Source organism: Rhodococcus aetherivorans, assembly GCF_011058165.1.
Classification (GTDB): Bacteria; Actinomycetota; Actinomycetes; order Mycobacteriales; family Mycobacteriaceae; genus Rhodococcus; species Rhodococcus aetherivorans.
Window position 1 is genome coordinate 1 of sequence record NZ_JAALEG010000020.1, and the last position, 57358, is coordinate 57358.

Genomic DNA, 57358 nt, shown 5'->3' on the forward strand with positions numbered 1-57358 from the left:
ATTCGTCGGCAGCGTCAGCTGTGTATAAGAGACAGGTCCGAACCCGGCCGCGATGCCGCAGCGTGCTGCGCGTCCCGGCCCGACCGGTCGTCCCGGCCGTCCCGGCGCGCCCGGCGGACGTCCGGCCGGCGCTGGTGGCGGCGGCGGTTACCGCGGTGGCGGTGGCGGTGCTCCCGGCGCCGGTGCCGGTGCCGGTGCCGCCGGTGGTTTCCGCGGTCGTCCCGGTGGCGGTGGCGGTGGCGCCGGCCGTGGTGGCCGCGGCGGAACCGCGGGTGCCTTCGGTCGTCCCGGTGGCGCTCCGCGCCGTGGCCGCAAGTCGAAGCGGCAGAAGCGGCAGGAATACGATTCGATGCAGGCACCGTCGGTCGGTGGTGTGCGGCTGCCGCGCGGCAACGGCGAGACCATCCGTCTCGCCCGTGGCGCGTCGCTGTCCGACTTCGCGGAGAAGATCGACGCGAACCCGTCGGCCCTGGTCCAGGCGCTGTTCAACCTCGGTGAGATGGTCACGGCCACTCAGTCGGTGAACGACGAGACCCTCGAGCTGCTCGGCTCGGAGATGAACTACAACGTTCAGGTCGTCAGCCCCGAGGACGAGGACCGCGAGCTGCTCGAGTCGTTCGACATCACCTACGGCGAGGACGAGGGCACCGAGGAAGACCTCGTGCAGCGTCCGCCGGTGGTGACCGTCATGGGTCACGTCGACCACGGCAAGACCCGCCTGCTCGACACGATCCGCAAGGCCAACGTCCGCGAGGGCGAGGCCGGCGGCATCACCCAGCACATCGGCGCCTACCAGGTGATGACCCACCTCAACGGCGAAGACCGGCTGATCACCTTCATCGACACCCCGGGTCACGAGGCGTTCACCGCCATGCGTGCCCGCGGCGCGAAGTCGACCGACATCGCGATCCTCGTGGTCGCGGCCGACGACGGCGTCATGCCGCAGACGGTGGAGGCGATCAACCACGCGCAGGCTGCGGACGTGCCGATCGTGGTCGCGGTGAACAAGATCGACAAGGAGGGTGCGAACCCCCAGAAGATCCGCCAGCAGCTCACCGAGTACGGACTGGTCACCGAGGAGTACGGCGGCGACACCATGTTCGTCGACATCTCGGCGAAGCAGGGCCTGAACATCGACCAGCTGCTCGAGGCCGTGCTGCTCACCGCGGACGCGTCCCTCGACCTGCGGGCCAACCCGGACATGGAGGCGCAGGGCGTCGCGATCGAGGCGCACCTCGACCGCGGCCGCGGCCCCGTGGCCACCGTCCTGGTCCAGCGCGGCACGCTGCGCGTGGGCGACTCGATCGTCGCGGGCGACGCGTACGGCCGTGTCCGCCGAATGGTGGACGAGCACGGCGACGACGTCCTCGAGGCGTTCCCGTCGCGTCCGGTCCAGGTCATCGGCTTCACGTCGGTGCCCGGCGCCGGTGACAACCTCGTCGTCGTCGAGGAGGACCGCATCGCACGGCAGATCGCGGACCGCCGCAATGCGCGCAAGCGCAACGCGCTGGCCGCCAAGAGCCGCAAGCGGATCAGCCTCGAGGACCTCGATGCCGCGCTCAAGGAGCACAACGAGCTCAACCTCATCCTCAAGGGCGACAACGCCGGTACGGTCGAAGCCCTCGAGGAGGCCCTCATGGGCATCGAGGTCGGCGACGAGGTGCGCCTGCGGGTCATCGACCGCGGTGTCGGTGGTGTCACCGAGACCAACGTCAACCTGGCCGCCGCGTCGAACGCCGTGATCATCGGCTTCAACGTCCGCGCCGAGGGCAAGGCCACCGAGCTCGCCAACCGCGAGGGCGTCGACATCCGCTACTACTCGATCATCTACCAGGCGATCGACGAGGTGGAGAAGGCCCTCAAGGGCATGCTCAAGCCGATCTACGAGGAGGTCGAGCTCGGCCGCGCCGAGATCCGGGCGATCTTCAAGTCGTCCAAGGTCGGCAACATCGCGGGCTGCATGGTCCAGTCGGGTGTCGTCAAGCGCAATGCGAAGGCCCGTCTGCTCCGCGACAACAACGTGGTCGCCGAGACGGTCACCATCTCGTCGCTGCGGCGCGAGAAGGACGATGTGACCGAGGTGCGGGAAGGCTTCGAGTGCGGTCTGACGGTCACCTACTCCGACATCAAGATCGGTGACGTGATCGAGGCGTACGAGCTGCGCGAGAAGCCGCGCGACTGACGCAGCCGGACACAACCGACGGCCTCGTCGGCGGCGGTGGGCGAGATGATCGCCCGCCGCCGTCGGCGTGCCGGAGGACCGGCACCGGACGACACCGGAGGGTGGATGTATCTCGGGGCACTGGAACTGGACGTCCTGCTCGGTGACGTGCGCTCGCTCAAGCAGAAGCGGTCCGTGATCCGGCCCGTCCTCGCCGAGCTGCGGCGGATGGCGGTCAGCGCCGCCGAGACCGGCGACCAGGACCTCTACCGTCGCGCCGAGATCGGCGTGGCGGTGGCCGCATCGGCGGTGCCCTATCTCAACGAGGTGCTCGACACGTGCGAGCGGCTCGTCGCCGGCCGCCCGGAGTTGCAGCTGCTCTCCGTGCGGCGAAGAATTTTCGGTCCGGAGGACTGACCGGACCGGTGGAACAAACATGTGGTCGCCGCCGGCGGCCGGGGAGAGGAACCGACTGACATGGCCGATCCAGCACGGGCACGTCGACTGGCCAAGCGCATCGCCACGATCGTCGCCACGGCCATCGATCACGAGATCAAGGATCCGCGGCTGGCGTTCGTCACCGTGACCGATGCGAAGGTCACCGCAGATCTGCACGACGCCACCGTCTACTACACGGTCCGCGGCGAGGACCTGGACACCGAACCCGACCTGGCCGCGGCCGCCGCAGGCCTGGAGAAGGCCAAGGGCGTGCTGCGCTCGAAGGTCGGGGCGGGCACCGGGGTGCGGTTCACCCCCACCCTGACCTTCGTCACCGACACCGTGCCGGACACCGCCCGGCACATGGAGGAACTCCTCGAACGGGCACGGGCCGCCGACGAGGAACTCGCCAAGGCCCGCGAGGGCGCCGCTCCCGCCGGCGAGCCGGATCCCTACAAGGAACCACGGGTGCGTCCCGACGACGGTGACGACCTGTAGCGCACCGATGGCCGAGTCGATCCAGGCCGCCACGGCGGTCGATCTGCGCGACGCCGTCGCGCTCCTCGAGGACGCCACCTCGGTGACGATCCTCTGCCACGTCCAGCCCGACGCCGACACCTTCGCCAGCGGCCTGGCACTCGGCACGGTGCTCGAGCGGCGCGGCATTCCGGTGCAGGTGGCGTTCGCGTCGCCGGCCGCCGTCCCGGCGTCGATGCGCGACCTGCCCGGCGGGCACCTGCGGGTGCCCGCCGGGCAGGTGCGCCGCGAGGTCGACCTGCTCGTCACCGTGGACTGCGGCACGGCCGGCCGGCTCGGGCATCTCGCGGACCGGCTGGCAGGCGCGAAGCACACCCTGGTGATCGACCACCACCGCTCCAACACCCGGTTCGGCACCCACAATCTGATCGACGAGGCCGCCGAATCCACCACCGCCGTGCTCGCCGAGCTGTTCGACGAGTGGGGCGTGGAGATCGACGCGGACCTCGCCCACTGCCTGTACGCGGGGCTGGTCACCGACACCGGCTCGTTCCGGTGGGGACGCGCCGGGGGACACCGTCTGGCCGAGCGCCTGCTGGCCACCGGCATCGACGGGGCCGCCATCACGCGACGGCTCCTCGACACGCACCCCTTCGGGTGGCTGCCGATGCTGTCGCGGGTGCTCGCGTCGGCGACGCTCGTTCCCGACGCCGCCGGCGGACGCGGACTCGTCCACGCGACGGTGCTGCGCGCCGATTCGGCGCACCTCGGCGCCGAGGAGGTCGAAAGCGTCATCGACATCGTCCGGACCACCGCCGAAGCGGAGGTCGCCGCCGTGTTCAAGGAGTGCGGCCCGGACGTGTGGACGGTATCGCTGCGCTCGAAGAACGCCGTCGACGTCTCCGTCGCCGCCACCGCCCTCGGCGGAGGTGGGCATCGGTTCGCATCCGGATACACCGCGTACGGCGACCGCGACCGGGTCGTCACGGCGCTGCGCGCGGCCCTGGACTGACGGTGCCGGCGCCGCAACCGCGGGACACCGCCGGCCCGGAACCGGACGCGCCCCCGCACGTCGTCCCCGAGGCCACCGCCCGGCGCATCCTCGGGCTCGCGGTGCCGGCCCTCGGGGTGCTCGCCGCCGAGCCGCTGTACCTCCTGTTCGACATCGCCGTCGTCGGCCGGCTCGGCGCGCTCGCGCTCGCGGGCCTCGCCATCGGCGGCCTCGTCCTCGCCCAGGTCAGCACCCAGCTGACCTTCCTGTCCTACGGGACCACGGCCCGCGCCGCCCGCCTCCACGGCGCCGGCCGGCGTGACGCCGCCGTCGCCGAGGGTGTGCAGGCCACCTGGCTCGCGCTCGGTGTCGGCACCGCGATCCTGCTCGTCGGGCAGGTACTGGCGGAACCGGTGGCCGCGCTGATCGCCGGGGACCCGGAGATCGCCGACGCCGCAGTGTCGTGGCTGCGGGTCGCCCTGTTCGGCGCACCGCTGATCCTCGTCGGGCTCGCCGGCAACGGCTGGATGCGAGGCGTGCAGGACACCGCCCGCCCGCTGCGGTACGTGCTCGCCGGGCTCGCGCTCTCGGCGGTGCTGTGCCCGGTGCTCGTGCACGGCCTGCTCGGCGCCCCCCGCTGGGAACTCGCCGGTTCCGCCGTCGCCAACGTCGCCGGACAGGGTGTCTCCGCGGCCCTGTTCGTCGGGGCACTGCTCCGGGCCGGTGTGCCGCTGCGGCCTCGTCGCGCGGTGATCGTGGCGCAGTTGCGCCTCGGCCGCGATCTGATCGCCCGCAGCCTCGCCTTCCAGGCGTGCTTCCTGTCCGCGGCCGCGGTGGCGGCCCGCTTCGGTGCCGCGGCCGTCGCGGCGCACCAGGTGGTGCTGCAGCTGTGGAACTTCGTCGCGCTCACCCTCGACTCGCTCGCCGTCGCCGCGCAGGCCCTGGTGGGTGCGGCGCTCGGGGCGGGGGCCCGGTCCGGCGCGAAGCGCCTGGCCTGGCGGATCACCGCCTGGTCCACGGTGTTCGCCGCCGGCCTGGCCCTGGCGTTCCTGCTCGGCGGCGACGTGATCCCGGCGCTGTTCACCGACGACCCGGCGGTCCTCGAGCAGATCGACGTCGCCTGGTGGTTCTTCGTCGCGCTCATGCCCGCCGCCGGAGTGGTGTTCGCGCTCGACGGGGTGCTGCTCGGCGCCGGTGACGCCGCCTTCCTGCGCACCGCCACGCTCGCGTCCGCGCTGTTCGGCTTCCTGCCCGTCGTCTGGTGCTCGCTGGTGTGGGGCTGGGGGCTCGCGGGTATCTGGACGGGGCTTACGGTGTTCATCGTGTTCCGCATGGCGGCCGTGGTCTGGCGGACCCGGTCGGGGCGGTGGGCCGTCGCCGGTGCGGACCGGCAGATCCGGCGCGAGACGGTACGGGACGAGACAGAAGGGCAGGACCGGTGACGGGGAAACTCTGGGCGGTCAGCGACATCCACGTCGGGCATCGAGGCAATCGCCCCGTCACCGAGGATCTGCACCCCGAATCCCCGGACGACTGGTTGATCGTCGCCGGCGACGTCGCCGAGAAGTCCGACGACATCCGCTGGGCGCTGTCGCTGCTGCGCAGCCGTTTCGCCAAGGTGATCTGGGTTCCCGGCAACCACGAGCTGTGGACCACCGCCAAGGACCCGGTGCAGATGCACGGCGCCGCCCGGTACGACTACCTCGTGACGATGTGCCGCGAACTCGACGTGCTCACCCCGGAGGACCCGTATCCCGTGTGGCACGGGGAGGGCGGGCCGGTGACGCTCGTGCCGATGTTCCTGCTCTACGACTACTCGTTCCTGCCCGAGGGCACCACGACGAAGGCCGAGGGCCTGGCGCTCGCCCGCGAACGCAACGTCGTCGCCACCGACGAGTTCCTCCTCTCACCCGACCCGTACGTCACCCGCGACGTGTGGTGCCGCGTGCGGCTCGACGACACCCGCAAGCGCCTCGACGCCCTCGACCCGGCGCTGCCGACGGTGCTGATCAACCACTTCCCACTGGTCCGCGAACCCACCCGGATGCTGTTCTACCCGGAGTTCTCCCTCTGGTGTGGCACCACCGAGACCGCCGATTGGCACCTGCGCTACCGCGCGTTGTGCGCCGTGTACGGACACCTGCACATCCCGCGCACCACGTACTACGACGGCGTCCGCTTCGAGGAGGTCTCCCTCGGCTACCCACGGGAATGGCAGCGCCGGGGTCTGCCCGAGCCGCTGCTGCGCCAGATCCTGCCGGTGCCGGAGTATCCGCCGGGATCGCTGAACAAGTGGGGCGGGCACTTCCGGGTGACCCCCGAGATGGAAGCCGAAGTCGAGAAGATGCGCGCTGAGCGCGCTGCACAGAACACGCGCACTGGGGAGCTGCGATGACCGACCCGACGACCTCGACCCGCACCGGGCTGATCACCCGGATCCTGCCCGACGGCATCGCCGCCGCGGAGTTGTTCGAGGACCCGCCCGGCCTGCGACCGCACCCGCAGGAGGAGGCGCTCGTCGCCCGTGCGGTGGACAAGCGGCGACGGGAGTTCGCGGGGGCGCGGCACTGCGCGCGGCTCGCCATGCGGCAGCTCGGGATGGAGCCCGGGCCGGTGCTCAAGGGCGACAAGGGGGCGCCCGTATGGCCGCGGGGAGTCGTCGGCAGCCTCACCCACTGCGACGGTTACCGCGGCGCCGTCCTGGCCTACGCGCTGCAGGTGCGGTCGCTGGGGATCGACGCGGAGCCGCACGGTCCCCTGCCCGACGGGGTGCTCGAGGCGGTGTCCCTGCCGCAGGAGCGCACCTGGCTCGCCGGCACCGAGCCGAGCCTGCACTGGGACCGCCTGCTCTTCTGCGCGAAGGAGGCCACCTACAAGGCGTGGTTCCCGCTCACCGGGCGCTGGCTGGGCTTCGAGGACGCCCACATCACGTTCGAGCGCGACGGCGCGGCCGCCGTACCGAGCGCGGCCGCGTCGGGCACGTTCCGTTCCGACCTGCTCGTACCCGGCGACACCCGCGACGGTGCGCCGCTGTCGGCGTTCGACGGGCGGTGGTTGATCGCCGACGGGCTGGTGCTCACCGCGATCGTCGTGCACTGACACCGGGGCCGCCGCGGCAGGTGGCAGAATCGGGCCCCGTGTCTGCCTCCGAGAACCCCGCCCTCGCCCGTGCCGGCCTGCTCGTCGTCGACAAGGACCCGGGTATGACCAGCCACGACGTGGTGGCCCGCTGCCGGCGGCTGCTCGGCACCCGCAAGGTCGGTCATGCCGGCACCCTCGACCCGATGGCGACGGGCGTGCTCGTGCTCGGGGTGGAGCGCGCGACGAAGATGCTGGGCCTGCTCGCCCTCACCACCAAGGCGTATTCGGCGACGATCCGGCTCGGGCAGAGCACCGTCACCGACGACGCCGAGGGTGAGGTGCTCGCGACCACCGACGCCTCCGCCGTCGCGGACGAGGCGATCGCGGCGGCCGTTGCCGCGCTCACGGGGGAGATCTCCCAGGTGCCTGCCAGCGTCAGCGCGATCAAGATCGACGGCAAGCGCGCCTACGCCCGGATGCGCGAGGGGGAGACCGTCGAGCTCGCGGCCCGGCCGGTCACGGTCTCGCGGTTCGAGGTGCTGTCCCGGCGGACCACCTCGGACGGGTTCGTCGATCTCGACGTCGAGGTGGAGTGCTCGTCCGGCACCTACATCCGGGCGCTGGCCCGGGATCTGGGGGCCGCCCTGGGCGTCGGCGCGCACCTGACGGCGCTGCGGCGCACCCGGGTCGGCCCGTTCGGGCTCGAGCACGCCCGCACGCTCGCCCAGCTCGAGGAGAGCCCGACCGTGAGCCTGGACATCGATGCAGCCGTCCGCACCGCGTTCCCGTGCCGCGACGTCACCGCGGCGGAGGCGGAACTGCTGGCGAACGGCCGGTGGCTGGATCCGGTGGGGATTCCCGGCGTGTACGCGGCGATCGACCCGTCCGGCCGGGCCGCGGCGCTGCTGCAGGAGAAGGGCAAGCGGGCCTCGGCAGTGTTCGTCGTGCGCCCGGCCACCATGTAGCGGTGTGTCCTTCGGGCTGCTCCCGCCGCCCGAAGGACACACCGGAGGCGCGGCCGCCTACACCAGCCAGATCGCGTCGGCCGCGGGATGCCCGAGGTCGACCGTCGTGCCGCCGTCGCCGCCGATGCGGACCGAGACGGTGCCCGCGAAGTCGCGGCGTTCGACGACCCGGATGTCGGTGTCGAGGGCTATGCCCACGTCGTCGAAGTAGCGCAGCATCGCCGGGTCCGCGTCCGAGATGCGGGCGACGCGGCCGTGCTCGCCGTCGACGAACGCGCTGAGCTGCCGGGCCGGGGGAGTGGGGATCGTGCCGTCGTCCGCCGGAATCGGGTCGCCGTGCGGGTCCCGCTCGGGATGGCCGAGCTTGGCGTCGATGGCGGCGACGAGCCGGTCGGAGACGGCGTGCTCGAGGACCTCGGCCTCGTCGTGCACCTCGTCCCAGCCGTAGCCGAGTTCCTGGACCAGATACGTCTCGAGCAGACGGTGCTTGCGGACCATGGCCACGGCGGCGGCGCGCCCGGAGTCCGTGAGGGAGATCGCGCCGTAGCGGGCGTGGTCGACGAGGCCCTGATCGGCGAGCTTGCGGACGGCCTCGGAGACGGTCGACGCCGACACTCCGAGCTTCTCCGCGAGCAGCTTCGTCGAGACCTTCTCCCCCGACCATTCCCGCACGGTCCAGATGATCTTGAGGTAGTCCTGCGCGACCGGCGTCAGCGTGTCCGCCGTCGCCACCTCGGTCGTCCCGCTTCTCTCGCCCACGGGGACAGCTTAGGCAAGTCTCACCGCGGATTCATCCGCGTCGCGCAGCCGTGCCCGCCGCCGCAGCGCCCCGGTGATCAGTCCCTGGTGCGGCGAGAAGAGGTAGGCCACCGTGAACACGACGGCCTGCGCCAGGACGACGACACCGCCGGTGGAGGCGTCGGTGTAGTAGCTGACGTACACCCCGGCCGCCGATGTCAGCGCGGCCAGGGTGGGGGCGAGCACCAGCATCCGCGACAGCCGTTCGGTGAGCAGGTACGCCGTCGCACCGGGGATGATCAGCATCGCCACGACGAGGATCACCCCGACGGCCTGGATGGCGGCGACGATGGTGACCGCGAGGAGAGCGAGCAACAGGGCGGACAGCCGGGCCGGGGAGATCCCGAGGGCGTGGGCCTGCCCCCGGTCGAACGCGAACAGGGTCAGGTCGCGGCGCTTGGCGATCAGCACGACGAGCACCGCCACCGCGAGGGCGGTGACCTGCCACATGTCCTCGGTGGCCAGGCCCAGCAGGTTGCCGAAGAGCACGTGGTGCAGGTCCACCTGGCTCGGGTTCTTGGAGATCAGGACGACGCCGAGGGCGAACAGCGTCGTGAACACCACGCCGATCGCGGCGTCCTCCTTGACCTTGGTGGTGCTGCGCACGAGCCCGATCAGGGCGACGGCGGCCCCGGCGAACAGCAACGCGCCCAGGGCGAACGGTGCCCCCACCAGGTAGGCCAGCACCACCCCCGGCAGCACGGCGTGGGAGACGGCGTCGCCCATCAGCGACCAGCCGATGAGGACGAGCCAGCAGCTGAGCAGGGCACACACGACCGTGGCGGCCACCGCGACGACGAGCGCACGCTGCATGAAGCCGTACTGCAGCGGTTCGACGATCAGTTCGACGAGGTTCACCGCGCCTCCTGGGGAACGTAAGGGGTCGGCACCAGCGGGTCGACGCCGAAGGCGCGGGCGAGGTTCTCCGGCCGGAGCACCTCCTCCGGGGCGCCGTGCACGAGGATGCGACGCTGCAGCAGCGCGGCCTCGTCGCACAGCGTCGACAGCCCGGCGAGGTCGTGGGTGGCGACGAGGATCGTGTGCCCGGAGCCGGCGAGGTCCCGGATCACGCCGGTCAGCGCCGCCTCGGTGCGCTTGTCCACCCCGGCGAACGGCTCGTCGAGCAGCAACAGGGGAGCGCCCTGGGCGATGGCGCGGGCGACGAAGACCCGCTTGCGCTGACCGCCCGAGAGCTGCCCGATCTGCCGCTGCTCGTAGCCGGCCATGTCGACGCGTTCGAGCGCGGCCCGGACCGCGGCGTGGTCGGCAGGCCGCGGCCGGCGCAGCCAGTTCTGGTGGCCGTAGCGGCCCGTCATCACGACTTCGCCCACGCTGATGGGGAAGTCCCAGTCGACGGCCTCGCTCTGCGGCACGTACGCGACGGCTCCGGCCTTGCGGGCGGTGACGGTGTCGGCGCCGCCGATGGACACGGTGCCGGCGCTCGGCCGCACGATGCCCATGATCGCCTTGAAGAGGGTCGACTTGCCCGAGCCGTTGGTGCCGACGAGCCCGCACACCCGGCCGGTGGCGAGGGTCAGGTCGACGCCGTCGAGCGCGGTGACGGTGCGGTAGTGCACGCTCAGGCGGGAGACGGCCAGTGCGGGGGCGGGTGTCGCGGTCATGGGCGCAGCCCTTCGGTGATGGTGCGGACGTCGTGCCGGAGCAGCTCGAGGTAGGTCGGCACGGGGCCGTCCGGCTCGGAGAGCGAGTCGACGTACAGGGTTCCGCCGAACCGGGCACCGGTGTCCTCGGCGACCTGCCGCTGGGCCTTGTCCGAGACGGTGGACTCACAGAACACGGCGGGCACGGCGTTGGCCCGGACGAAGTCGACCGTACGGGCGATCTGCTGGGGGGTGCCCTGCTGGTCGGCGTTGACCGCCCACAGGTACGCCTCGCTCAGGCCGGCGTCGCGGGCCAGGTAGCTGAAGGCGCCCTCGCAGGTGACCAGCGCTCGGTGATTCGGCGGCAGCACGGCCAGGTCGGCGACGAGCTGTTCGTGCACCGCCTGCAGTTCGGCGCGGTACGCCGCGGCGTTGGCGGCGTAGTCGGAGGCGTGCTCGGGGTCGAGCTCGGCGAACGCGGCGGCGATGTTGTCGACGTACGTCTGGGCCGCCAACGGGGACATCCACGCGTGCGGGTTGTGCCGCCCCGCGTAGGCGTCCTCGCCGATCGGCAGCGGCGGCACGCCCTCGCTGAGGACGGCGTGGGCGGCGTCGGTGTCGGCGAGGAACTGTTCGAACCAGCGCTCGAGGCCCAGGCCGTTGTCGAGGACGAGGTCGGCCCGGGTGGCGTAGCGCAGGTCGCCCGGGGTGGGCTCGTAGCCGTGGACCTCGGCACCGACCTTGGTGATCGACTCGACCCGCAGGTGTTCCCCGGCGACGTTGCGGGCCATGTCCGCGAGCACCGTGAAGGTGGTCAGCACCAGGGGGCGGTCGTCGTCGGAACTCTGCGCCGAGCTGCAGCCCGCCAGGATCGCCGTGGCCGCGAACGCCACGGCGATTTTGCGGAGTCCAACGAAAATGTTCGGCATACCGAAATTATGGCGGTGTGCCGTCGGCGTTGTCCATGCGACGCCCCGGGCGAGCCGGAGATGACCGTCCGGCCGCCGGGTCGTAGGCTGCGCTTGTGCAGAGATGGCGAGGTCTCGACGAAATTCCCGCGGATTGGGGTCGTTGTGTCCTGACGATCGGGGTGTTCGACGGTGTGCACCGCGGGCACCAGCAGCTGATCGCGCGGGCAGTGAAGTCGGCGAAGGAACGCGGCACAGCCAGCGTCCTGATGACGTTCGACCCGCACCCGATGGAGGTCGTGCGGCCGGGCAGTCACCCGGCGCAGCTCACGACCCTCGCGCGGCGGGCAGAACTGGCCGAGGAGCTCGGCATCGACGTCTTCTGCGTCATGCCGTTCACCCCCGAGTTCATGAAGCTGTCCCCGGAGCGGTACGCCCACGAGATCCTCGTCGAGCGGCTCCACGTCGCCGAGGTCGTCGTGGGCGAGAACTTCACCTTCGGCAAGAAGGCCGCCGGCAACGTCGACCTGCTGCGCACCATCGGCGAGCGCTTCGGCTTCGCCGTTCAGGGCCTGACCTTGCTCAGCGAACATGCGGTGACGTTCTCCTCCACCTACATCCGCTCGTGCGTCGACGCCGGCGACGTCGCCGCCGCGGCCGACGCGCTGGGCCGCCCGCACCGCGTCGAGGGCGTCGTGGTGCACGGGGACGGCCGCGGCCGCGATCTCGGCTTCCCCACCGCGAACGTCGCGCCGCCCATGTACTCGGCCATCCCCGCGGACGGCGTCTACGCCTGCTGGTTCACCGTCCTCGGCCCGGGCACCGGGGGGCTCGGCACCGTCACGCCGGGGGAGCGGTACCTCGCGGCGGTGTCGGTGGGCACCAATCCGACCTTCTCCGGGCGCACCCGCACCGTGGAGGCGTTCGTCCTCGACGAGGAGGCCGACCTGTACGGCCAGCACGTCGCGGTCGACTTCGTCGAGCGGCTGCGCGGCATGGAGCGGTTCGAATCGGTGGAGGCGCTCATCTCGGCGATGCACCGCGACGCCGAGCGGGCCCGCGAGGTGCTCGAGCGCACTCGCGGCTAGGGCCGTTCCGGTCCGGGCCCCGCCCGGATCGGGGACAATTCCCGGTGTGTCGATACGTCAGTGGCGACACGCGCGCCTGACCTGGGCGGACGCCGCGAACTATCACGAGTCGAAATCGGACCGGCCGACCGACTGGTCCGCCTTCGTCGTGTTCGACGAGCGGGACGGTGCGATCCGCGGCCCCGAGGACGCGTCCGCTCACCTGCGCTCCCGGGCGCATCTGCTGACCGTGCTGGACCGGCGGATCGTCGAGGCGCCCGGCCGGCTGGACTATCCGTACTGGGTGCGGGCGCAGCTGCCGCCCGAGGAGCGCATCGAGTACCACGAGTGGGCCGGCGGCTCGTTCACCGCGTGCATCGACGCCATCGCCGACCTGTGCGCGGACCCGCTGGACGTCCGGCGGCGCGCGTGGTGCCTGCACGTCTTCGTCGCGGTGTCCGACCCGGACGATCCGGGCGCGACCGTGACGGTCGTCGTGCTGCAGGTCAGTCACGCCGTGATGGCAGGCTCGGCGCTGCCCGCCTTCCTCGGCGCGCTGTTCGGCGCGGACGGGCAACCGCTGCGCGTTCCCGGCCTGCCGCCGGCCGCGGCGCGACCGCAGCACGTCGCCGCAGCGGTCTCGGGTGTGGCGCGCTTCGCCCGCTGGTACCTGCGGCTCGGCTACCTGACGCTCGGCGCGGTCCTGGTGCGGCGCGCGGCGTCGGCGCGGTCCGCGGACGCCCCGACGGTCCCGTCCCCGGCGGCGCGGCCCGCAGCGGTGCTCGCCGGGGCGCCCGGCCCCGACCGGGTGATCCGGATCGTGCGGCCCGACCTGGGCAGTCTCGTCGGCCGGACCTACACCGTGACGGCCATGGGCCTGGCGGCGGTGTCCCTCGCGATGCAGCGTTACTTCGGCGAGCGCGGCCGGCCCGTCGTGGGCGCCCACGTCGCGGTTCCGGTCGCGGTCGGCGCGGCCGGTGCCGCGCTGGGCGTCAATCGGCTGACCGCCGCGATCGTTCCGTTGTGTACCGAGGTCGCCGATCCCCGCGACCGGGTGGCGGCCGTGGCCGACGCGCTCGCCGGCGAACGGCGGGTCGCGACGTCCCCCGAGGTGCTGCACCGCCTCGCGGGTGCGGGCGCGGTGCCGTATCCGCTGTACCGCCGGGCGGCGGACCGGCGCGACCGTGCGGCGGCGGCGGGCGGGTTCGCGGCACCCGCCGAGACCGCGGTCACCAGTGTCGACTGTGGCGCCGACACCGGCTGGACCTACCACGGCGGAACGTTCCGTTTCGTCGCGGGCATCCAGTCCCTCCGCCCGGGGATGGGTCTGGTGCACTCCTTCAGCCGGGCCGGCGAAGCGTTCGCCGTCACGGTCATGAGCTCGCCGCTGCTGATGCCGGATCTCGATCGGTACGCGACCCTCCTCGAGGAGGCGTTCGCCGAGGTGATCGAAGCCACCGGAGGCCGCCGATCCGGCACCGGATCCCGCGGCTGAGGGTGGCCGGGGCCGGCACCTGCCCCTCTGGTACGCTCATCCGCTGGTGTGTGCTGCGGTTCGCGGTGGCCGCACCGACGGGCATCGGCCCGTTCCACGAAGCGCGCGGACGTCATCGATCAGGAGTATCCCAGTGGCATTGACCACCGAGCAGAAGAAGCAGATCCTCGGCGAGTACGGCCTCCACGAGACCGACACCGGATCGCCCGAGGCGCAGGTCGCGATGCTCACCAAGCGCATCCAGGACCTGACCGAGCACCTGAAGCAGCACAAGCACGACCACCACTCCCGCCGCGGCCTGCTGCTGCTGGTCGGTCGTCGTCGCCGGCTGCTCAAGTACGTCGAGAAGGTCGACGTCAACCGCTACCGTTCGCTGATCCAGCGTCTGGGTCTGCGCCGATAGGAGCGCGGCGAAGCGACGACGCGATCTGCGTTCGCTGATCTTTCCGATAGCCAACGAGGCAATGCTTAGACTGAGCCTCGTTGGCTATCGGTGTTTGGCCGCTGCGCGGCCGGAGGTGGGTGACGTGCCCACCGGACACCGGCAGCGGCACCCGCGGACGGCGACACCGCCCGCGGAACCGTATGCACCGACGGTGTCGGTCTTCGGTAGTGACCTTCCGGACCCGGTCCGGACGGTTTCGATCGACGACCGCCTCCGCACGCTCGGCCCGTGAGACGCGGGCACGGGCGATCGGTGCGCAGCCGCAGCCACGAGGGTTGTGGCGCCCGCGCGGGTACGGCGAAGACGAGAGGGAAGAGAAGAGTAGAGATGACCAGCAATTCAGCAGTCGAGGTCGACGAGGGCGTGTTCGAGTCCGTCGCAGTCCTCGACAACGGGTCCTTCGGCACCCGCCAGATTCGTTTCGAGACCGGCCGCCTCGCCCAGCAGGCCGCCGGCTCCGTCGTCGCGTACCTCGACGACGAGACCATGCTGCTGTCGGCGACGAGCGCCAGCAAGCAGCCCAAGGAGCACTTCGACTTCTTCCCGCTGACGGTGGACGTCGAGGAGCGCATGTACGCCGCGGGCCGCATCCCCGGCTCGTTCTTCCGTCGCGAGGGCCGGCCCTCCACCGACGCGATCCTGACCTGTCGCCTCATCGACCGGCCGCTGCGCCCGTCCTTCGTCGACGGCCTGCGCAACGAGATCCAGGTCGTGGTGACGGTGCTCAGCCTGAACCCGAACGACCTGTACGACGTCGTCGCGATCAACGCCGCGTCGGCGTCCACCCAGATCGCCGGCCTGCCGTTCTCCGGCCCGGTCGGCGGCGTGCGGGTCGCGCTGATCACCTCCGAGGAGAACAAGACCGGCCAGTGGGTCGCGTTCCCGACGGTCGAGCAGCTCGAGAACGCCGTGTTCGACATGGTGGTCGCGGGTCGCATCGTGGGTGGCGGCGACAACCCCGACACCGCCGACGTCGCGATCATGATGGTCGAGGCCGAGGCCACCGAGAACGTCGTCGAGCTGGTCGCCGGCGGTGCGCAGGCGCCGACCGAGACCGTCGTCGCCGAGGGTCTCGAGGCCGCCAAGCCGTTCATCGCGCGGCTGTGCGTCGCCCAGCAGCAGCTTGCCGCCGCGGCCGCGAAGCCTACCGGTGACTTCCCGCTGTTCCCGGCCTACGAAGCCGACGTGTACGAGGCCGTCGAGGCCGCCGCGTCGACCAAGCTGGCCGAGGCGCTGACCATCGCCGGCAAGCAGGAGCGCGACGAGCGGACCGACGAGGTCAAGGTCGAGGTCCTCGAGCAGGTCGCCCCCAACTTCGAGGGCCGTGAGAAGGAGATCGGCGCGGCGTTCCGCTCGCTCACCAAGAAGCTGGTCCGCCAGCGGATCCTGCGGGACAAGTTCCGCATCGACGGCCGCGGCATCACGGACATCCGCGCCCTGTCCGCCGAGGTCGCGATCGTGCCCCGGGCCCACGGCTCGGCGCTGTTCGAGCGTGGCGAGACCCAGATCATGGGTGTCACCACGCTGGACATGGTGAAGATGGCGCAGCAGATCGATTCGCTCGGTCCCGAGACCAGCAAGCGGTACATGCACCACTACAACTTCCCGCCGTACTCCACCGGTGAGACCGGCCGCGTCGGCTCGCCGAAGCGCCGCGAGATCGGCCACGGCGCCCTCGCCGAGCGGGCCCTGATCCCGGTCCTGCCCAGCCAGGAGGAGTTCCCCTACGCGATCCGTCAGGTCTCCGAGGCGCTCAGCTCGAACGGCTCCACCTCGATGGGCTCGGTGTGTGCCTCGACGCTGTCGCTGCTCAACGCCGGTGTGCCGCTCAAGGCCCCGGTCGCGGGCATCGCGATGGGCCTGGTCTCCGACGAGGTCGACGGTGAGACCCGCTACGTCGCGCTGACCGACATCCTCGGCGCCGAGGACGCGTTCGGTGACATGGACTTCAAGGTGGCCGGCACGAAGGATTTCGTCACCGCGCTGCAGCTCGACACCAAGCTCGACGGGATCCCGTCGCAGGTGCTCGCCGGGGCGCTGTCGCAGGCGCACGACGCCCGCGCCACCATCCTCGAGGTGATGGCCGAGGCCATCGAGACCCCGGACGAGATGAGCCCGTTCGCGCCCCGGATCACCACCATCAAGGTGCCGGTCGACAAGATCGGCGAGGTCATCGGCCCCAAGGGCAAGATGATCAACTCGATCACCGAGGAGACCGGCGCGAACATCTCCATCGAGGACGACGGCACGGTGTACGTCGGTGCCGCCGACGGCCCGTCCGCGCAGGCCGCGATCGACAAGATCAACGCCATCGCGAACCCGCAACTTCCGAAGGTGGGCGAGCGCTTCCTGGGCACCGTGGTCAAGACCACGGCGTTCGGCGCGTTCGTCTCGCTGCTGCCGGGCCGCGACGGCCTGGTGCACATCAGCAAGCTCGGCAACGGCAAGCGCATCGCCAAGGTCGAGGACGTCGTCAACGTGGGCTCGAAGATCCGCGTGGAGATCGCCGACATCGACAACCGGGGCAAGATCAGCCTGGTGCCGGTGCCCGACGAGGACACCGCCGACGCTTCGGGCGAGACACCCGCGGCTCCGGCCGAGTCCGGCGACATCGCCGAGAGCTGACACTCGGCCTCCGACCGCCCGCGTCTCCGTCTGTCCTTCGGGTGGACGGGGCGCGGGCGGTCGCGCGTCCTCCCGCCGGTGCGGCGCGTGCTACGGCCCCCCTGGTGTCGTCCGGGTGCCGGCGCCCGACAACAGTCCGAGTTCCCGCGCCCGCACCACCGCCTGGCGGCGACTCGTGGCACCGAACTTGCGGTACAGAGACTTCAAATGTGCCTTGACGGTGTTCACGGACACGAAGAGCTCGTCGGCGATCTCGGCATTGCTCATCATGGTGGGCAGGAGCAGGAGGACAGCCCGTTCGCGATTGGTCAACGGCTCGAGCAGTTGCGGAGCCTCGGATCGGTCGGCAGTCCCGCCCAGCTTGCCGACCAGCATCGAGACGAATTCGTGGTGGGCGTCGTCGACGCGGTTGTGTCGTTCCAGCAGTGCTCGGACCCGGTCACCGGCCAGTAGAAACGGCCGTGCGATTCCTTCGGGTGCGGACACCGCGAGGGCATGTGCCAGGGCAACCTCGGCTTCGCCCTCCCCGCGTAGCCGGTCGTGTGCGAGTGCGGCCAGCAGCCAGGCATCGACGGTGGGCCCGTTGTCGATCGGCGCTCCCCCGAGCAGCGGTGCCACCAGTTCCAGGCATCGGCGCGGTTCGTCCGTCGCCAGGTACGACCGCGCCAGAAGGACCATACGGTGCGCACCGGGGCGCGCGAGGTCCGGTGGTCCCTTTTCGGCGGACAGCAGCGCCGCAACCTCGTGGGCCCGTCCTTCGGCCAGCAGAATCTCTGCCTCGACGAGTTCGTACCACTCGGCAAGGAAGCGCGGGATGACCCAGTCGGACATGCGCTGCCGCAACTGCCCCAGGTGCGCCCGTGCCGCCGGCGGGTTGTCCGCCGAGAGAGCGAGCCGTGCCTGTACGAGCCCGAAGCTGGTTTCGGTGTAGCGGTCGCGGAACTCGCCCAGGCTCGTGTGTCCCCGCTCAACCGCAACCGAACAGGCCTCGATGTCCGCCTCGAGCAGGCGGATCATGGACTCGGCCAGCAGCACCGTGGCCGACGGCGGCAGGAAGGTCCATCCCAGCTCGTCGGCGACGGCCAGCCCGAGATCGACCTCTCTGCGTGCCGCCCGCAACCGGCCGGCCATCGCCATGAGCACGGCTGTGTTGCCGTGCAGATGCAGCGCGAGTACCGGAGTCATCGCCGACCTGGCGGCCAGCGCCGATATCGTGGACGCGAGCATCGCCTCGGCGGCGTCGAGTTCTCCGGACCACAGCTTTCCCATCGCGAGGACGGTGCCGGCGGCGATCCGGTACACGGGCGCGGCCGGCATGTCCGCCGGTGAGACCCCCTCGAGTTGTCGGATCGCTTCTCGTGCGGCACCGACCTGCCGCGACGGATCTGCCTTCATCCAGGCGAGCACCGCATCGAGAGTGACAAGGACCGTCTCGGTGAGCCGCGCGTCGGCGGGCGGGAGAGGATCGAGCAACTCGCGGGCGCGGGCCATGTGGGTGGCGACGCCGACCGGATCGTACTCCGCATACGCGGCGACCGCGGCGGCCGCCGCCACCTCGGCATGCCCCCCGACCAGGTCGGCGGGTGCGTCCCGCAGCAGTGCCACCAGCGCCGGACGTTCCGGACCCAGGATCTCTGCTCCCGCCGCTCGCAGGACGAATCGGGCAAGTCCGAGCCAGTCCTCGGCGGCGCGCAGGTGGCGCGCCGCCTCGAGGAGTTCGCCGTGGTCTGCGAACCACCGGGCGGCACGCCGGTGCAACACGCGGCGGCGCTCGGGATCCTGGGTCTTGAGGCGGTGTCGCAGCAGGTCTCCGAATAGTTGGTGATAGCGGTACCACGCCCGCCGGTGGTTCAACGCGACGACGAACAGGTTGTCCCGTTCGAGCCGGACCAGAAACTGCTGGCCGTCAGTACGCCCGGTCAGGGCGTCGGCCAGTTCGGCGGAAATCCGTCCTACGACGCACGTGTCGAGCAGGAACCGGCGCAGTGCCGGATCCTGGTTGGCCAGCACCTCTTCCGCGAAGTAGTCGGCGACCGACCGTTCGTCCCCCGCAAGTGCCTCCACGGTGGCCTCCACATCGTTCGAGGTCCGGAGCGACAGGGCCGCGAGCCGCAGGCCGGCCGCCCATCCCTCGGTCTTGGCGAGGAGGGTCTGCATCTGAGCGGGTTCGAGGATGACATCGTGGTCGGCCAGAAGCTGTTTCGCCTCGGCGGCATCGAACCGCAACGCTTCCGAACGGATCTCGGTCAGCTGACCGCTCAGGCGGAGTCGTTGCAGTGGCAACGCCGGATCGCTGCGAGTGGCGATCACCAGTCGCACGTTGCCGAGCCCCCTGCGGACGGCCGCCGCGAGCGACTGCACGGCCGGCGTCCCGGCGAGCAGATGCATGTCGTCCAGCACCAGGACGACGGGATGGGGAAGGCGGCCACACGCATCGGCGAACACGGAGACGAACCGGGGGTCGAAACTGGGTGGGACCCGCATCGTCGCCAGCAACGAACCGGCGGGGAACCCGCCGACGGCGCGGAGCGAGTCCAGGACCCGGCTCCAGAACTGCGTCGGTTCGGCGTCCTCACATTCCACCGAGAGCCATGCCACAGGCCCGGGGTGTGACGCTGCCCAGGATGCCAGCAACAGCGTCTTGCCCGACCCGGCCGGCGCCGACACGAGCACGGTGCCGGCGTTCACCCCGTCTTCGAGGATGCGTTCGAGACGCGCGCGCCGCACCACCCGGCCGGGAAGCCGAGGCACGAGGGAGCGCACCATCGACAACGTGGGAGCATACTCGTCCTGCGTGCCGGCCGGTGGCCCCGTCATGGGGCGAGAGTAGTCCTGCGCGGCGGCCGGTGCCCTCGTCATGGGACAAGTTCGGTGATCCGCGGTGAACGGACGCGGATCGGAAGCCGGGTCACGCGCCCGGCGACCCGGTGACGGATCGACCGCGCTCCAGCGCCCGCGACGGTTCCTCCGCCGCGCGGTCGGACCCGGGAACGGTGTCGTTCCCGTAGTCGAACATCGCGGTGATCCGGGTCTTGATCTCTTCGGTGGTCATCGTGCCGGTCGGGGTGAGGCCACCCGCGGCCTGTCGTGTCCTCATGGGGTCCTTCACGAGTTACTGGTAGAGGTCGTCGAGTGCCGAGGGTCGGGTCAGGCCCGGATCATCAACGCGGCGGACGCCAGGGCCGCAGTCGTCGCCGCCGCAGTGAGGACGCCGGCGAGAACGGAGCCGGTGTACGCTCCCACGGGTGCCGAGGCGACCGCTGCGGCGCCGAGGACGATGGCGGGAATCGGCAGCGGCCAGGGCATGTCGTGGCCGGACGCCCCGACCCTGCGTGATGTCGCGTTCTGCGAGCGGGTCCGGACGGTGGGGCGAGTATGTGCGGTCATCGTCGATCCACTTCGTTCGATCGGGACGCGGGTACGCCTGACATTTGGCCGCGAGTGACTCCGCGGTCGATTCCGACGGTAGGTCGCGCCCCTGTGCGGCGCCTCACCCCTGGAGGGTGAAACCGCAGGCCGAGGGTGAATATCCGGCCGCGAACAGGAGAGGAGCACCCGTTCCTGCCGCGGCTCCGGGCGGAACGGACCGTCGGCATTTTTCCTCGAATTCACCCCGCGTGCGCGTGTCGATGATTCGCTGGAGCCGTGACAGCTTCAGCGGGTGTTACCGGAACGCGGCGGAGCTCGAACCTCGCGCTGGCAACGTGGGTCTCGGCGATCAACTTCTGGGCATGGAACATGATCGGCCCCTTGTCCACGACGTATGCGGGCGACCTCTCGCTCAGCAGTACGCAGGCCTCGATCCTCGTCGCGACGCCCATCCTCGTAGGATCTCTCGGGCGCATCGTGGTGGGCTCGCTCACCGATCGTTACGGCGGCCGCGTCATGTTCATCGCGATCTCGCTGGCCTCGATCATCCCGGTGCTCGCTGTCGGTGTGGCCGGCAGCGCAGGCTCCTACCCTCTGCTGCTCGTCTTCGGCTTCTTCCTCGGCATCGCCGGAACGATCTTCGCGGTGGGTATCCCGTTCGCGAACAACTGGTACGAAGCGTCCAGGCGGGGCTTCGCGACCGGTGTCTTCGGGGCCGGCATGGTGGGGACGGCCCTGTCCGCGTTCTTCACTCCGCGGTTCGCACAGTGGTTCGGGCTGCTGGCCACCCACGTCATCGTCGCCGCGGCGCTCGCCGTCACGGCGGGGGTGTGCCTCCTCGTGATGCGTGATTCGCCGCAGTTCCGCCCGAACACCGACGCGGTCGCGCCCAAGCTTGCTGCTGCGCTGAAACTCCCCGTGACCTGGGAGATGTCGTTCCTCTATGCGGTGGTCTTCGGTGGCTTCGTGGCCTTCAGCAACTACCTCCCCACCTACATCAAGACGATCTACGGTTTCTCTGCTGTCGACGCCGGCGCGCGGACAGCGGCCTTTGCTCTGGCCGCAGTGCTGGCCCGGCCGATCGGGGGTGCCCTGTCCGACCGCATCGCCCCGAAGTACGTCGTGCTCGTGTCGTTCGCCGGGACGGCAACGATGGCCGCGATCGCGATCACCCAGCCGCCGCCGGATGTGTGGTCCGCGGCGACGTTCATCCTGCTCGCGATCTTCCTCGGCATCGGCACCGGTGGTGTCTTCGCATGGGTGGCGCGCCGCGCGCCCGCCACGTCCGTGGGATCGGTCACCGGCATCGTTGCGGCTGCCGGCGGGCTCGGCGGGTACTTTCCGCCGCTCGTCATGGGCGCCACCTACGACTCCGTCGACAACGACTACACCGTCGGTCTGCTGCTGCTCGTGGCGACCGCGCTCATCGCGCTCGTCTACACCGCGGTGAAGCTGCACGCGCACGAGTCCGTGCAGGCCGACAGCCGCTGACGATTCCGTCCCGAAGGAGTGCATGTGACCATCCACCACACCGGCGGCCCGGTCGAGGACCTGCTGCGGCGCAGCGGGCGGTTCTTCGTCCCGGGTGACGCCTCCGACGACGGCCGGACCGTCACCCGCCGCGGCGGACGCGAAGGCGACATCTTCTACCGGGACCGGTGGAGTCACGACAAGGTGGTCCGGTCCACCCACGGCGTCAACTGCACCGGTTCGTGTTCGTGGAAGATCTACGTCAAGGACGGGATCATCACGTGGGAGACGCAGGAAACCGACTACCCCACGGTGGGCCCCGACCGCCCCGAGTACGAACCGCGCGGCTGTCCCCGCGGCGCTGCGTTCTCGTGGTACACGTACTCGCCGACGCGGGTGCGCTACCCGTACGCCCGCGGCGCGCTCGTCGAGATGTACCGCGAGGCCAGGGCGCGGCTCGGCGATCCCGTTCTGGCGTGGGCCGACATCCAGGGCGATCCCGAACGGCGCCGCCGTTACCAGCGGGCCCGCGGCAAGGGCGGCCTGGTCCGGGTGACGTGGGCCGAGGCGACCGAGATGATTGCGGCGGCGCACGTGCACACCGTCCGGGAATACGGACCCGACCGGGTGGCCGGCTTCTCGCCGATCCCCGCGATGTCGATGGTGTCCTTCGCTGCCGGTTCCCGGTTCGTCGAGCTGATCGGCGGCGTCATGACGTCCTTCTACGACTGGTACGCCGACCTTCCCGTCGCCTCTCCGCAGGTGTTCGGGGACCAGACCGACGTGCCCGAATCCGGCGACTGGTGGGACGCGGCCTACCTCATGATGTGGGGATCGAACGTGCCGGTCACGCGCACACCCGACGCGCACTGGATGGCCGAGGTCCGCTACCGCGGCACGAAGGTCGTGACCGTGAGTCCCGACTACGCCGACAACACGAAGTTCGCCGACGAATGGATGCCGTGCGCGGCGGGCACCGACGGCGCGCTGGCGATGGCGATGGGCCACGTGCTGCTGACCGAGTTCTACGTCGAGCAGCGGGTCCCCTTCTTCGTCGACTACGTCCGGCAGTACACCGACCTGCCGTTCCTCGTGAAACTCGAGGAACGCGACGGCCGGCTCGTCCCGGGCAAGAACCTCACCGCGGCCGACCTCGGTCGGGACGTGGAGAACGCGGCGTTCAAGCCGGCGCTGCTCGACGGTGCGACCGACACCGTGGCGGTTCCGCACGGTTCGCTCGGCTACCGGTACGGCGACGACGGCATCGGCAAGTGGAACCTCGATCTGGGCGACCTCGTGCCGGCACTGACCGTCGCGCATCCCGGCGGCATCGCCGGCGAGGACGCGGTGACGGTGCACCTGCCGAGCTTCGACACGGTCGACGGGCACGGGGCGAGCATCGAGCGCGGAGTGCCGGTGCGGCGCGTCGGAGGACACCTGGTGTGCACCGTGTTCGACCTCATGCTTGCGCAGTACGGCGTCTCCCGTCCGGGCCTACCGGGCGTGTGGCCGACCGGCTACGACGATCCCGCCGTCCCCTACACCCCGGCGTGGCAGGAAGGCATCACGGGAGTTCCCGCCGCCCAGGCGATCCGGATCGCGAAGGAGTTCGCGCGCAACGCGGAGGAATCCGGCGGCCGGTCGATGATCATCATGGGTGCCGGCATCTGCCAGTGGTTCCATGGTGACGCGACCTACCGGGCGGTGCTGGCGTTGCTCCTTCTCACCGGGTCGATGGGCCGCAACGGGGGTGGCTGGGCCCACTACGTCGGGCAGGAGAAGTGCCGGCCCGTCACCGGCTGGGCTGCGATGGCGATGGGCACCGACTGGAGCCGGCCGCCGCGGCAGATGGCCGGTACGTCGTACTGGTACGTCCACACCGACCAGTGGCGCTACGACGGGTACCGCGCCGACGCGCTGGCGAGCCCGCTGGGCCGCGGCCGGTTCCGGGACAAGCACACGATGGACGTGATGACCTCCGCGGTCGCGATGGGGTGGACCCCGTTCTACCCGCAGTTCGACCGCAACACCCACGAGATCGCCGACGAGGCGCGGGCCGCGGGCGTGGACATCCCCGCGTACGTCGCCCGGAAACTCGCGAGCGGCGAGGTGAAACTGTCGGTCACCGACCCGGACAACCCGCGCAACTGGCCGCGGGTGCTCAACGTGTGGCGGTCCAACCTGCTCGGCTCGTCCAGCAAGGGCAACGAATACTTCCTGCGGCACCTGCTCGGGACCGACTCGAACATCCAGGGCGTGCCGACCGGTCCGGACCTGCGCCCGCACGACGTCGCCTGGCCGGACGACCTGCCCGAGGGCAAGCTCGACCTGCTGATGTCGATCGACTTCCGGATGACGTCGACCACGCTGTTCTCCGACGTGGTGCTGCCCGCCGCGACGTGGTATGAGAAGGGCGACCTGTCGAGCACCGACATGCACCCCTACATCCACGCCTTCAGTCCCGCGATCGACCCGCCGTGGGAAACGCGTTCCGACTACGATGCCTTCGGCGCCATCGCGAAGGTGTTCAGCGCGCTGGCGGCGAAGCATCTCGGAACCCGCACCGACATCGTGCTCGGCACACTGCAGCACGACACGCCGGGCGCGATGGCGTATCCGTCGGGCACGGAGAAGGATTGGCGCGTCACCGGGGAGGTGCCGGTGCCGGGCCGGACCATGGGCCCGCTCGCGGTGGTCGAACGGGACTACACCGCGATCGCCGACAAATGGTCGACTCTCGGGCCGCTCGTCGACACCCTCGGCCTGACCACCAAGGGCGTCACGACACGTCCGGTGCAGGAGGTCGCGGAGCTCGCCGCGACGTTCGGTGTGATGAATTCCGGTGCGGGGGAAGGCCGCCCGGCGGTCACGAGCGCCGAACGGATGGCCGATGTCATTCTCGCGCTGTCGGGCACCTCGAACGGCCGGCTCGCCGTCGAGGGCTTCCGTGAACTCGAGAAGCGCACCGGCCGCCGGCTCGTGCACCTCGCCGAGGGCAGCGAGGAACGCCGCATCACCTACGCCGACACCCAGGCCCGGCCGGTCCCGGTGATCACCAGCCCGGAATGGTCCGGCAGCGAGACCGGCGGGCGCCGCTACGCGCCGTTCACGGTGAACATCGAGGAACTCAAACCGTTCCACACGCTCACCGGCCGCATGCACTTCTACGTCGATCACGACTGGATCGAGGAACTCGGCGAGCAGTTGCCGACCTACCGTCCGCCGCTGGACATGTCGCGCCTGTTCGGCGAGCCCGCCGTGGGCAGCGGCGACGGCGTCGGACTGACCGTGCGGTACCTCACCCCGCACTCGAAGTGGTCGATCCACTCCGAGTACCAGGACAACCTGTTCATGCTGTCCCTCTCGCGGGGCGGTCCGACCATGTGGATGAGCCCGGGGGACGCGGCGAAGATCTCGGTGCGTGACAACGACTGGGTCGAGGCCGTCAACCGCAACGGCGTCGTGGTGTGCCGCGCGATCGTCTCGCACCGCATGCCCGACGGCGTCGTGTACGTCTACCACGCGCAGGAACGCACCATCGACGTGCCGCTCACCGAGACCACCGGCACCCGCGGCGGCATCCACAACTCGCTCACGAGGATCCTGATCAAGCCCACCCACCTGGCGGGTGGCTACGCGCAGACGTCGTTCGCGTTCAACTACCTCGGCCCCACCGGAAATCAACGCGACGAGGTGACGGTCGTACGCCGCCGGTCGCAGGAGGTCACGTACTGATGTCGACACCCACGACCACGATCCGGGAAGCGAGGCCGGCATGAAGGTGATGGCCCAGATGGCGATGGTCATGAACCTCGACAAGTGCATCGGCTGCCACACGTGCTCGGTCACCTGCAAACAGGCCTGGACCAACCGCTCCGGCACCGAATACGTGTGGTTCAACAACGTCGAGACCCGGCCCGGCCTGGGATATCCCCGTATGTACGAGGACCAGGAACGCTGGCGCGGCGGATGGATCCGCGACCGGAACGGCCGGCTGCGGCTGCGCGACGGCGGCCGGTGGAACAAGCTGTTCCGGATCTTCTCGAACCCGAAGATGCCGGCGATCGGCGACTACTACGAACCGTGGACCTACGACTACGAGAACCTCACCACCGCGCCGCTCGGCGACCAGATCCCCGTGGCGCCGCCGCGCAGCCTGATCAGCGGCAAGCCGATGAAGGTCGAATGGTCGGCGAACTGGGACGACGACCTCGGCGGCTCGCCGGAGATCGTCCCCGCCGACCCGGTGCTGAAGAAGGTCGGCGAGCAGGTCCGGCTCGAACTCGAACAGACCTTCATGTTCTACCTGCCGCGTATCTGCGAGCACTGCCTGAATCCGTCGTGCGTCTCGTCGTGCCCCTCGGGAGCGATGTACAAGCGTGTCGAGGACGGCATCGTTCTCGTCGACCAGGACCGCTGCCGCGGCTGGCGGATGTGCGTGTCCGGCTGCCCCTACAAGAAGGTGTACTTCAACCACAAGACCGGCAAGGCCGAGAAGTGCACGCTGTGCTACCCGCGCGTGGAGGTAGGCCTGCCCACCGTGTGCGCGGAAACCTGCGTGGGCCGGCTGCGGTACATCGGGCTCGTGCTCTACGACGTCGACCGGGTGCTCGAGGCCGCGTCCGTCGAGGACGAGAAGGACCTCTACGAGGCACAGCGGCAGGTGCTGCTCGACCCCCACGACCCGGAGGTGATCGCCGGCGCCCGCGCCGAGGGCATCTCCGACGAGTGGATCGAGGCCGCCCAGCGGTCGCCCGTGTACGCGCTGATCAACACGTATCGGGTTGCGCTGCCGCTGCACCCGGAGTACCGCACGATGCCGATGGTCTGGTACGTGCCGCCGCTCTCGCCGGTCGTCGACGCCGTGACCCGCGACGGCCACGACGGCGAGGACATCGGGAACCTGTTCGGTGCGCTCGAATCGCTGCGCATCCCGATCGAGTACCTGGCGGGACTGTTCACGGCGGGCGACACCGACGCCGTCGAAGCGGTGCTGCACCGGCTCGCCGCGATGCGCTCGTACATGCGCGACATCAACCTGGGCCGGGACACGCGGCCGGACATCCCCGACGCCGTCGGCATGACCGAGGAGCAGATGTACGAGATGTACCGATTGCTCGCCCTTGCCAAGTACGACGAGCGGTACGTGATCCCGACCGCCTACGCGGCCGAAGGCCACCAGCTCGAGGAATCCGCCACCGACTGCGCGTTGTCGTTCGAGGGCGGCCCCGGCATGTACGACTCCGGGCCGTTCGGCGAGGCCAGCGGAGGTCCCGTTCCCGTCGCGGTGGAAACCTTCCACGCGCTCCGGCAGCGGCAGACCTCCGAGGGGATGGCGGCGAACGCGTCGAATCCCTCCCGCGTGAACCTGCTCAACTGGGACGGCAAGGGCGTGCCCCAGGGCCTGTTCCCGGCCGGGCATCGAGTCGAGAACCGGGGGAGCGGGCGATGAGGGGGCTGCTGCGCCGTGGCGCGCGCGACACCGCATCGCGGCACCTGCAGCACCGGCTGATCCGGCAGGCGGCGTCGCTGCTGTTGGCGTACCCCGACGAGCGACTGCCGTCCCGTCTCGCGACCGTCGACCGGCTTCTCGGGCACATCACCGGGGAACCGGCGGAGCTGCTGGGCCGGACCCTCGCCGCCCTGCGCGACGGCGATCCCTTCGCCGCGCAGGCCGACTACGTCGACACGTTCGACATGCGCCGGCGCTCGACGATGTACCTCACGTACTGGACCGGCGGCGACACCCGCAACCGGGGCGCGGCGATCCACGCGTTCGCGCAGGCCTACCGCGACGCCGGCGCGGAGCCGCCGCCCGGGGAGGCGCCCGATCACCTCCCGGTGGTGCTCGAATTCGCCGCGACCGTCGACCCGGACGCGGGGGAGCAGCTGCTCGCCGCGCACCGCATCCCGATCGACGTGCTCCGGGTCGCGCTCGGCGAACGCGATTCCCCGTATGCGGCGACGATCGAGGCGGTGTGCGCGACGTTGCCCCCGGTCGGCGATCAGGAAGAGCGCCGCGCCCGGCAGCTCGCGGAGGCCGGGCCGCCGGCCGAGGCGATCGGCCTCGAACCGTTCACCCTCACCGTCCCACCGCGCCGGACCGCAACCGTCTCGGCCCAGACCCGAGCCGAAGGAGTCGACTGACCATGTCCGCAGGGGAGATCTTCTGGGACGTCGTGCCGTACGTCACCATCGCCGTGGTGGTCGTCGGCACGTGGTGGCGCTACCGCTACGACAAGTTCGGCTGGACCACCCGCTCGTCGCAGCTCTACGAGAGCAAGCTGCTGCGCATCGCCAGCCCGATGTTCCACTTCGGCATCCTCGTGGTGATCGTGGGGCACGTCATCGGTCTGCTCATCCCGCAGTCATGGACCGATGCGATCGGTCTGAGCCAGCACGCGTACCACGTGCAGGCGGTGACGCTGGGCACCGTCGCCGGGATCGCCACCCTCGTCGGGATCCTGTTGCTGATCTACCGCCGCCGCACCCGCGGACCGGTCTTCATGGCCACCACCGCCAACGACAAGCTGATGTACGTGGTGCTCGTCGCCGCGATCGTCGCGGGACTCGCCACGACCCTGATGGGCTCGGGTGTGGTGGGGGAGGAGCACAACTACCGCGAGACCGTCTCGCCGTGGTTCCGCTCCATCTGGATCCTGCAGCCGCGCGGCGACCTCATGGTGCAGGCACCCCTGTCGTTCCAGCTCCATGCGCTGATCGCCCTGGCCCTGTTCGCGCTGTGGCCGTTCACCCGCCTGGTGCACGCCTTCAGCGCACCCGTCGGATACCTGTTCCGCCCCTACGTGGTCTACCGCAGCAGGGACGTCACCCCCAAGGGGCAGCTGGTCGGGTCGCGGCCGCACCGCCGCGGGTGGTGACCGGAAGGGGTGCGCGGCGGCGCGTGTAGTGTGAGATGTTCCGTCCAGCACACCCACTCGCCTGTAGGACCGTCGAACATCTTCATGGCCGCCACCCGCCGCTCCGCCGCCGCTCCGTCCGCCGCCGTTTCGTCCGTCGTCGCCTCCGCGTCGGCACCCACCGAGCCCGACTCCGGAGTTCGGCGCACCCACCTGCCCGGGGGGCTCCGCGTCGTCACCGAGCACGTGCCCGGCGTGCGCTCGGCCGCCGTCGGCGTCTGGGTGGGCGTCGGCTCCCGCGACGAGCAGCCCTCCGTCGCCGGTGCCGCCCACTTCCTCGAGCACCTGCTGTTCAAGGCCACCCCGACCCGGACCGCGCTCGACATCGCCGAACTCGTCGACGGAGTCGGCGGCGAGCTCAACGCGTTCACCGCGAAGGAGCACACCTGCTTCTACGCCCACGTGCTCGACGACGATCTGCCCCTGGCCGTCGACCTCGTCGCCGACGTCGTGCTGCGCGGCCGTTGCCGCAGCGCCGACGTCGACGTCGAACGGCAGGTCGTCCTCGAGGAGATCGCAATGCGCGACGACGATCCCGAGGATCTGCTCGGCGACGCGTTCCTCACCGCCCTGTACGGCGACCACCCGATCGGCCGTCCGATCATCGGCTCGGTCGAATCGATCGAGGCGATGACCCGCACCCAGTTGCACTCGTTCCACGTGCGGCGGTACACGCCGGACCGCATGGTCGTCGCCGTCGCCGGTAATGTCGATCACGACCACACCGTGGAACTGGTCCGTCGCGCGTTCGCCGGGCACCTCGACCTCGACCTCGCCACGACCGCCGCCCCGCGCCGCGAGGGCAGTCTCCGCCTGCGTACGACGCCGACGCTGAGCATCACCGACCGCGACGGCGAGCAGGCCCACCTGGCGGTCGGCGTGCGATCCTTCGGCCGCCACGACCACCGGCGCTGGGCACTGTCGGTGCTCAACACCGCCGTCGGCGGCGGCTTGAGCTCACGGCTGTTCCAGGAGATCCGGGAGAAGCGCGGCCTCGCCTACTCGGTGTACTCGGGTGTGGACACCTTCGCCGACACCGGCGCGTTCTCCGTCTACGCCGGCTGCCAGCCCGAGAACCTCGGCGAGGTCGCCGCACTCGTCCGCGAGGTGCTCGCCGATGTCGCCGAGAACGGCGTCACCGAGGCCGAGTGCGCCCGCGCCAAGGGTTCGCTGCGCGGGGCTCTGGTCCTCGGCCTCGAGGACACCGGGGCCCGGATGAACCGGATCGGACGCAGCGAACTGAGCTACGGCACGCACTGGAGCGTCACCGAGACGCTCGAGCGGATCTCGTCGGTGAGTGCGGCGGAGGTCCGCGCCGTCGCCGCCGAGCTGCTGCACCGGCCGTTCGCCGCGGCTGTCGCCGGACCGTACCGCCGGCCCCGGGACCTGCCCGCCTCGGTGCGCGTCCTCGTCGCGTGACCGCGGGCTGAGCACGGTCGAGGTCGTCCGGTTGCGTAGGCTGCTGCGGGACGGCGATCGGACGAGGAAGCGTGGAGAGTCAAGTGAACGCAGCAGCAATTCGGGTGGGTGTGCTCGGCGCCAAGGGCAAGGTCGGGCAGGCGATCTGCGCGGCCGTCGAGGCGGCCGCCGACCTCGAGCTCGTTGCTGCGGTCGACCGGGGCGACAGCCTCGACGACTTCGTCGCCTCCCGGGCGCAGGTGGTGGTGGACTTCACCCACCCCGATGTGGTCATGGGCAACCTGCAGTTCCTCGTCGAGCACGGCATCCACGCCGTCGTCGGCACTACCGGATTCGACGACGCACGACTGGACCGGGTCCGCGGCTGGCTGGCCGCGCAGCCGGAGGTCGGCGTCCTGATCGCGCCGAACTTCGCGATCGGTGCCGTGCTGTCGATGCGCTTCGCGCAGGCCGCCGCGCGGTTCTTCGACTCCGTCGAGGTCATCGAGCTGCACCACCCCAACAAGGCGGACGCGCCGTCGGGCACGGCCTACCGCACCGCGGCGCTCATCGCGCAGGCCCGCGCCGCGGCCGGTGTGGGCCGCAGCCCCGACGCCACCAGCACCGAACTCGAGGGTGCCCGCGGCGCCGACGTGGAGGGGGTGCGGGTGCACTCCGTGCGTCTGGCCGGGCTCGTCGCACACCAGGAGGTGCTGCTCGGCACCCAGGGCGAGACCCTGACCATCCGCCACGACTCGATCGACCGGTCCTCCTTCGCGCCCGGCGTGCTGCTCGGCGTGCGCGAGATCGGGGACCGGCCCGGCCTCACCGTCGGCATCGACCCCCTCCTCGACCTGTGAGGGGCGACCTGGTCAAGGTCCTCGCGCCGATCGCCTTCATCGTCGTCGCGCTGGGGTTCTACTTCGTGCTGCTCGGCGGGCGCGGGCTCGAACTGGTGCGCTCCGGCAACGCCGCGGCCGTCGGGCTCGGCATCGGCGTGCTGCTGCTGCCGTTGGTGGGCGTGTGGATCGTCTACGCCACCGTGCGGGCCGGTTTCCAGCACCAGCACCTGTCCCGGCGGATCCACGAGGAGGGCCTCGAACTCGACGTGCGCGACCTGCCGCGCCGGCCGTCGGGCCGGATCGACCGCGACGCCGCCGACGCCCTGTTCGAGCGGGTCAAGAAGGAGTGGGAGGCCGACCCGGACAACTGGCGCAACTCCTACCGTCTCGCCCGCGCGTACGACTACGCCGGCGACCGCGGCCGGGCCCGGGAGACCATGCGCCGGGCCGTCGCGCTCGAGAAGCTCGAGCGCCCGCAGTCCGCCGATTGATCATGCGCCCCGGCGTCGAGCGAATGTATCGTTCATCTCCTCAGCGGTAGCGGGCGATACATTCGCTCGGTCCACGCCCCGGCCGAAGCCTGATCGCGGTTGCGGTTGTCGTTGCGGGGCAGGGACACCGATCGGTCGGCGACGTACCCTGCAGGGTGTGACCGAGGCCCCCGCCGACGGTGAGCGCACTCTGCTCGTCGTCCACCACACTCCGTCCCCGTCGACCCGCGAACTGCTCGAGGCGGTGCTGGCCGGGGCGCGTGACCCCGACATCGTGGGCGTGCGGGTGCGGACGGTGCCGGCGCTGGGTGCGACCGTGCCGGACGTGCTCGCCGCCGACGGTTACGTGTTCGGCACCACCGCGAACTTCGGATACATGTCGGGGGCACTCAAGCACTTCTTCGACACCGTCTACTACCCGTGCCTCGACGCCGTCGCGGGCCGGCCGTACGGGTTGTGGGTACACGGCAACAACGACACCGCGGGCGCCGTCGCCTCGGTGCGCAAACTCGTCACCGGACTCGCCTTGGCGCAGGTCACGGAGGATCTCGAGATCACCGGGCCGATCGACGCAAAGGTCCGTGAACGCTGCTACGAACTCGGGGCGACCGTCGCGGTGTCCGTGTCGGAGGAGTGCTGACCGTCCGGGACGTCGCAGGCACCGGACACCGCGCGGTGCGTCAGAGCTGCTGCTCGACGAACTTCGTCAGGCCCCGCTCGGCGGTCTCCATCGCCATCTTCTGCGCCTTCTTGACCATGAAGCCGGGCAGCGGGATCTTCGGATCGATCGTGAGGGTGAAGTCGACGCGGGTGCCGCTCTCGGTGGCGGTGAGGGTGTAGGTGCCGTCCTGCTGGTGCTGCTGGTGGCTCTCGACCAGGGTCCAGGACATCGATTCGTCGCCGTTCCAGTAGTAGTCCACCACCTGCTCGTCGTGGAGACCGATGATGGAGACGGTCATGCGCACGCGGTGCGGGCGGCCGTCCGGGTGGGTGGTCTCGACGACGACGGTCTTGTGGGGCCCGGACCACTCCGGCAGCCGGTCGACCGCGGCGATTCCCGCCATCACGCGACCCGGGTCGGCCTTGATCTCGAAACTGCTGGAACTGCTGACGGCCATGGGCTCACTTCCTCGTCTTTCGGGTGACGTGCGTCGGCAATGTACCGCACGGCCTCCCGCTCAACCGTCCTCGCGCTCGGACGGTTCCGACGTAGCGGACGGGCCGGGCCCGGTCTCCTCGGCGCGACGCGTCGCGGCGCGCTCGTCGGCGCGGCGCTGATACCGCATCTGCTCGCGCAGCGCCCCCTGGACGGCCTGCGACACCCACGAGTTCAGTGACACGCCGTTCTGGGCCGCCGCCTCCTCGGCGCGTGCCTTGATCTGCTCGACGAGGCGCAGCGTCACCCGGCTGATGTCCCCGGTGACGTCCTCGAAAGTCGTTGCGGTGCCTGTGGTTTCGGTGGGCGCATCCGTGTGCACCTCGAGCACCGCCGCGCTGCCGTCGAGACGCACGGTGACCACCCGGTCGCCGAGCTCCTTCGAGACCTCCGCCGCCATGTCCGACAGTGCCCGCAGCACGGCCAGGCGGGCGGGCGCGGCGACCGCTGTGGTGAGGGCTGCCGCGGTCCGGCGGGTCTGTTCGTCGCCGAGCTCCGCGGCGGCGACGAGGGACTCGGTGATCGCGTCCAGGTACGGGTCCAGGTTCATGACGCCATACTGATGTCAACGATGATGTCAGTCAAGACGTCAACACGCGGCCCGCGTCCGGTGCCGCCCGCGGCGGCGCTACGGTTCGACTGGATCGACAACCTGGAGGAGAACCGATGGCGCCCGAGCCCGTCACGCTGAAGGTCAGGCTGGTGGCCAAGACCGAGTTCGTCCCGCCCGCCGACGTGCCCTGGGAGACCGACGCCGACGGCGGGGAGGCACTCGCCGAGTTCGCCGGCCGGGCCTGCTACCAGAGCTGGTCCAAGCCCAACCCGCGCACGGCCACGAACGCCGGGTACCTACGCCACCTGCTCACCGTCGGGCACCTGTCCGTGCTCGAGCACGGTTCGGTGAGCTTCTACATCACCGGCATCTCCCGGTCGTGCACCCACGAACTCATCCGGCACCGGCACTTCTCCTATTCCCAGCTGTCCCAGCGGTTCGTCCGCGGCAGCGACGCGCCGGTCGTGGTCCCGCCGGCCGTGGCGGGGGATCCGCGGCTCGAGGAACTGTTCCTCGCCGCCGCCGAGTCCAGCCGGGCCGCGTACATCGAACTGCTCGACGCGCTCGACGCGAAACTGTCCCACCTGCCCGAGGGGCCGATCCGCGCGAAACAGGCCCGCGAGGCCGCGCGATCGGTGCTGCCCAACGCCACCGAGACCCGCGTCGTCGTCACCGGCAACTACCGGTCCTGGCGGCACTTCGTGGCCATGCGCGCGACCGAGCACGCCGACGTCGAGATCCGCCGCCTCGCCGTCGAGTGCCTGCGTCAGCTGCAGGACGCCGCGCCGAACATCTTCGGCGACTTCACCATCACCCGCCTGCCCGACGGCTCCGAGGTCGCCGCCAGCGCCTTCGCCGCCGACACCTGACCGGCAGGTGTGTGTGGAACAGCCCCCGTCACGCGGTAGCCTTCTGACCATGACCAACGGTGATTCCGCTTCTGCTGTCGAGCTTCCGTTCGGCACCATCGCCACAGCGATGGTGACCCCGTTCACCGCCGACGGCAAGCTCGACGTGGACGCGGGTGTGCGTCTTGCCGCCTACCTGGTCGACGGCGGCTGCGATGCGCTGGTTCTCGCGGGCACCACCGGCGAATCGCCGACCACCACCGAGAACGAGAAGCTCGAGCTGATGCGCGCCGTGCTCGCCGCGGTGGGGGACCGCGCGAAGATCATCGCCGGCGCCGGCAGCAACGACACCGCCCACAGCGTCGAACTCGCCCGCGACGCCGCGCGGGCCGGCGCCCACGGCCTGCTCGTCGTCACTCCGTACTACTCGCGGCCGCCGCAGGCCGGGCTCTACGCCCACTTCACGGCCGTCGCGAACGCCACCGACCTGCCGGTCATGCTCTACGACATCCCACCGCGCTCGGTCGTGCCGATCGAAACGGAGACGCTGCGCCGGCTCGCGGAGCATCCGCGCATCGTGGCGGTCAAGGACGCCAAGGGCGACCTCAACGCCGGTGCCGAGCTCATCGGCACCACCGACCTGAAGTTCTACTCCGGCGACGACCCGCTGAACCTGCCGTGGCTGTCCGTCGGCGCCGTCGGATTCGTCAGTGTCATCGGGCATCTCGTTCCCGGCCGGCTGCGCGAGCTGTACGACGCCTTCCAGGCCGGCGACCTCGTCCGCGCCCGCGCGGTCAACCTGAGCCTCATGCCGATCCTGCGCGCCGTCTCCCGCCTCGGCGGGGTGAGCGCGTCGAAGGCAGGTCTGCGGTTGATGGGTCTCGACGTCGGCGAGCCGCGCCTGCCCCAGGTGGCGCCGACCTCTGCGCAGATCGACGCGCTCGCCGCGGATCTGCACGCCGCGGGGGTGCTCGCGTGAGCCGCCCGTCGCGCGGCCGGGGCCGCGCCACCCGCAACGCCGGACCGCCCAGCGGCCGGCCCGCGCGCCGGACCGTGCAGACCTCGGCCAACACCCAGCGGCCCGATCCGCGCAAGGTGGCGGACATGTCGGGGCGCCTCGGCACCCCGCCGAAGGCGCCGCCGAAGGGCCTGCGCGTCGTCGCGCTCGGCGGCATCGGCGAGATCGGCCGCAACATGACGGTCTTCGAGCATCAGGGCCGGCTCCTCGTCATCGACTGCGGCGTGCTCTTCCCCGAGGACCAGCAGCCCGGCGTCGACCTGATCCTGCCGGACTTCCGGCACATCGAGGACCGCATGGACGACGTCGAAGCCGTCGTCCTCACCCACGGCCACGAGGATCACATCGGGGCGGTGCCGTTCCTGCTGCGCCTGCGTCCCGACATCCCGGTCGTGGGCTCGAAGTTCACCCTCGCGCTCGTCGCCGCGAAATGCCGCGAGCACCGGCTGCGGCCCAACCTCGTCGAAGTCGTCGAGGGGGACAAGACCACGCACGGCCCGTTCGAGTGCGAGTACTTCGCCGTCAACCACTCGATCCCGGACGCGCTCGCCGTCGCCGTCCGCACCGAGGCCGGGCTCGTGCTGCACACCGGCGACATCAAGCTCGACCAGTTGCCGCTCGACGGCCGCCTCACCGACCTCGCCGGATTCTCCCGGCTCGGCGACGAGGGCGTCGACCTGTTCCTCGTCGACTCCACCAACGCCGAGGTGCCGGGCTTCGTGATGCCCGAACGCGAGATCGGCGGCGTCCTGGACAACGTCATCGGCAAGGCCACCCAGCGCGTGATCGTCGCGTCCTTCGCCAGCCACGTGCACCGCATCCAGCAGGTCGTCGACGTCGCCGGGCGGTACAACCGCCGCATCGCCTTCGTCGGACGGTCGATGGTGCGCAACATGCAGATCGCGCAGGACCTCGGCTACCTGCGGGTGCCGGACGGGCTCGTCGTCGATCTCGACACCGCCGCGACATTGCCCGACAACCGGCTCGTGCTGATCTCCACCGGCTCGCAGGGTGAACCGCTGTCCGCGCTGTCGCGCATGGCGCGCGGCGAGCACCGCCAGATCAACATCAAGGCCGACGATCTCGTCATCCTGGCTTCCTCCCTGATCCCGGGCAACGAGAATTCGGTGTTCGCGGTCGTCAACGGCCTCGCCAAGCGAGGCGCCACCGTCGTCACCCAGCAGAACGCGAAGGTGCACGTCTCCGGCCACGCCTCCGCGGGCGAGCTGCTGTACCTGTACAACGCGGTGCGCCCGACGAATGCGATGCCGGTGCACGGCGAATGGCGGCACCTGCGGGCCAACGCGGCGCTGGCCGAGGCGACCGGGGTGCCGCGGGACCGGATCGTGCTCGCCGAGGACGGCGTGGTCGTCGACCTCGTCGACGGGCTCGCGGAGATCGTCGGACAGGTACCCGTCGGCCACGTCTACGTCGACGGCCTGTCCGTCGGTGACGTCGGCGAATCGACCCTGTCGGACCGGTTGATCCTCGGCGAGGGCGGCTTCATCTCCATCTCCGTCGCCGTGGACGAGAACGGTCGCGCCGTGAGCACCCCGGGGGTGTCCGGCCGCGGCTTCTCCGACGACCCGGGAGCGCTCTCCGAGGCCGCGCAACTCGTGGACAAGGTCCTCAACGAGCTCGCCGCCGAGGGTATCGACGACGCCCACCGCATCGCCCAGGCGATCCGCCGTGTCGTCGGGCGCTGGGTGTCCGACACCTACCGTCGCCGGCCGATGATCGTGCCGACGGTGATCACCGTCCCGGGCCCGGCGTAGCCGCGCCGGCGCAACCGCACCCTGCCGTGCCGGACGGTCCGGCGCTACCGGACGGTCCGGCACTACAGTGGGCCGCGTGAGCCTCGCCCGTGACGAACGACACGCACTCGTCCGCACCATGACACGGACCGGTCCCGACGCCCCCACCCTGTGCGGGGACTGGACCGCCCGGGACCTCGCCGCCCACCTCGTGGTCCGCGAACGCCGGATCGACACGATGCCGGGCATCGTCCTGCCACCCCTGGCCGGGCACACCGAGCGGGTGCGCGCCGAGGCGGCGGGAGGGTCGTGGGAGCAACTGCTCGCCGACATCGAGTCCGGACCGCCGATATGGTCGCCGCTGTACCTCGTCGACGGACTCGCCAATGCCGCGGAGATGTTCGTCCACCACGAGGACGTGCGGCGCGCCGCGCCCGGGTGGGAGCCGCGACCGCTCGACCCGTCGACCCAGGACCGCCTGTGGCAGATGGCCCGGCAGGTCGGCCGGCGCGGCTATCGCGGCACCGACGTCACGGTGGTGTTCGAACGCCCCGACGGCACCCGCGCGACGGTCCGGCGTCGCGGGCCGCGCACCGTGGTCCTGCGCGGCGAACCCGCCGAGCTGCTCCTGCATGCGTTCGGCCGTGACGAGGTGCGCGTCGAGACGTCCGGGGAGGCGGCCGACGTCGCGGAGGTCGCCGCATCCGGTCGCGGCATCTGATCCGTCCCGGCGCCGGTGTGACCACCGCGTGCGGCTGATGCCGGTGTTGCGGATGGTTCGGTTGTGGACATTGCGACTAACCTGACGGGTATGGCAGGAAAGTCGGGTGCCCGCGGATCGTCGTCAACGACCTCACGGTCGAGGTCGGGCGCGCGCGGCTCGTCCGCCGCCGCGGGCTCGTCGTCGCGGACGAAGAGCAGCACCCGCAAGCCCGCCCCGACGACCCGCCGGCAACCGGCCGCGCGGCGCCCGGCCCGCGCCACCACCCCCCGGCGCAAGGCGCCCGCCCGCTCGTCGCGGGGCAGCGTCCTGCACACGCTCGGTCGCGGGATCGGGAGCGGCTGGACGATGATCGCCCGCGGTGTGGGCGCCACCACCCGCACGATGGGCAGGGTGACGGAGGTCGAGCACGGCCACCGCCGCGACGGCATCGCCCTCGGGCTCATCGCCGCGAGCGTCGTCGTCGCCGGCACCGTCTGGTTCGCGGTCGGTGGCCCGCTCGGGGGCTGGCTCGAGACCGCAGTCCGCGCGGTCGTCGGCGGCGCCAGCGCGGTGCTGCCGCTGGCCGGCCTCGTGATCGCCGTCGTCCTCATGCGCACCGAGCCGCGGCCGGAGATCCGGCCCCGGCTCGTCCTCGGGTCGCTGCTCGTCGCGCTTCCCGCACTCGGCCTGTGGCACATCGCCTCGGGTATGCCGGACGACGGCCCGGGCCGCGAGGGCGGCGCCGGGTTCGTCGGCTACCTGGTGGGCGGACCCCTCACCGACGGTCTGACGGTGTGGCTGTCGGTTCCGTTGCTGCTGATGGCGGCCGGCTTCGGGATCCTGCTGCTCACCGGCACGACGATCCGGGAACTGCCCGGCATGTTCCGCGACTACTTCGGTCTGCACTACCGAGCCGACGACGAGTACGGCGAGTACGACCCGGACCCTGCCGGCGGCTACGACCCGGAGCGCGACCCGACCCTGTTCGACGCCGACGGCTATCCCGTCGAGCGGCGCACCCGGACCCGGCGGCGCACCCCGGTCGAGAACTACCCCACGGACGAGTTCGACGGCGACGCCCGCACCGAGGTGCTGCCCCTGTGGGAGCCGGATCCGGCGCCCGCCACGTCGCCGGCACCCGAACCCGAACCGGCGCCGGAACCGCCGCGGGCCCGCACCCGGCCCAAGGCGGCCCCCGCACCGGTCCCGCCGGCGGAGGAGCCACCCGCCGACGACAAGCTCGAGCCGCTCGTGCCCGATCGGGTGGTCGAGGGCGACTACACCCTGCCGTCGCTCGGGCTGCTGCTCGAGGGCGACCCACCCAAGCAGCACAGTTCGGCGAACGATCAGATGATCGAGGCCATCACCGAGGTGCTCGAGCAGTTCAAGATCGACGCCGCCGTCACCGGCTTCACCCGCGGCCCGACGGTCACGCGGTACGAGGTGGAACTCGGCCCGGGTGTGAAGGTCGAGAAGATCACCGCACTCGCCCGCAACATCGCCTACGCCGTGGCCACCGACAACGTGCGACTGCTCGCGCCGATCCCCGGCAAGTCCGCGGTCGGCATCGAGGTCCCGAACTCGGATCGTGAGCTGGTGCGTCTCGCCGATGTGCTCGCCGCACCGTCGACCCGCAAGGACCATCACCCGCTGGTGATCGGGCTCGGCAAGGACATCGAGGGCGACTTCGTCTGCGCGAACCTGGCGAAGATGCCGCACCTGCTGGTCGCCGGCTCCACCGGCTCCGGCAAGTCGAGCTTCGTCAACTCGATGCTGGTGTCGCTGCTCGTGCGCGCCACGCCGGACGAGGTCCGGATGATCCTCATCGACCCGAAAATGGTCGAGCTCACGCCCTACGAGGGCATCCCGCACCTGATCACGCCCATCATCACCCAGCCGAAGAAGGCGGCCGCCGCCCTCGCGTGGCTGGTGGAGGAGATGGAACAGCGCTACCAGGACATGCAGGCCAACCGGGTGCGGCACATCGACGACTTCAACACCAAGGTCAGGTCCGGCGAGATCACCGCGCCGCTCGGCAGCGAGCGCGTCTACCGGCCCTACCCGTACATCCTGGCGATCGTCGACGAGCTCGCCGACCTGATGATGACGGCCCCGCGCGACGTGGAGGACGCGATCGTGCGGATCACCCAGAAGGCCCGCGCCGCCGGCATCCATCTGGTGCTCGCCACGCAGCGGCCCTCGGTGGACGTCGTGACCGGCCTGATCAAGACGAACGTGCCGTCGCGGCTCGCGTTCGCCACGTCGTCGCTGACCGACTCCCGGGTCATCCTCGACCAGCCCGGTGCCGAGAAGCTCATCGGCATGGGCGACGGCCTGTTCCTGCCGATGGGCGCCGGCAAGCCGATCCGGATGCAGGGCGCGTTCATCACCGACGAGGAGATCGCGGCCGTCGTCGACTTCGCCAAGAACCAGAAGGAACCGGAGTACACCGAGGGCGTCACGACGGCGAAGGCGGGCGAGAAGAAGGACGTCGACCCCGACATCGGCGACGACCTCGACGTTCTCCTGCAGGCGGTCGAGCTGGTGGTGTCGAGCCAGTTCGGTTCGACGTCGATGCTGCAGCGCAAGCTGCGCGTCGGCTTCGCGAAGGCGGGTCGGCTGATGGATCTGATGGAGACCCGCGGCGTCGTCGGTCCCAGCGAGGGGTCCAAGGCGCGGGAGGTCCTGGTCAAACCGGAGGAACTCGACGGCCTGCTGTTCTCGATCCGCGGCGGCGGGGACGGGGCGGCGCCGGCGCCGGCGGAGTAGGGCCGGCGGCACGGTTCGATGCCGCGACCCGCGTGTGGTTGAATGGGAGACGTGGAGGGGAGTATCCCCTAACCCGCGGCAGTTCCGTCAACACGTGCGACACCGATGTCGTTCCGGGGCTGCCGACCTCGAAGCCGCACCGTCGAGCTGCGATCCGAGGTGGGAGAGACCTCCGGTGGTTAGCTGTACCTACCGGAGGAATATCTGCCGATGCATGTCACCCCGCTCACCTGGATCGTCACCATCCTGGTGATTCTCGGGCTCTTCGTCTTCGACTTCTACGCCCACGTCCGCAAACCGCACGCGCCGTCGCTGCGCGAGTCAGGCTTCTGGTCGGCGGTGTTCATCGGCCTCGCCGTGGTGTTCGGCGTCGTGGTGTTCGCGATCTGGGGGCCGACGTACGGCGGTGAGTACTTCGCCGGTTACGTCACCGAGAAGGCCCTCAGCGTCGACAACCTGTTCGTGTTCGTCATCATCATGTCGACCTTCGCGGTGCCGCGCGAGTACCAGCAGAAGGTGCTCACGATCGGCATCGTCCTGGCGCTCGTGATGCGCGGGGCGTTCATCGCCGTGGGTGCCGCGGCCATCAACGCCTACAGCTGGGTGTTCTACCTGTTCGGGGCGTTCCTCATCTACACCGCGATCAAGCTGATCCGCGAGCACGGAGACGAGGTCGAGCACGAGAAGGAGCGGGAGAACCGCATCGTCTCGCTGGTCCGCAAGGTGTACCCGACCACCGACGAGTACCACGGCGACAAGCTGTTCACCCGGATCGACGGCAAGCGCTTCGCCACCCCGATGCTGCTCGCCCTCGCCGCCATCGGCTTCACCGACATCCTGTTCGCGCTCGACTCGATCCCGGCGATCTACGGCCTCACCAGCGAGCCCTACCTGGTGTTCACCGCCAACGCGTTCGCCCTGATGGGCCTGCGGCAGCTGTTCTTCCTCATCGGCGGTCTGCTCGAGCGGTTGGTCTACCTGTCCTACGGCCTGTCCGTGATCCTCGCGTTCATCGGCGTCAAGCTGGTGCTGCACGCGCTGCACGAGAACACCCTGTCGTTCGTCAACGGCGGTGAGCACGTCGCGGTGCCGGAGATCTCGACCTGGCTGTCGCTGGGCGTGATCGTCGGCGTGCTGGTGGTGACGACCGTCGCGAGCCTGCTCAAGACGCGCAGCGAGAAGGCCGACCTCACCTGACCTTCCCGCCGCGCCGGTGACGGGCGTCAGTCGTTGAAGACGCCCATCACCGGGAGCCACTGCGTGATCCGGACCTCGTCGAGCAGCCCCTGACGGGCGAACGGATCCTGAGCCATGACCTCCCGCACCGCGGGCTCGTCCGCGGCCTCGACGAGGATCAGTGCGCCGGACCCGTCGGCCCACGGGCCGGTCGCGCGCACCGTCCCGGCCTCGACGAGTTCGCCGAGCCAGCCGCGGTGGGCGGGCCGGTGCTCGTCGCGGCCGCTCGCGGTGGCCTCGGAGTAGGTGTACTCGACGGCGAACAGGGGCATGGGTCCTCGCATTCGTGACAGGTGGGCGGAAGGGGGCGGCTCAGAGCGTGAGCAGCATCCGGGTGTTTCCGAGGGTGTTCGGTTTGACGTAGCTCAGATCCAGGAACTCGGCGACACCGGTGTCGTACGAGCGGCACATCTCCGCGTACACCTCGGCGGTGACGGGTGTGCCGTCGATCTCGGTGAATCCGTGCCGGCCGAAGAACTCGACCTCGAACGTGAGCACGAACAGCCGTTCGAGTTCGAGTTCGCGGGCGACGTCGATCAGGCGGGACACCACGAGGTGGCCGACCCCGCGACCCTTGACCCGGGGATCCACCGCGACGGTCCGGATCTCGCCCAGGTCGGACCACAGCACGTGCAGGGCCCCGCAGCCGACCACGGTGCCCGTCGTCTCGGCCACCCAGAACTCCTGCACGGCCTCGTACAGCGTGACGAGGTTCTTCTCCAGGAGGATCTTGCCCGAGTAGATGTCGACCAGCCGCTTGATCTCCGGAATGTCGCCGGTTCGCGCACGTCGTACGAGGATGCGGTCGTGAGTCCCCTGGTCCGTCGTCCGCGAAGTCATAGTGGTGAACAGTAGCCGGTCGCTCTACCGATATTGTGTCCGTGTGCCGGTCGGATCCCCATGCTCACGTGTCGCCCCGGCGGACCCGGGTCCGCCTCGTCCTGCGGCGACGTCCGTGGCGCGGAGGCCGGCGTGAGCGCGCCGCATCCGGAGGTGGCCGGAACCGGCGGTGCGGCGGCGGCTCCCGGGCCGCATGCCCCCGCGGCCGCGGAGCCGGTCCCGCTGTGGAACATCGCCAACATCCTCACCATGCTGCGGATCGTTCTGGTGCCGGTCTTCCTTCTGGTGCTGTTCGTCGGCGACGGTCACGACGTCGCGTGGCGCATCGCCGCGACGGGTGTGTTCGCCGTCGCGGCGATCACGGACCGCATCGACGGACAGCTCGCCCGCAAGTACGGACTCGTGACCGATTTCGGCAAGCTCGCCGATCCGATCGCCGACAAGGCGCTCATCGGCGCCGCCCTCGTGGGCCTGTCGCTGCTCGGTGACCTGTCGTGGTGGGTGACCGGCATCATCGCGGCCCGCGAGCTCGGCGTCACGGCGCTGCGCTTCTTCGTGCTGCGGCACGCGGTGATCCCCGCCAGCCGCGGCGGGAAGGCCAAGACCCTGGTCCAGACGCTCGCGATCGTGCTGTACCTGCTCCCGCTGCCGGAGGCGGCGATGCCCTTCGCCGTCGCCCTCATGGGACTCGCGGTGATCCTGACGGTGGGCACCGGCATCGACTACGTGGTCCAGGCGGCGCGACTGCGCGCCGGGGTGCACCGCGTCGAACAACAGCACGGGGAGTGAGGCGGTGCCCGACCCGCTCGTTCCCGGCACCGCGGCCGCGGACCTGGTCGCGACCCTGGCCGCGCGGCGGCAGACGGTGGCCACGGCCGAATCACTCACGGCCGGGCTGATTGCGGCGACGATCGCCGGGGTACCCGGCGCCAGCGTGGTGCTGCGCGGGGGGCTGATCGTCTACGCCACCGACCTCAAGTCCACCCTGGGCGGCGTGGACCCGGAACGGCTCGCGGCGGACGGGCCGGTCTCCGAGTCCACCGCCGCGGCCCTGGCCGAGGGCGCAGCGACTCGCTGCGGAGCGACGTGGGGCGTGGGCATCACCGGCGTGGCCGGACCGGATCCGCAGGACGGGCACCCGCCGGGCACGCTGTATCTCGGGATCGCCGGGCCGGGCGGCACGGTGGTCACCCGCCCGCCGGTGCGCGGGGACCGGTGGGACATCCGGGCCGGGGCTGCCCGTGCCGCCGTGTCGGGCCTACTCACCCGCGTGCGCGGCGCCGCGGGGATGTAGTGTCTTGACACCGCGGTACCGGTGGCAGCCGGACCCGTGCGGAGCCGCGCCCGGCAGGGTTTTCGTGCCCGGGCGGGGAGCCGGGAACCCGGCGACGTGCGTCGTGCGTTGACGGGTTGAGCGACGACGGACGAAGGAGGATGGGATGGCGCTGTTGTTGCGTGAGGCAATCGGTGACAGTCTTCGGCGCACCCGCGTTTCGCAGAGCCGCACCCTGCGTGAGGTCTCCAGCAGCGCCCGGGTCAGCCTCGGCTACCTCTCCGAGATCGAACGCGGGCGCAAGGAGGCGTCGAGCGAACTGCTCGCCGCGATCTGCGACGCCCTCGACGTCCCCTTGTCCGACGTGCTCTTCGACGTCAGCGAGTCGCTTGCCGATGCGGTTCCCGCCCGCGGCCGGACCCCGGTCGGGGCGGCGGCAGGTCTCGGGGCCGAGCCGAAGTCCCGGGACTCGGACGCCCGCGCCGCCGAGCACGCGGCGCTCGTGGCGCAGGACACGCGTGTGGTGATCCCGCCGCCGGCGGCACGCGCGCTGGCCGCCGCATAACATGGAGGACGGACCGCGCCGGCCTGGCCGGACGCGGCCGAAAGCGACACAATTCGGGTCACCACCGGGGGGTGGCTCGGGACACACGGCGGCCGGGTACGCGGGGATCACACGGCCGACCGGAAACGGTGCGCGAGGGCCGCGCACCGGGTCGCGTTCGCCGCGGCGTACCAGATGGAGGCAGGATCACTCCCATGGCTAATCCGTTCGTCAAGGGTTGGAAGTACCTGATGGCGCTCTTCAACTCGAAGATCGATGAGAAGGCCGATCCGAAGGTCCAGATTCAGCAGGCGATCGAGGACGCGCAGCGCCAGCACCAGGCACTGTCCCAGCAGGCCGCGTCCGTCATCGGCAATCAGCGTCAGCTCGAGATGAAACTCAACCGTCAGCTCGACGAGGTCGAGAAGCTCAACGCGAGCGCGCGGCAGGCCGTGCTCATGGCGGATCAGGCCAACGCCGCCGGCGACACCGAGAAGGCCATCCAGTACACGAACGCCGCGGAGGCGTTCGCGGCCCAGCTGGTGACCGCCGAGCAGTCCGTCGAGGATCTGAAGGTGCTGCACGATCAGTCGCTGCAGGCCGCGGCGCAGGCGAAGAAGGCCGTCGAGCAGAACGCGATGGCTCTCCAGCAGAAGGTGGCCGAGCGCACCAAGCTGCTCAGCCAGCTCGAGCAGGCCAAGATGCAGGAGCGCGTGAGCGAGTCCCTGCGCTCGATGGACTCGACGCTCGCCGCGCCCGGCACCACGCCGAGTCTCGACGCGGTCCGCGAGAAGATCGAGCGTCGTTACGCCACCGCGCTCGGATCCGCCGAGCTCGCGCAGAACTCGGTGCACGGCCGGATGCTCGAGGTCCAGCAGGCCACCGTCCAGATGGCCGGCCACAGCCGTCTCGAGCAGATCCGGGCCTCCATGAAGGGCGAGGCGCTGCCCGGCGCGGCGGCACCCGCGACCCCCGCGGTCAACCCCACCAAGGAACCGCCGTCGGCGGCGGGAAGCGCCGGCTCGCAGTAGCGCCGGGGTCGATGGCAGACGGCAGAAACGCGGCAACGCAATGAACACACCCGCACGCGGCCGGACCGGACAGTTCCCCGGTCCGGCCGCGGCTGCGCTCCGGGACATGACCGGCAGCGTGGTCGAGGCGGCGCGCCGCTGGAACGACCCCGCGGCCCGGGTGCGCCGCAAGAAGCGCCGCGCCCGCCGGCGTGCCCGCCTGTTCGGCGCAGCCTCCGGAATGAGCGGTGTCGGCACCGCGACGCTGGTGGCCGCGTCGGCCCCCGACTGGACCATCGTCGCCACCGGCGGGACGACCGCCGCGCTCGTCGTGCCCGCCGTGCTGGCGGTGCGTACCTTCCGGCGCCTCGACGCCGTGCCGCTGCCGCCGCCGGCACCCGCCCGCCGGGCCCTGCCGCCGTCGGGTTCCGTCGCGCGGGCCCCGATGGCCCGGCTGGCGAGCGACGAACAGAGCCTCGCCCAGCTGCTGACGGTGCTGGCTCGTTCCCGCACCGTCGCCGCCGACGACCTCGAGGAGATCGCCGCGGCCGCCCGGGAGGCCTCCGACGCGCTCGAGGCCGTCGCGGTGGATGTGGTCGCGCTCGAATCCGCCGCCCGGGACAGCGCCGCCGCCGGGGCGCACCTCGGGGCGGCCGTCGCGGCCGCCGGACAGCGACTCGACACGGGCGTCGACCAATTCGAGGAACTCGTCGCCGCCGCGGCCCGGCTCGCGGCGGCCCCCGACGGAACCCGTTCGATGGCCCTGCTCGACCGCCAGCGCGCCGAGCTGATCTCGGCCTCGGACCGGCTCGAGAGCTGGGCCCAGTCGTGGCGGGAGATCCGGCAGATCGAGGGCCGCTACCGGTACTGACGTCGTCCCGGTGGCTCAGTCGTCCAGGCCGCGGGCGACGAGGGCCTCGCCCATCGCCTCCGCGGTCAGCAACGCCCCCACGACGACGGGCACCGCCAGGGCCCGTAGCGAGAAGCCGAGCCCGCGGGCCTTGCGTGCCTCGGTCACCTGCGCGACGATCCCGCCGAGCATCGGGACGGCCCGGACGGTCATCACCAGCACGAGGCCGACCCGCTCCGGATCCACGCCGACCCGCCGGAACGGGCCCAGCCCCGCCACGATCGCATCGAGCATGTCGCTCACCCGGGTGGTCAGCGTCACCAGCGCGGCGAGGGCCACGGCAACCAGCAGCTGACCGGAGACCACCACCGCCCGCTCCCAGCCGGCGAGCAGCACCTGGAACGCCGCGATCACCACGAGCATCCACAACAGCGGCCGGAGCTGTCGCAGCGCGGGCCGGGGCGGGATCCGCGCCAGCAGGTAGAGCCCGAGCACGACCGCCCCGGCCACCGGCACCTGCCACGGTTGCCGCATCCACACCGTGAGCGCGACGATGAGCACCGCGGTGACCAGCAGCTTCGGGCCCGCGGGCGCCCGGTGCAACGGCGACGCCGCGCGATGGTACAAGCCCAGGGTGCTCACGCGACCAGCCTGCGGTAGTAGTCGATCGCCGGGCCGGGTGTGTCGTCGGCGACGACGCGCCCACCGTCGACGACGAGCACCCGGTCGAAGCCGGTCAGCAGGTCCAGATGGTGGGTGACCACCACCAGTTGCTGTTCGAGGGCGGCGAAGGTCCGCGCGATCAGCCGGGCGTTGCGCAGATCCAGCAGCGTGGTGGGCTCGTCCGCCACCAGCACCTGCGGATCGGTGACCATGATCGCCGCGAGGGCCAGGAGCTGCTTCTGTCCGCCGGAGAGCAGGTGACTCGGGTGGTCGTGGTGCCCGGCCAGTCCGAAGTCGGCGAGCACCCGCCGTACCCGCTCCGCGCGCTCGGCCTTGCTCAGTCCGCTGCGGCGCAGGGAGAAGGCGACGTCTTCCGCGACCGTGGGCATCACGATCTGATGGTCGGGATCGGTGAAGACGAATCCCACGCGCCGGCGCACCTCGCGGGCCTTGCGGGCGGTGTCCAGGCCGTCCACCGTGACCGTGCCGGAGGTCGGGATCACCAGCCCGTTGATCATCCGGGCCAGGGTGGACTTGCCGCTGCCGTTGGCGCCGACGATCCCGACGCGGCGCTCGGTGAGGGTCACGTCGATGCCGTCGAGGACGGTGCGCTCACCGTAGGCGTGGCCCACCTGCCGGAAGCGGATCTCGCTCATGCGGTCGTGCCCGGCCCGGCGCTCAGCGCGCGGGGTCGGTGGCCGGGCGTGCCGGTGCGCTCGGGCTGAGCAGGGCCGGGTAGGCGCGGTGCACCTGGGCGGCGACGACCGCCGCGACGACGGCCTTGAGCAGGTCACCGGGCAGGAAGGTGGCGTTCGCGCTCAGCGCCGCCCACAGCGTGAGATCGGTGCGTGCGAGCATGCCGGCGATACCGAAGACGTAGAGCACGACGATGCCACCGAGGACGTTGACGGCGATGCCCGGCAGCACCCGGTAGCGGGGCAGCATGCGCGCCGAGAGCCAGCCGATCACCGCGACGGCGGGAAGCCAGCCGAGCAGGAAGCCGACCGTCGGGCCGGCCAGCGCCGTGAGGGTCGTGCGTCCCCCGGCGAGCACCGGCAGCGCCAGGCCCAGCACGATCACCGTGGCCACCGACAGCACGCCCTTGCGGACGCCGAGCAGCGCCCCGGCGAGCATCACGCCCAGCGTCTGCAGCGTGATCGGCACGCCCGACGAGCCGACGGTGATCTGCCCGGGCAGACCCAGAGCGATGATCAGGGCGGCGAACACGGCGATCTGCGCCAGGTCGCGGGCGGGCGTGCGGCGGGTCGAGGACACGATTCTCAGCCTTCTGACGAGGGGACCGAACCTGTCGAGGGTATGTCGCCGCGGCGTGCTCCTTCTCACCACCCCGCTCCGGGCCGGCCCCCGAACAGGGCCGCACCGGCCTCCGGGTAACCACCCATCTTTCCCTGATCTCTGCGTTGACCTGGTGTTTTTCCGACCGTGGGGTGTCACGATCGACAACGAACGGCAACGACGCAAGGAGAAGACGATGTTCTGGAAGATCGTGGGTGTGGTGGCGCTGGTGTGGATCGCCCTCGTGGTGGTCGGGGCGCTCGCGGAGCACCTGTTCGGGATTCTCGTGGTGAGCGCGCTGATCTTCGGCGGCTACATGCTGTACAAGGCCGTGGCCGGCAGCAAGGACGACCACATCACCCACGTGTGATGTGGTCGCGGCGGCTCAGCGCCGCAGCAACTGTGCGAGCAGCCGGCGACCCTGCCCGAGCGACACGTCGGGCAGGTACGCATGACCGACGGCGATGCCGATCGTGGGCAGGGCCGCGGCGTCCGGGAACACCAGGTACATGGGCCGGTGCTGCGGCTGGAACTTCGCCTTGAAGGCGAGCAGCGACCGGAAGCCGTAGACCGGCTCGAGGGTGCGGCCCAGCAGGTCGAGCAGCGCGTCGAGCGCGCCGCGGTCGAGGGCGCCGCGGTCGAGGGCGCCGGCCGACGGGTCGGCGCCGGCGAGCGGCGCGCCGGACAGGCTGAGGAACTCGAGGCCCTGTTCCTGCGCGGACATGGCGGCCGAGGCGATGAGGAACTCCATCGCGGGACGGAAGCCGTCGGAGCGGCGGCGCATGAAGTCGAGGGTCAGGCCGACCAGGGCGCCGTCCCGGTAGACCGGCATCCACGACGTCACGGCGTGCACGTGGTCGTCCGCGTCGATCGCCAGGAGCAGCCGCACCTCGGGGTCGCGCAGTTCCTCGAGCCCACCGAGGGTGAAGCCCATCTCGGGGAGGCCCTTGTCGGCGACCCATTCCTCGGAGATCTCGACGATCTGCTCCGTCATCGGCAACGGCGCCTCGGTGAACGTCGTCCACCGCGCCTCCACGCCGTCCTTGGCGGCGCGGTTGAGGGCGGTGCGGACGTCCTGGAACTTCTTGCCCTTGAACGCGAGGCCGGGAAGCGCGACGACCGTCTCCTCGGCCACCCGCAGACAGCTCCAGCCGTGGTCCCGGGCGATCGCGGCGGTGTCCTCCCCGACGGAGTAGAAGCACGGGGTCCAGCCGTTGCCGAGGCAGTACGCGGCGAACTCGTCGATCGCGTTCTCCAGGCCGGCCGGATCACCCACCGGGTCGCCCGTGGTCAGGGCGACACCCGAGTGCACGCGGTAGGCCACGGCGTGCCGGCCGTCCTCGCCGAACCAGTAGTGGTTGCCGGGCCACGTCGTCATCCACGACAGCGAGGTGCCGCCGGGGGAGTGCAGCAGTGCACGCACCCGGTGTTCGTCGCCGGGATCGTGCCCGAGAGCGGGGACCAGGAAGCTCCGGACCATCAACAGGCAGAACGCGGCCCACACCAGCACCCCCACCCACTCGAACAGCAGCGTGGCGGCCGGGGTCAGCGGCAGTACCGGCGGCTCGAACAGCTGCAGATACACGGGTGGGACGAGACGTCGCGGCGCGTCGCGCACCAGCGTGGCGCCGCCGGGGTCGCGGTCGAAGCCGTCGGCGAGCAGCGCCCCCACCCCCACGTAGGTGACGAGCGCGGCACCCGCCGCGGCGGCGGTGCCCAGCCACACCCGCGGATACGTCCCGCGCGGGGCGCGCACCCCGAACAGCCGGCGGGTCATCAGCAGCAGCACGAGCACCGCGACGAGGGCCAGCAGCGGAGCGAGTTCCATGTACACCGAGCTGGTGCGGCGGGTGCCGTACAGCAGCGACCGGGTCTCCTCCTGCTCGGTGATCTGCACGACCGCGCTGACGGCGGCCACCGCGATCAGGGCGACGTGCCCCCACACCGAGAGCAGCCACGCGGCGCGGCGGCCCCGGCGCAGTCCCTCCGCTCCCACGAGCAGCACCGCCGACGGCATCAGGTTCATCACCAGCGGTCCGATCCCGGACAGGCGCAGCGCCTGCCGCCCCTTGCGACACTCGTCGCGCAGGGCCGGGTCGGCGCAGATGTCGACCAGTTCCCGTGCGCTGTACGGGACCTGGTCGAACAACTCCCGCAGCGCCGAGAGCGGCCCGATGGCGTGGGGGGAGAACGCCGCCAGGATCGGGCCGAGGACGCTGGCGGCGACCACCAGCGCCACGAGGGTGCGACGCTCCCGCACGGTGCCGCCGAGCGCCGGGCCCCGGGCCGCGCGGCCGAACAGCACGGGTCCGAGGAACAGGCCTGCCAGCGCCGCGCAGAGCCGCACCACGTCCTGCAGGTGCCCCGCGAACAGGGCGCTCGTCACGAGGAACACCAGCACCAGGGTGCGGATGCGGCGCCGCCACAGCGTACCCATCGCCGCGGTGGCGGCGAGCAGGGTGCCGAGCACCCACGGCAGGGGATCCTCGGTCAGGTGCCCGTGCAGCTCGAAGCCCCACGAGTTCGGCACGGTCGACGCCAGCAGCGCCACCAGCAGGGCGAGCGCGGCACCCGCACCCTGCGAGAGCGCCGCGGCGAGTGCGAATCTGCGGCTGCCGAGGCGGTTCTCCACCGGCACCGCGACGGCGAGGATCGCCACGCTCGACAGGACGTACTCGCCCAGGCCGGACGCGAAGAGCCCGGACGTCCAGAGCACCCACGGATGCCCCTCGCCGAAGCTACGGGTGCCGAGGGAGACGTCGAGGGCCAGGTCGTGGGACGGCCCGCGCCACACGGACCCGGTGGCGATCGCGAGCACCCACATCGCCGCGAGCAGGGTCAGAGCGACGGGGGCCCGGCGCAGCGCCGCGCCGCTGCGCGCGATCACGGGGCGACGAGGCCGAGTCGGCGGCTGAGCCACGGCAGCTCCTTCTCGAGTCCGGCGGACCACACCGCGAAGCTGTGCGCTCCCGGCAGTTCCGTGAGGTGGACGTCCATGCCGGCGGCCCGGGCCGCCGTCGTGAGCTGTTCGATTCCCGAACGGTATTCGCTGTCGTCGAGGCCCACGACGAACGCCCCTGCCGAGCCGGGGTAGCGGTTGCGGGCCAGCAGGTCGGCAGGGTTGTTCCGCGCGAATGCCTCCGTGTCGCCGCCGAACACCTCGCGGATCGTGCGGTCCCGATCGCCGAGGGTCGGCTCGGCCTGGCCGGAGAAGTCGAGGAACGTGGGGTACACCTCGGGGCGGGCGGTCGCGAGCTGCAACGCGCACGTGCCTCCGTACGAGAGCCCGCCGATCGCCCAGCCCGCCGGATCGTCGTCGACCTGCAGGTGCTCGCGGACCCAGGCGGGCACGTCGAGCGCCAGGTAGGTCGCGGCGTTGCCGAGACGGGAATCGGCGCACAGCGGGTTGTCGAACTGGCCGCCGGTGCCGTCGGCGAGCACGACGACCGGTGCCAGCCCCTCGTGCCCGGCCGCGAACGCGTCCATGATCTGCGGCAGCCGGCCCCCGATCAGCCAGTCGTCGGTGCTGCCGGGCTGGCCGGCGAGCAGCACCAGCACCGGGAGTTCGGGGCGCGGGTCGGCGAAGTAGGCGGGTGGCAGGTAGATCCGCGCGTCGCGGGCGCGGAATCCCGAGACTGCGCCGGGGATCGGGGTGGTCGTCACCGCGCCGGTCGCGGGCAGATCGGCCGGGGGCGACCAGGTCTCGGACAGCGGCCGCCGAGCGACCGTCGCCGTGGCCGGTGCCAGGGCCGCGTCGAGCGGCACGGTGCGGTAGTCGGTCATGCCGAGGGCGGAACGCACGGTGGGGTAGGCGTCGAACACCGCGTTGATCCGCCCCGCACCCGCCACCACCACCGCCAGTGCGGCGACGACGAGGCCGGCCGCGACGAGCGGACGCGCCCGGTCCCGGCGGCGGACGAGCCACCGGCCGGCCAGGAGCGCGACGGCGAGGACGGCGACGGCGGTCCACGCGTACACATCCCGAGGCAACCGATCCGGGAACGGTCGCCACACCTGCTCGACGAGGACGGCGGCGAGCACCACCAGCACCAGGGTCAGCGCGACGGCCGTCGGAATCCCCGTCAGGAGCCAGCGGCGGTGCCGTCGCGCGGCCAGGGCGGCCAGGCCCGCGACGGTGAGGACGGTGAACACCACGGCCGCCGCCGTCGTCGTCAACCGCACGTCGAGCGCTGCTTCGACGAGCCCGGACCACGACACGCCGTCCAGTATGCGCGAGGCCCCCACCCCCGCATCGTGATCGGCGATAGTGGACGAATGGAACCGGTACCGGAGGACTGGCAGCGGGCGCTCGTGATCGCCGCGCACCCCGACGACATCGAGTACGGCGCGGCGTCCGCGGTGGCGCGGTGGACCCGACAGGGCAAGGAGGTGCGCTACGTCCTGGCGACCAGCGGCGAGGCCGGCATCGCGGGCCTGCCGCCGGCGGCGTGCGGGCCGCTGCGCGAGCAGGAGGAGCGGGCATCCGCCCGGGTCGTCGGGGTCGAGGTGGTCGAGTTCCTCGGGCATCCCGACGGCCGCCTGGTGGCGGGGCCGGACCTGCGCCGCGATCTTGCGGCGGCGATCCGGCGGCACCGACCCGAGATGGTGGTGACCGGCAACTTCGGGCTCACGTGGTTCCCCGGCGTCCTCAACAGCGCCGACCACCGTGCCCTGGGGCTGAGCGTGCTCGACGCGGTCACCGACGCGGCGAACGAGTGGATCTTCCCGGACCTGGCCGAGCAGGGTCTGCCGCCGTGGCCGGGGGTGCGGTGGGTGGCGGTGAGCACCACGTCTCCCACTCACGGAGTGGACGTCACCGACACCGTCGAGGACGGCGTCGCGTCCCTCGCCGAGCACCGCCGCTATCTCGAGGCACTCGCGCCCACCCCCGTGCTCGACCAGGCCCGGGCGCAGGTGGAGTCGGCCACGGCCGCTCTGCCCGGGTTCGCGGTGGAACGGGCCGCCGGGTTCGAGCTCTACACGTTCGGGGGCTGACCGCCGGGTACGAGGACGACTCCGGCACCGGGCACGGCCTCGACGTCCACGGGCAGCGGTCCGAGCGGTTCGCCGTCCGCGTAGGCGGAGATGCCGGGACACTCGAGCCGCACCCGCCGGGCGCGGTGCACGCTCACCTCGTCCAGGTCGACGTGGGTGCCGCGGTAGACGGTGGGGAACAGGCGCAGCAGGCGGGTCCGGTTGGCAGAGGTCACGATCACGACGTCGAGGAGGCCGTCGTCGAGACGCGCGTCCGGCGCGATGCGCATGCCGCCCCCGTAGGTGGAGGCATTGCCCACGGCCACCATCGTCGCCGCCACGTCGAGGTCGTCGCCGTCCAGCGTGATGCGATACGGCAGCAGGCGGAGATTCGCCAGTTCCGCGACCATCGCGACGTTGTAGCGCAGCCGGCCGCGCGGCCGGCGCATCCGGTTGGCGCGGTCGGTGACCAGGGAGTCGAATCCGCTGGCGAGCACGGTGCCGAACCAGTGGTCCGGCCGCCCGGGCGCCCGGACCCTTCCGAGGTCGATCGTCCGCGTGGCCCCGTCGGCGATCACGTCGGCCGCCGCCACCGGATCCGACGGCACGTGCAGGACGCGGGCGAGGTCGTTGCCGGTCCCGGCCGGGACGATGCCGAGCGGAATCCCGGTCTGCGCGAGCGCCTGCCAGGCGAGCCAGACGAGCCCGTCCCCGCCGACCGCGACGAGTGCCCCGGTTCCCTCGGCGACGGCGTGGCGCACCAGTTCGAGGGAGTGTTGCGGGGTGTCGCCGGCGATCTCGGTGACGCGCAGGCCCCGTTCGCGCAGCCGGGCCGTGGCGGACCTCGTCGCGCGCGCGGTGTGCGGGCCCGCGGCCGGGTTCGTCAGGACGGTGACGGATTCGATCACGGCAGCAGCTTTCCAGGGTTGAGGATGCCGAGCGGGTCGAGTGCGTCCTTGACCGCGCGGAGCAGGCCGGTGCCCAGAGTCCCGATCTCGTCGGCCATCCACGGCCGATGGTCGCGCCCGACCGCGTGGTGGTGGGTGACGGTGCCGCCGGCTGTCATGATCGCGTCCGTGGCGGCGCGCTTGGCCGCCGACCACTGCGTGAGGGGATCGTCCGTCTGCGCGCACACGACGGTGAAGTACAGGGACGCGCCGGTGGGGTAGGTGTGCGAGATGTGGCACAGCACCAGTGGCGGGGTGCCCTGGTCCTGCAGGGAGGCGGTGAGCGCATCGGTCACCGCCGTCCGCAGCCGCGCCAGATTGCTCCACGTGGTGGCGGTTTCGAGGGTCTCGGCGAGTGCCCCGACCCGCAGCAGGGCGTCGCGCAGGTGCGGCGCGTCGAACCGTCCCTGCTCCCAGGCGCGGGCCGGCTCTTCTCCGAGGTCGGTGCCGCCCAGGGTCGAGAGCAGGGCGTCGACCTCCGCGGCGCGGGCTCGTACGTGTTCGGCGGTGCCCTCGACGGTGGTCACGGCCAGGCATCCGGTGGGGGCGGTCGCACCGATGTGTTCGTGCAACGCGAGGTTCGTCGCGGTCTCGGTCTCGTCCGACAGGCGCAGCACGGTGGGGACGGCGCCGGTCTGCACGAGGGTGCGCAGGGCGTCCGCACCCGTGGCGAAGTCGGGAAACGACCAGGCGCGGTGGGCGGTCGCGGCGGGGATCGGGTGGATTCGCACGCCGACCTCGGTGACGATGCCGAACAGGCCCTCGGACCCGAGGAACAGTTGCCGCAGGTCCGGGCCCGCGGCCGAGGCCGGGGCGCGGCCCGCCCGGACGGTACCGCGCGGGGTGGCGACGACGAGGTGCTCGACCATCTCGTCGAACCGGCCGTGGCCCGCGGAGGCCTGGCCGGAGGATCGGGTGACGGCGAACCCGCCCACGGTCGCGTGGCGGAAGCTCTGCGGGAAGTGCCCGAGCGAGAAGCCGTGGGCACCGAGCAGCTCCTCGGCCTGCGGTCCGGTCGCGCCGGCCTGCAGCGTCGCCAGACCGGAGACCGGATCGAGATCGGTGAGCGCGTTCATCCGTTGCAGGTCCACTGCGACGACGGCCTCGAAGCCGTCGCGCACCGGATCCAGCCCGCCGACGACGCTGGTGCCGCCGCCGAACGGCACGACGGCGATCCCCTCGCCCGTGCAGTAGTCGAGTACGGCGAGCACCTCGTCGTGGCTGCCGGGCCGCAGCACCGCGTCGGGACCGTCCTGCGGGCCGGGGTTCTGTCGCCGCAGCAGGTCGAGGGTGCTCTTGCCGCCGGCGTGACGGAGCCGGGCCGCGTCGTCGTCGGCGACGTGTTCCGGACCGACGATGCGCCGCAGGCCCTGGTGGTGCCGGGTGTCCAGCCGGGACGGGGTGAGCCGCACGGCGGTCTCGGGCAGCGAACGGGCGCGCTCGGTGTCCACGCCGAGAGCCTGTCGAAGCAGTGTGCGGACGCCCTCGCCGAGTTCCTTCCGGCGGTCCGCCGTGCCCCACGCGTCCCACTCCATCTCGGCTGCGGCGGTGGGGTGTTGCGGTGTGAACCTCACAGTCATGCGTTACAGTGTTACATACAATGTCTATTCGTAACGATGAGATCCGGTCTTCCGGCCCGCCGGCGGCAACCGTCGAGAACCAGATCCTCGACGCCACCCGCTCGTGCCTGCTCGACTTCGGACTGCGGCGCACCACCCTCGCCGAGGTGGCGCGGCGCGCCGGTGTCAGCCGCCCCACGGTCTATCGCCGCTGGCCCGACACCCGTGCCCTGGTCGCGGACCTTCTCACCCGTGAGATCCGCGCCGTCCTGCCCGATCTCCGCGAAGAGGGGCCCGTCCGGCCGCGCGTCGTGCGGGCCGTCGTGACGGCCGTCGACGAGATCGGCACACATCCGCTGTTCGAGAAGATCCTGCGGTCGGACCCGGACCTGCTCATGACGTACATCGTGGACCGGCTCGGGACCAGCCAGCACGCAGTGCTCGAGGTGCTGACCCGGGCGCTCGTCCTCGGCCAGCGCGACGGCACCGTCCGCGCCGGCGACGTCCGCGCGCTCGCCGCGTTCGTGCTGCTCACCGCCCAGTCCGTGGTGCAGTCCGCCGGGATGGTCACCGAGGTGGTCGACCGGGCGGCCCTGCTCGCCGAGCTGGCGCACGCCGTCGACACCTATCTCGCACCCTCCGGGGAGGATCGCCCGTGACCGGACCCGCCTCCAGTGCCCTCGACGCCGCCCGCCGCCGCCGGGAACTCGACGACCTCGCCGCCCGGCCCACCGTCGACGTGCTCGTCGTCGGCGGCGGTGTCACCGGCGCCGGCGCCGCGCTCGACGCCGCGTCGCGCGGCCTGAGCGTCGTCCTCGTCGAACGGCACGATCTCGCCTTCGGCACCAGCCGGTGGAGTTCGAAGCTCGTCCACGGCGGCCTGCGCTATCTCGCCAGCGGGAACATCGGCATCGCCCGCGAAAGTGCCGTCGAGCGGGGAATTCTCATGACCCACACGGCGCCGCACCTGGTGCGCGCGATGCCGCAGCTGGTGCCGCTGCTGCCGTCGGTCGGCCGCGGCGAGGCCGCGCTCGTGCGCACCGGGTTCCTCGCCGGCGACGCCCTGCGGGTCTCCGCGCACACGCCGTCCGCGGTGCTGCCGCGCTCGCGCCGCATCGGCGCGGCGCGCGCCGCCGACCTGGTCCCCGCCGTCCGGCGCGACGGGCTGCGCGGGGGACTGCTCGCCTACGACGGCCAGCTCGTCGACGACGCCCGGCTCGTCGTCGCCCTCGCCCGCACCGCCGCCTCCTACGGCGCCCGCATCCTCACCCGCGTCGACGCCCACTCCGTCACGGCCGACGGCGCCGCCCTGCGCGACACCCTCACCGGCACCGAGGTGCGGGTGACGGCCCGCGCCGTGATCAACGCGGCGGGCGTGTGGGCGGGACAGGTGGATCCGTCGATCCGGCTGCGACCGAGCCGCGGCACCCACCTCGTGCTCGCCGCCGCCGCCCTCGGCAACCCCACGGCCGCGCTCACCGTGCCGATTCCCGGCGCCACCAACCGGTTCGTCTTCGCGCTGCCCGCCCAGCTGGGCCGCATCTATCTGGGACTGACCGACGAGGAGGCGCCCGGCGCGCTGCCCGACGTCCCGCAGGCCACCGACGGTGAGATCGACTTCCTCCTCGACACCGCCAACACGGGCCTTGCCGTGCCCCTGACCCGCAACGACGTCCTCGGCACCTTCGCGGGACTGCGGCCGCTGCTCGACTCCTCCGCGCCGGGCACCGACACCGGCGGCGGCACCGCGGACCTGTCGCGCCGGCACGCGGTCGTGCGCTCCGAGTCCGGTCCGATCGGCATCGTCGGCGGCAAGCTCACCA

Annotated in this window: 54 protein-coding genes (1 of these 54 cut by a window edge); 36 read left to right on the plus strand and 18 right to left on the minus strand. The window is 71.3% G+C overall.

The window, feature by feature from the left end; translation table 11 throughout:
• Positions 1–349 precede the first annotated feature (349 nt).
• The 8 genes from infB (at position 350) to truB (ending at position 8113) form a co-directional block, all read left to right on the plus strand.
• Positions 350–2182 carry a translation initiation factor IF-2 gene (infB, locus tag G6039_RS10725; protein ID WP_029543283.1) on the plus strand — a complete coding sequence of 611 codons (1833 nt, stop codon included), beginning with the start codon at positions 350–352 and terminating at the stop codon, positions 2180–2182.
• A 105-nt stretch (positions 2183–2287) separates the two neighbouring features.
• Entirely contained in the window at positions 2288–2578 is a 291-nt protein-coding gene (locus tag G6039_RS10730; protein WP_029543284.1) for a DUF503 domain-containing protein, read from the plus strand.
• Positions 2579–2638: 60 nt separating this feature from the next.
• Entirely contained in the window at positions 2639–3097 is a 459-nt protein-coding gene (rbfA, locus tag G6039_RS10735) for a 30S ribosome-binding factor RbfA (RefSeq protein ID WP_029543285.1), read from the plus strand.
• Positions 3098–3104: 7 nt separating this feature from the next.
• Complete coding sequence (locus G6039_RS10740; RefSeq protein WP_037200813.1) at positions 3105–4088, plus strand: DHH family phosphoesterase; 984 nt, start codon at positions 3105–3107, stop codon at positions 4086–4088.
• 2 nt (positions 4089–4090) lie between these two features.
• Positions 4091–5509: an MATE family efflux transporter gene (locus G6039_RS10745; RefSeq protein WP_029543288.1), complete on the plus strand. Its 1419-nt coding sequence runs from the start codon at positions 4091–4093 to the stop codon at positions 5507–5509.
• Entirely contained in the window at positions 5506–6462 is a 957-nt protein-coding gene (locus G6039_RS10750) for a metallophosphoesterase family protein (protein WP_006948334.1), read from the plus strand. Before G6039_RS10745 ends, G6039_RS10750 begins: the two co-directional genes overlap by 4 nt.
• Positions 6459–7166 (plus strand): 4'-phosphopantetheinyl transferase Npt, encoded by a 708-nt coding sequence (gene npt / locus G6039_RS10755; RefSeq protein WP_037200816.1) that lies wholly within the window; start codon positions 6459–6461, stop codon positions 7164–7166. The genes G6039_RS10750 and npt overlap by 4 nt, the downstream gene beginning before the upstream one ends.
• Positions 7167–7204: 38 nt before the next feature.
• Positions 7205–8113: a tRNA pseudouridine(55) synthase TruB gene (gene truB, locus G6039_RS10760; RefSeq protein WP_029543293.1), complete on the plus strand. Its 909-nt coding sequence runs from the start codon at positions 7205–7207 to the stop codon at positions 8111–8113.
• Between the two features lie 57 nt (positions 8114–8170).
• Here the strand turns inward: truB and G6039_RS10765 are convergent, their stop codons facing one another.
• From G6039_RS10765 to G6039_RS10780, 4 genes are read right to left on the minus strand one after another with little or no spacing between them, the layout of a single operon-like run.
• Complete coding sequence (locus tag G6039_RS10765; protein ID WP_029543295.1) at positions 8171–8845, minus strand: metal-dependent transcriptional regulator; 675 nt, start codon at positions 8843–8845, stop codon at positions 8171–8173.
• Positions 8846–8881: 36 nt separating this feature from the next.
• Complete coding sequence (locus G6039_RS10770) at positions 8882–9769, minus strand: metal ABC transporter permease (protein WP_043798236.1); 888 nt, start codon at positions 9767–9769, stop codon at positions 8882–8884.
• Positions 9766–10533 (minus strand): metal ABC transporter ATP-binding protein, encoded by a 768-nt coding sequence (locus G6039_RS10775; RefSeq protein WP_043798232.1) that lies wholly within the window; start codon positions 10531–10533, stop codon positions 9766–9768. Before G6039_RS10775 ends, G6039_RS10770 begins: the two co-directional genes overlap by 4 nt.
• Complete coding sequence (locus G6039_RS10780) at positions 10530–11441, minus strand: metal ABC transporter substrate-binding protein (protein ID WP_006948318.1); 912 nt, start codon at positions 11439–11441, stop codon at positions 10530–10532. The genes G6039_RS10775 and G6039_RS10780 overlap by 4 nt, the downstream gene beginning before the upstream one ends.
• A gap of 95 nt (positions 11442–11536) precedes the next feature.
• Here G6039_RS10780 and G6039_RS10785 point away from each other — a divergent pair, with 95 nt between their 5' ends.
• From G6039_RS10785 to G6039_RS10800, 4 genes are all read left to right on the plus strand, one after another.
• Complete coding sequence (locus G6039_RS10785; protein WP_006948316.1) at positions 11537–12508, plus strand: bifunctional riboflavin kinase/FAD synthetase; 972 nt, start codon at positions 11537–11539, stop codon at positions 12506–12508.
• 46 nt (positions 12509–12554) lie between these two features.
• A complete protein-coding gene (locus G6039_RS10790) occupies positions 12555–13982 on the plus strand; it encodes a wax ester/triacylglycerol synthase domain-containing protein (RefSeq protein WP_006948315.1) in 1428 nt (475 codons plus the stop codon).
• A 133-nt stretch (positions 13983–14115) separates the two neighbouring features.
• Positions 14116–14385, plus strand: a complete 270-nt coding sequence (gene rpsO / locus G6039_RS10795; RefSeq protein ID WP_003935677.1) for a 30S ribosomal protein S15 — start codon at positions 14116–14118, stop codon at positions 14383–14385.
• A 369-nt stretch (positions 14386–14754) separates the two neighbouring features.
• On the plus strand, positions 14755–17052 hold the full coding sequence (locus G6039_RS10800) for a polyribonucleotide nucleotidyltransferase (RefSeq protein ID WP_043798228.1): 2298 nt from the start codon (positions 14755–14757) through the stop codon (positions 17050–17052).
• A 90-nt stretch (positions 17053–17142) separates the two neighbouring features.
• On the opposite strand, the gene G6039_RS10805 is transcribed toward G6039_RS10800, so the two are convergent.
• The 3 genes from G6039_RS10805 to G6039_RS10815 all read right to left on the minus strand — a co-directional run bounded on the left by G6039_RS10805 (position 17143) and on the right by G6039_RS10815 (position 20439).
• Entirely contained in the window at positions 17143–19869 is a 2727-nt protein-coding gene (locus G6039_RS10805) for a winged helix-turn-helix domain-containing protein (protein ID WP_043798225.1), read from the minus strand.
• Positions 19870–19960: 91 nt separating this feature from the next.
• Positions 19961–20149, minus strand: a complete 189-nt coding sequence (locus tag G6039_RS10810) for a hypothetical protein (protein WP_043798223.1) — start codon at positions 20147–20149, stop codon at positions 19961–19963.
• A gap of 50 nt (positions 20150–20199) precedes the next feature.
• Positions 20200–20439 carry a hypothetical protein gene (locus tag G6039_RS10815; protein WP_043798219.1) on the minus strand — a complete coding sequence of 80 codons (240 nt, stop codon included), beginning with the start codon at positions 20437–20439 and terminating at the stop codon, positions 20200–20202.
• A gap of 258 nt (positions 20440–20697) precedes the next feature.
• On the opposite strand from G6039_RS10815, the gene G6039_RS10820 reads away from it, so the two are divergent.
• From G6039_RS10820 to G6039_RS10860, 9 genes are all read left to right on the plus strand, one after another.
• Positions 20698–21912 carry a nitrate/nitrite transporter gene (locus G6039_RS10820; protein WP_080688487.1) on the plus strand — a complete coding sequence of 405 codons (1215 nt, stop codon included), beginning with the start codon at positions 20698–20700 and terminating at the stop codon, positions 21910–21912.
• Between the two features lie 24 nt (positions 21913–21936).
• Positions 21937–25626: a nitrate reductase subunit alpha gene (locus tag G6039_RS10825; protein WP_043798213.1), complete on the plus strand. Its 3690-nt coding sequence runs from the start codon at positions 21937–21939 to the stop codon at positions 25624–25626.
• 40 nt (positions 25627–25666) lie between these two features.
• Positions 25667–27343 carry a nitrate reductase subunit beta gene (gene narH / locus G6039_RS10830; RefSeq protein ID WP_006948304.1) on the plus strand — a complete coding sequence of 559 codons (1677 nt, stop codon included), beginning with the start codon at positions 25667–25669 and terminating at the stop codon, positions 27341–27343.
• Positions 27340–28038 carry a nitrate reductase molybdenum cofactor assembly chaperone gene (narJ, locus tag G6039_RS10835; RefSeq protein ID WP_043798211.1) on the plus strand — a complete coding sequence of 233 codons (699 nt, stop codon included), beginning with the start codon at positions 27340–27342 and terminating at the stop codon, positions 28036–28038. Before narH ends, narJ begins: the two co-directional genes overlap by 4 nt.
• A 2-nt stretch (positions 28039–28040) precedes the next feature.
• Positions 28041–28772: a respiratory nitrate reductase subunit gamma gene (gene narI, locus G6039_RS10840; protein WP_043798208.1), complete on the plus strand. Its 732-nt coding sequence runs from the start codon at positions 28041–28043 to the stop codon at positions 28770–28772.
• A gap of 84 nt (positions 28773–28856) precedes the next feature.
• Positions 28857–30230, plus strand: a complete 1374-nt coding sequence (locus G6039_RS10845; RefSeq protein ID WP_043798206.1) for a M16 family metallopeptidase — start codon at positions 28857–28859, stop codon at positions 30228–30230.
• A gap of 83 nt (positions 30231–30313) precedes the next feature.
• Entirely contained in the window at positions 30314–31069 is a 756-nt protein-coding gene (gene dapB / locus G6039_RS10850) for a 4-hydroxy-tetrahydrodipicolinate reductase (RefSeq protein ID WP_029543311.1), read from the plus strand.
• Positions 31066–31542 carry a hypothetical protein gene (locus G6039_RS10855; protein ID WP_029543312.1) on the plus strand — a complete coding sequence of 159 codons (477 nt, stop codon included), beginning with the start codon at positions 31066–31068 and terminating at the stop codon, positions 31540–31542. The genes dapB and G6039_RS10855 overlap by 4 nt, the downstream gene beginning before the upstream one ends.
• Positions 31543–31699: 157 nt before the next feature.
• Positions 31700–32182 (plus strand): flavodoxin family protein, encoded by a 483-nt coding sequence (locus tag G6039_RS10860; protein WP_006948298.1) that lies wholly within the window; start codon positions 31700–31702, stop codon positions 32180–32182.
• A 40-nt stretch (positions 32183–32222) separates the two neighbouring features.
• Here G6039_RS10860 and G6039_RS10865 read toward each other — a convergent pair whose 3' ends face one another.
• Both G6039_RS10865 and G6039_RS10870 read right to left on the minus strand, forming a co-directional pair.
• Positions 32223–32660 carry an SRPBCC family protein gene (locus G6039_RS10865; protein ID WP_006948297.1) on the minus strand — a complete coding sequence of 146 codons (438 nt, stop codon included), beginning with the start codon at positions 32658–32660 and terminating at the stop codon, positions 32223–32225.
• A 60-nt stretch (positions 32661–32720) separates the two neighbouring features.
• Complete coding sequence (locus G6039_RS10870) at positions 32721–33248, minus strand: toxin-antitoxin system HicB family antitoxin (protein WP_043798204.1); 528 nt, start codon at positions 33246–33248, stop codon at positions 32721–32723.
• Between the two features lie 116 nt (positions 33249–33364).
• Here G6039_RS10870 and thyX point away from each other — a divergent pair, with 116 nt between their 5' ends.
• The 6 genes from thyX to G6039_RS10900 all read left to right on the plus strand — a co-directional run bounded on the left by thyX (position 33365) and on the right by G6039_RS10900 (position 41540).
• Positions 33365–34120, plus strand: coding sequence for an FAD-dependent thymidylate synthase (gene thyX, locus G6039_RS10875; RefSeq protein ID WP_006948294.1), 756 nt, complete (start codon positions 33365–33367; stop codon positions 34118–34120).
• A 49-nt stretch (positions 34121–34169) separates the two neighbouring features.
• Complete coding sequence (dapA, locus tag G6039_RS10880) at positions 34170–35078, plus strand: 4-hydroxy-tetrahydrodipicolinate synthase (protein WP_006948292.1); 909 nt, start codon at positions 34170–34172, stop codon at positions 35076–35078.
• Positions 35075–36892, plus strand: a complete 1818-nt coding sequence (locus G6039_RS10885; protein ID WP_006948291.1) for a ribonuclease J — start codon at positions 35075–35077, stop codon at positions 36890–36892. The genes dapA and G6039_RS10885 overlap by 4 nt, the downstream gene beginning before the upstream one ends.
• A 76-nt stretch (positions 36893–36968) precedes the next feature.
• Entirely contained in the window at positions 36969–37592 is a 624-nt protein-coding gene (locus tag G6039_RS10890) for a TIGR03085 family metal-binding protein (protein WP_043798266.1), read from the plus strand.
• A 90-nt stretch (positions 37593–37682) separates the two neighbouring features.
• Positions 37683–40343, plus strand: coding sequence for an FtsK/SpoIIIE family DNA translocase (locus tag G6039_RS10895; RefSeq protein WP_174824769.1), 2661 nt, complete (start codon positions 37683–37685; stop codon positions 40341–40343).
• A 210-nt stretch (positions 40344–40553) separates the two neighbouring features.
• A complete protein-coding gene (locus tag G6039_RS10900; protein WP_006948285.1) occupies positions 40554–41540 on the plus strand; it encodes a TerC family protein in 987 nt (328 codons plus the stop codon).
• A gap of 26 nt (positions 41541–41566) precedes the next feature.
• Here G6039_RS10900 and G6039_RS10905 read toward each other — a convergent pair whose 3' ends face one another.
• Positions 41567–41851, minus strand: a complete 285-nt coding sequence (locus G6039_RS10905) for a YciI family protein (RefSeq protein WP_006948284.1) — start codon at positions 41849–41851, stop codon at positions 41567–41569.
• Positions 41852–41891: 40 nt separating this feature from the next.
• Positions 41892–42419, minus strand: a complete 528-nt coding sequence (locus G6039_RS10910; protein ID WP_174824768.1) for an amino-acid N-acetyltransferase — start codon at positions 42417–42419, stop codon at positions 41892–41894.
• Between the two features lie 132 nt (positions 42420–42551).
• Between G6039_RS10910 and pgsA the strand changes: the two genes are divergently transcribed.
• The 5 genes from pgsA to pspM all read left to right on the plus strand — a co-directional run bounded on the left by pgsA (position 42552) and on the right by pspM (position 46117).
• Positions 42552–43208 carry a CDP-diacylglycerol--glycerol-3-phosphate 3-phosphatidyltransferase gene (gene pgsA / locus G6039_RS10915; RefSeq protein ID WP_006948282.1) on the plus strand — a complete coding sequence of 219 codons (657 nt, stop codon included), beginning with the start codon at positions 42552–42554 and terminating at the stop codon, positions 43206–43208.
• A gap of 4 nt (positions 43209–43212) precedes the next feature.
• A complete protein-coding gene (locus tag G6039_RS10920) occupies positions 43213–43713 on the plus strand; it encodes a CinA family protein (RefSeq protein ID WP_006948281.1) in 501 nt (166 codons plus the stop codon).
• Between the two features lie 145 nt (positions 43714–43858).
• Positions 43859–44257: a helix-turn-helix domain-containing protein gene (locus tag G6039_RS10925; protein WP_006948280.1), complete on the plus strand. Its 399-nt coding sequence runs from the start codon at positions 43859–43861 to the stop codon at positions 44255–44257.
• A 194-nt stretch (positions 44258–44451) separates the two neighbouring features.
• Positions 44452–45267, plus strand: a complete 816-nt coding sequence (locus G6039_RS10930) for a PspA/IM30 family protein (protein WP_003935651.1) — start codon at positions 44452–44454, stop codon at positions 45265–45267.
• Positions 45268–45307: 40 nt separating this feature from the next.
• A complete protein-coding gene (gene pspM / locus G6039_RS10935) occupies positions 45308–46117 on the plus strand; it encodes a phage shock envelope stress response protein PspM (protein WP_006948279.1) in 810 nt (269 codons plus the stop codon).
• Positions 46118–46132: 15 nt separating this feature from the next.
• On the opposite strand, the gene G6039_RS10940 is transcribed toward pspM, so the two are convergent.
• Genes G6039_RS10940 through G6039_RS10950 form a run of 3 tightly spaced genes read right to left on the minus strand, consistent with a single transcriptional unit; the run spans position 46133 to position 48034 of the window.
• Positions 46133–46738, minus strand: a complete 606-nt coding sequence (locus G6039_RS10940) for an energy-coupling factor transporter transmembrane component T family protein (protein WP_006948278.1) — start codon at positions 46736–46738, stop codon at positions 46133–46135.
• Positions 46735–47415 carry an energy-coupling factor ABC transporter ATP-binding protein gene (locus G6039_RS10945; RefSeq protein WP_029543325.1) on the minus strand — a complete coding sequence of 227 codons (681 nt, stop codon included), beginning with the start codon at positions 47413–47415 and terminating at the stop codon, positions 46735–46737. Before G6039_RS10945 ends, G6039_RS10940 begins: the two co-directional genes overlap by 4 nt.
• 22 nt (positions 47416–47437) lie before the next feature.
• On the minus strand, positions 47438–48034 hold the full coding sequence (locus G6039_RS10950; protein WP_006948276.1) for a biotin transporter BioY: 597 nt from the start codon (positions 48032–48034) through the stop codon (positions 47438–47440).
• A gap of 217 nt (positions 48035–48251) precedes the next feature.
• On the opposite strand from G6039_RS10950, the gene G6039_RS10955 reads away from it, so the two are divergent.
• On the plus strand, positions 48252–48425 hold the full coding sequence (locus G6039_RS10955; protein ID WP_029543328.1) for a hypothetical protein: 174 nt from the start codon (positions 48252–48254) through the stop codon (positions 48423–48425).
• A gap of 15 nt (positions 48426–48440) precedes the next feature.
• Here G6039_RS10955 and G6039_RS10960 read toward each other — a convergent pair whose 3' ends face one another.
• Together G6039_RS10960 and G6039_RS10965 are read right to left on the minus strand one after the other, a co-directional pair.
• Positions 48441–50942: a bifunctional lysylphosphatidylglycerol flippase/synthetase MprF gene (locus tag G6039_RS10960; protein ID WP_043798200.1), complete on the minus strand. Its 2502-nt coding sequence runs from the start codon at positions 50940–50942 to the stop codon at positions 48441–48443.
• Positions 50939–52273, minus strand: coding sequence for an alpha/beta hydrolase (locus tag G6039_RS10965; RefSeq protein ID WP_029543331.1), 1335 nt, complete (start codon positions 52271–52273; stop codon positions 50939–50941). Before G6039_RS10965 ends, G6039_RS10960 begins: the two co-directional genes overlap by 4 nt.
• Before the next feature lie 57 nt (positions 52274–52330).
• On the opposite strand from G6039_RS10965, the gene G6039_RS10970 reads away from it, so the two are divergent.
• Positions 52331–53050 (plus strand): PIG-L deacetylase family protein, encoded by a 720-nt coding sequence (locus G6039_RS10970; RefSeq protein ID WP_029543333.1) that lies wholly within the window; start codon positions 52331–52333, stop codon positions 53048–53050.
• Here the strand turns inward: G6039_RS10970 and G6039_RS10975 are convergent.
• Both G6039_RS10975 and G6039_RS10980 read right to left on the minus strand, forming a co-directional pair.
• Positions 53032–53937, minus strand: coding sequence for a diacylglycerol kinase (locus G6039_RS10975; protein ID WP_029543336.1), 906 nt, complete (start codon positions 53935–53937; stop codon positions 53032–53034). The two genes, G6039_RS10970 and G6039_RS10975, sit on opposite strands and share 19 nt — an antisense overlap.
• On the minus strand, positions 53934–55556 hold the full coding sequence (locus tag G6039_RS10980) for an FAD-binding oxidoreductase (protein WP_037200825.1): 1623 nt from the start codon (positions 55554–55556) through the stop codon (positions 53934–53936). The genes G6039_RS10975 and G6039_RS10980 overlap by 4 nt, the downstream gene beginning before the upstream one ends.
• Before the next feature lie 20 nt (positions 55557–55576).
• Here G6039_RS10980 and G6039_RS10985 point away from each other — a divergent pair, with 20 nt between their 5' ends.
• Entirely contained in the window at positions 55577–56194 is a 618-nt protein-coding gene (locus tag G6039_RS10985; RefSeq protein ID WP_029543340.1) for a TetR/AcrR family transcriptional regulator, read from the plus strand.
• A protein-coding gene (locus G6039_RS10990; RefSeq protein WP_029543342.1) for a glycerol-3-phosphate dehydrogenase/oxidase crosses the window boundary here: on the plus strand, positions 56191–57358 show its 5' portion. Its footprint extends 368 nt past the window's final position; the window shows 1168 of its 1536 coding nt (coding positions 1–1168); the start codon lies at positions 56191–56193; its stop codon lies beyond the right edge, outside the window. The genes G6039_RS10985 and G6039_RS10990 overlap by 4 nt, the downstream gene beginning before the upstream one ends.

Excerpts from the sequence above, each read along its gene's own strand:
- infB (WP_029543283.1), top strand. The coding sequence starts at position 350 with ATGCAGGCACCGTCGGTCGGTGGTGTGCGGCTGCCGCGCGGCAACGGC.
- G6039_RS10730 (WP_029543284.1), top strand. The coding sequence starts at position 2,288 with ATGTATCTCGGGGCACTGGAACTGGACGTCCTGCTCGGTGACGTGCGC.
- rbfA (WP_029543285.1), top strand. The coding sequence starts at position 2,639 with ATGGCCGATCCAGCACGGGCACGTCGACTGGCCAAGCGCATCGCCACG.
- G6039_RS10740 (WP_037200813.1), top strand. The coding sequence starts at position 3,105 with ATGGCCGAGTCGATCCAGGCCGCCACGGCGGTCGATCTGCGCGACGCC.
- npt (WP_037200816.1), top strand. The coding sequence starts at position 6,459 with ATGACCGACCCGACGACCTCGACCCGCACCGGGCTGATCACCCGGATC.
- G6039_RS10775 (WP_043798232.1), bottom strand. The coding sequence starts at position 10,533 with ATGACCGCGACACCCGCCCCCGCACTGGCCGTCTCCCGCCTGAGCGTG.
- G6039_RS10780 (WP_006948318.1), bottom strand. The coding sequence starts at position 11,441 with ATGCCGAACATTTTCGTTGGACTCCGCAAAATCGCCGTGGCGTTCGCG.
- G6039_RS10800 (WP_043798228.1), top strand. The coding sequence starts at position 14,755 with ATGACCAGCAATTCAGCAGTCGAGGTCGACGAGGGCGTGTTCGAGTCC.
- G6039_RS10805 (WP_043798225.1), bottom strand. The coding sequence starts at position 19,869 with ATGACGGGGCCACCGGCCGGCACGCAGGACGAGTATGCTCCCACGTTG.
- G6039_RS10810 (WP_043798223.1), bottom strand. The coding sequence starts at position 20,149 with ATGAGGACACGACAGGCCGCGGGTGGCCTCACCCCGACCGGCACGATG.
- G6039_RS10815 (WP_043798219.1), bottom strand. The coding sequence starts at position 20,439 with ATGACCGCACATACTCGCCCCACCGTCCGGACCCGCTCGCAGAACGCG.
- narH (WP_006948304.1), top strand. The coding sequence starts at position 25,667 with ATGAAGGTGATGGCCCAGATGGCGATGGTCATGAACCTCGACAAGTGC.
- narJ (WP_043798211.1), top strand. The coding sequence starts at position 27,340 with ATGAGGGGGCTGCTGCGCCGTGGCGCGCGCGACACCGCATCGCGGCAC.
- narI (WP_043798208.1), top strand. The coding sequence starts at position 28,041 with ATGTCCGCAGGGGAGATCTTCTGGGACGTCGTGCCGTACGTCACCATC.
- G6039_RS10845 (WP_043798206.1), top strand. The coding sequence starts at position 28,857 with ATGGCCGCCACCCGCCGCTCCGCCGCCGCTCCGTCCGCCGCCGTTTCG.
- G6039_RS10865 (WP_006948297.1), bottom strand. The coding sequence starts at position 32,660 with ATGGCCGTCAGCAGTTCCAGCAGTTTCGAGATCAAGGCCGACCCGGGT.
- G6039_RS10870 (WP_043798204.1), bottom strand. The coding sequence starts at position 33,248 with ATGAACCTGGACCCGTACCTGGACGCGATCACCGAGTCCCTCGTCGCC.
- thyX (WP_006948294.1), top strand. The coding sequence starts at position 33,365 with ATGGCGCCCGAGCCCGTCACGCTGAAGGTCAGGCTGGTGGCCAAGACC.
- dapA (WP_006948292.1), top strand. The coding sequence starts at position 34,170 with ATGACCAACGGTGATTCCGCTTCTGCTGTCGAGCTTCCGTTCGGCACC.
- G6039_RS10895 (WP_174824769.1), top strand. The coding sequence starts at position 37,683 with ATGGCAGGAAAGTCGGGTGCCCGCGGATCGTCGTCAACGACCTCACGG.
- G6039_RS10900 (WP_006948285.1), top strand. The coding sequence starts at position 40,554 with ATGCATGTCACCCCGCTCACCTGGATCGTCACCATCCTGGTGATTCTC.
- G6039_RS10905 (WP_006948284.1), bottom strand. The coding sequence starts at position 41,851 with ATGCCCCTGTTCGCCGTCGAGTACACCTACTCCGAGGCCACCGCGAGC.
- G6039_RS10910 (WP_174824768.1), bottom strand. The coding sequence starts at position 42,419 with ATGACTTCGCGGACGACGGACCAGGGGACTCACGACCGCATCCTCGTA.
- G6039_RS10925 (WP_006948280.1), top strand. The coding sequence starts at position 43,859 with ATGGCGCTGTTGTTGCGTGAGGCAATCGGTGACAGTCTTCGGCGCACC.
- G6039_RS10930 (WP_003935651.1), top strand. The coding sequence starts at position 44,452 with ATGGCTAATCCGTTCGTCAAGGGTTGGAAGTACCTGATGGCGCTCTTC.
- pspM (WP_006948279.1), top strand. The coding sequence starts at position 45,308 with ATGAACACACCCGCACGCGGCCGGACCGGACAGTTCCCCGGTCCGGCC.
- G6039_RS10945 (WP_029543325.1), bottom strand. The coding sequence starts at position 47,415 with ATGAGCGAGATCCGCTTCCGGCAGGTGGGCCACGCCTACGGTGAGCGC.
- G6039_RS10955 (WP_029543328.1), top strand. The coding sequence starts at position 48,252 with ATGTTCTGGAAGATCGTGGGTGTGGTGGCGCTGGTGTGGATCGCCCTC.
- G6039_RS10970 (WP_029543333.1), top strand. The coding sequence starts at position 52,331 with ATGGAACCGGTACCGGAGGACTGGCAGCGGGCGCTCGTGATCGCCGCG.
- G6039_RS10980 (WP_037200825.1), bottom strand. The coding sequence starts at position 55,556 with ATGACTGTGAGGTTCACACCGCAACACCCCACCGCCGCAGCCGAGATG.
- G6039_RS10985 (WP_029543340.1), top strand. The coding sequence starts at position 55,577 with ATGTCTATTCGTAACGATGAGATCCGGTCTTCCGGCCCGCCGGCGGCA.